The 47720-nt window shown below is 70.3% G+C and carries 52 protein-coding genes; 26 read left to right on the top strand and 26 right to left on the bottom strand.

The window, feature by feature from the left end; translation table 11 throughout:
• On the bottom strand, positions 1–195 hold a 195-nt coding region (locus tag VIG79_RS13950), incomplete at its 3' end, for a DUF1905 domain-containing protein (protein ID WP_331886625.1).
• A complete protein-coding gene (locus VIG79_RS13955) occupies positions 143–343 on the bottom strand; it encodes a hypothetical protein (protein WP_331886627.1) in 201 nt (66 codons plus the stop codon). The genes VIG79_RS13950 and VIG79_RS13955, both read right to left, overlap by 53 nt.
• A 202-nt stretch (positions 344–545) precedes the next feature.
• Here VIG79_RS13955 and VIG79_RS13960 point away from each other — a divergent pair, with 202 nt between their 5' ends.
• The 5 genes from VIG79_RS13960 (at position 546) to VIG79_RS13980 (ending at position 6101) form a co-directional block, all read left to right on the top strand.
• Positions 546–1976, top strand: coding sequence for an extracellular solute-binding protein (locus VIG79_RS13960; RefSeq protein WP_331886629.1), 1431 nt, complete (start codon positions 546–548; stop codon positions 1974–1976).
• A 55-nt stretch (positions 1977–2031) separates the two neighbouring features.
• Complete coding sequence (locus VIG79_RS13965) at positions 2032–3006, top strand: sugar ABC transporter permease (RefSeq protein ID WP_331886631.1); 975 nt, start codon at positions 2032–2034, stop codon at positions 3004–3006.
• Position 3007: 1 nt separating this feature from the next.
• The gene (locus VIG79_RS13970) at positions 3008–3829 is read left to right on the top strand and encodes a carbohydrate ABC transporter permease (protein WP_331886633.1); all 822 of its coding nucleotides are present in this window, start codon (positions 3008–3010) and stop codon (positions 3827–3829) included.
• A complete protein-coding gene (locus tag VIG79_RS13975; protein ID WP_331886635.1) occupies positions 3829–4881 on the top strand; it encodes an ABC transporter ATP-binding protein in 1053 nt (350 codons plus the stop codon). The genes VIG79_RS13970 and VIG79_RS13975 overlap by 1 nt, the downstream gene beginning before the upstream one ends.
• Before the next feature lie 101 nt (positions 4882–4982).
• Positions 4983–6101, top strand: coding sequence for a CehA/McbA family metallohydrolase (locus tag VIG79_RS13980; protein ID WP_331886637.1), 1119 nt, complete (start codon positions 4983–4985; stop codon positions 6099–6101).
• 2 nt (positions 6102–6103) lie between these two features.
• On the opposite strand, the gene VIG79_RS13985 is transcribed toward VIG79_RS13980, so the two are convergent.
• The 8 genes from VIG79_RS13985 to VIG79_RS14020 all read right to left on the bottom strand — a co-directional run bounded on the left by VIG79_RS13985 (position 6104) and on the right by VIG79_RS14020 (position 11380).
• Positions 6104–6577 (bottom strand): hypothetical protein, encoded by a 474-nt coding sequence (locus VIG79_RS13985; RefSeq protein WP_331886639.1) that lies wholly within the window; start codon positions 6575–6577, stop codon positions 6104–6106.
• Complete coding sequence (locus VIG79_RS13990) at positions 6556–7266, bottom strand: hypothetical protein (RefSeq protein ID WP_331886641.1); 711 nt, start codon at positions 7264–7266, stop codon at positions 6556–6558. Before VIG79_RS13990 ends, VIG79_RS13985 begins: the two co-directional genes overlap by 22 nt.
• Before the next feature lie 49 nt (positions 7267–7315).
• A complete protein-coding gene (locus VIG79_RS13995) occupies positions 7316–7633 on the bottom strand; it encodes a hypothetical protein (RefSeq protein WP_331886643.1) in 318 nt (105 codons plus the stop codon).
• Between the two features lie 27 nt (positions 7634–7660).
• A complete protein-coding gene (locus tag VIG79_RS14000; protein ID WP_331886645.1) occupies positions 7661–8410 on the bottom strand; it encodes a hypothetical protein in 750 nt (249 codons plus the stop codon).
• Positions 8411–8536: 126 nt separating this feature from the next.
• Positions 8537–9421 carry a biotin-dependent carboxyltransferase family protein gene (locus tag VIG79_RS14005; RefSeq protein WP_331886647.1) on the bottom strand — a complete coding sequence of 295 codons (885 nt, stop codon included), beginning with the start codon at positions 9419–9421 and terminating at the stop codon, positions 8537–8539.
• Positions 9418–10032: an allophanate hydrolase subunit 1 gene (locus VIG79_RS14010; RefSeq protein WP_331886649.1), complete on the bottom strand. Its 615-nt coding sequence runs from the start codon at positions 10030–10032 to the stop codon at positions 9418–9420. The genes VIG79_RS14005 and VIG79_RS14010 overlap by 4 nt, the downstream gene beginning before the upstream one ends.
• Complete coding sequence (locus VIG79_RS14015; protein WP_331886651.1) at positions 10029–10841, bottom strand: 5-oxoprolinase subunit PxpA; 813 nt, start codon at positions 10839–10841, stop codon at positions 10029–10031. Before VIG79_RS14015 ends, VIG79_RS14010 begins: the two co-directional genes overlap by 4 nt.
• 32 nt (positions 10842–10873) lie before the next feature.
• The gene (locus VIG79_RS14020) at positions 10874–11380 is read right to left on the bottom strand and encodes a MarR family winged helix-turn-helix transcriptional regulator (RefSeq protein WP_331886653.1); all 507 of its coding nucleotides are present in this window, start codon (positions 11378–11380) and stop codon (positions 10874–10876) included.
• A gap of 88 nt (positions 11381–11468) precedes the next feature.
• Here VIG79_RS14020 and VIG79_RS14025 point away from each other — a divergent pair, with 88 nt between their 5' ends.
• Positions 11469–12728, top strand: coding sequence for an MFS transporter (locus tag VIG79_RS14025; protein ID WP_331886655.1), 1260 nt, complete (start codon positions 11469–11471; stop codon positions 12726–12728).
• A 53-nt stretch (positions 12729–12781) separates the two neighbouring features.
• Here the strand turns inward: VIG79_RS14025 and VIG79_RS14030 are convergent, their stop codons facing one another.
• A complete protein-coding gene (locus tag VIG79_RS14030) occupies positions 12782–14083 on the bottom strand; it encodes an MFS transporter (protein WP_331886657.1) in 1302 nt (433 codons plus the stop codon).
• The gene (locus VIG79_RS14035) at positions 14080–14709 is read right to left on the bottom strand and encodes a helix-turn-helix domain-containing protein (protein WP_331886659.1); all 630 of its coding nucleotides are present in this window, start codon (positions 14707–14709) and stop codon (positions 14080–14082) included. The genes VIG79_RS14030 and VIG79_RS14035 overlap by 4 nt, the downstream gene beginning before the upstream one ends.
• Before the next feature lie 251 nt (positions 14710–14960).
• On the opposite strand from VIG79_RS14035, the gene rplM reads away from it, so the two are divergent.
• From rplM to VIG79_RS14060, 5 genes are all read left to right on the top strand, one after another.
• Entirely contained in the window at positions 14961–15404 is a 444-nt protein-coding gene (gene rplM / locus VIG79_RS14040; protein WP_331886661.1) for a 50S ribosomal protein L13, read from the top strand.
• Between the two features lie 11 nt (positions 15405–15415).
• Complete coding sequence (gene rpsI / locus VIG79_RS14045; RefSeq protein WP_331886663.1) at positions 15416–15919, top strand: 30S ribosomal protein S9; 504 nt, start codon at positions 15416–15418, stop codon at positions 15917–15919.
• Positions 15920–16048: 129 nt separating this feature from the next.
• Complete coding sequence (gene glmM, locus VIG79_RS14050; RefSeq protein ID WP_331886665.1) at positions 16049–17398, top strand: phosphoglucosamine mutase; 1350 nt, start codon at positions 16049–16051, stop codon at positions 17396–17398.
• Positions 17399–17415: 17 nt separating this feature from the next.
• Complete coding sequence (locus VIG79_RS14055; RefSeq protein ID WP_331886667.1) at positions 17416–18801, top strand: 6-phospho-beta-glucosidase; 1386 nt, start codon at positions 17416–17418, stop codon at positions 18799–18801.
• 107 nt (positions 18802–18908) lie between these two features.
• Positions 18909–19826 (top strand): carbohydrate ABC transporter permease, encoded by a 918-nt coding sequence (locus VIG79_RS14060; RefSeq protein WP_331886669.1) that lies wholly within the window; start codon positions 18909–18911, stop codon positions 19824–19826.
• 64 nt (positions 19827–19890) lie between these two features.
• Here the strand turns inward: VIG79_RS14060 and VIG79_RS14065 are convergent, their stop codons facing one another.
• The gene (locus VIG79_RS14065; protein WP_331886671.1) at positions 19891–20394 is read right to left on the bottom strand and encodes a carbonic anhydrase; all 504 of its coding nucleotides are present in this window, start codon (positions 20392–20394) and stop codon (positions 19891–19893) included.
• A 639-nt stretch (positions 20395–21033) separates the two neighbouring features.
• Here VIG79_RS14065 and VIG79_RS14070 point away from each other — a divergent pair.
• The 3 genes from VIG79_RS14070 (at position 21034) to VIG79_RS14080 (ending at position 24243) form a co-directional block, all read left to right on the top strand.
• The gene (locus VIG79_RS14070; protein ID WP_331886673.1) at positions 21034–22218 is read left to right on the top strand and encodes an ABC transporter substrate-binding protein; all 1185 of its coding nucleotides are present in this window, start codon (positions 21034–21036) and stop codon (positions 22216–22218) included.
• Positions 22219–22327: 109 nt separating this feature from the next.
• Entirely contained in the window at positions 22328–23311 is a 984-nt protein-coding gene (locus VIG79_RS14075; protein WP_331886675.1) for a sugar ABC transporter permease, read from the top strand.
• On the top strand, positions 23308–24243 hold the full coding sequence (locus tag VIG79_RS14080; RefSeq protein ID WP_331886677.1) for a carbohydrate ABC transporter permease: 936 nt from the start codon (positions 23308–23310) through the stop codon (positions 24241–24243). Before VIG79_RS14075 ends, VIG79_RS14080 begins: the two co-directional genes overlap by 4 nt.
• Positions 24244–24315: 72 nt before the next feature.
• Here VIG79_RS14080 and VIG79_RS14085 read toward each other — a convergent pair whose 3' ends face one another.
• Both VIG79_RS14085 and glpX read right to left on the bottom strand, forming a co-directional pair.
• The gene (locus tag VIG79_RS14085) at positions 24316–25248 is read right to left on the bottom strand and encodes a PfkB family carbohydrate kinase (protein WP_331886679.1); all 933 of its coding nucleotides are present in this window, start codon (positions 25246–25248) and stop codon (positions 24316–24318) included.
• Between the two features lie 4 nt (positions 25249–25252).
• Entirely contained in the window at positions 25253–26299 is a 1047-nt protein-coding gene (gene glpX, locus VIG79_RS14090; RefSeq protein ID WP_331886681.1) for a class II fructose-bisphosphatase, read from the bottom strand.
• Between the two features lie 97 nt (positions 26300–26396).
• Between glpX and VIG79_RS14095 the strand changes: the two genes are divergently transcribed.
• Positions 26397–27047, top strand: coding sequence for a DUF4245 domain-containing protein (locus VIG79_RS14095; RefSeq protein ID WP_331886683.1), 651 nt, complete (start codon positions 26397–26399; stop codon positions 27045–27047).
• Here the strand turns inward: VIG79_RS14095 and VIG79_RS14100 are convergent.
• Genes VIG79_RS14100 through VIG79_RS14115 form a run of 4 tightly spaced genes read right to left on the bottom strand, consistent with a single transcriptional unit; the run spans position 27013 to position 29614 of the window.
• Entirely contained in the window at positions 27013–27264 is a 252-nt protein-coding gene (locus tag VIG79_RS14100; RefSeq protein ID WP_331886685.1) for an exodeoxyribonuclease VII small subunit, read from the bottom strand. The two genes, VIG79_RS14095 and VIG79_RS14100, sit on opposite strands and share 35 nt — an antisense overlap.
• Positions 27265–27274: 10 nt before the next feature.
• Complete coding sequence (xseA, locus tag VIG79_RS14105) at positions 27275–28546, bottom strand: exodeoxyribonuclease VII large subunit (RefSeq protein WP_331886687.1); 1272 nt, start codon at positions 28544–28546, stop codon at positions 27275–27277.
• Positions 28547–28571: 25 nt separating this feature from the next.
• Positions 28572–29216, bottom strand: coding sequence for a VWA domain-containing protein (locus tag VIG79_RS14110; protein WP_331886689.1), 645 nt, complete (start codon positions 29214–29216; stop codon positions 28572–28574).
• On the bottom strand, positions 29213–29614 hold the full coding sequence (locus VIG79_RS14115) for a hypothetical protein (RefSeq protein ID WP_331886691.1): 402 nt from the start codon (positions 29612–29614) through the stop codon (positions 29213–29215). Before VIG79_RS14115 ends, VIG79_RS14110 begins: the two co-directional genes overlap by 4 nt.
• A gap of 114 nt (positions 29615–29728) precedes the next feature.
• On the opposite strand from VIG79_RS14115, the gene VIG79_RS14120 reads away from it, so the two are divergent.
• Positions 29729–30760: a 4-hydroxy-3-methylbut-2-enyl diphosphate reductase gene (locus tag VIG79_RS14120; protein WP_331886693.1), complete on the top strand. Its 1032-nt coding sequence runs from the start codon at positions 29729–29731 to the stop codon at positions 30758–30760.
• A gap of 113 nt (positions 30761–30873) precedes the next feature.
• On the opposite strand, the gene VIG79_RS14125 is transcribed toward VIG79_RS14120, so the two are convergent.
• From VIG79_RS14125 to VIG79_RS14135, 3 genes are read right to left on the bottom strand one after another with little or no spacing between them, the layout of a single operon-like run.
• On the bottom strand, positions 30874–31875 hold the full coding sequence (locus tag VIG79_RS14125; RefSeq protein ID WP_331886695.1) for a CorA family divalent cation transporter: 1002 nt from the start codon (positions 31873–31875) through the stop codon (positions 30874–30876).
• Positions 31876–31931: 56 nt separating this feature from the next.
• Entirely contained in the window at positions 31932–33164 is a 1233-nt protein-coding gene (locus VIG79_RS14130) for a DNA recombination protein RmuC (RefSeq protein ID WP_331886697.1), read from the bottom strand.
• A gap of 40 nt (positions 33165–33204) precedes the next feature.
• Positions 33205–34992 (bottom strand): NAD(P)/FAD-dependent oxidoreductase, encoded by a 1788-nt coding sequence (locus VIG79_RS14135; protein WP_331886699.1) that lies wholly within the window; start codon positions 34990–34992, stop codon positions 33205–33207.
• A gap of 106 nt (positions 34993–35098) precedes the next feature.
• On the opposite strand from VIG79_RS14135, the gene VIG79_RS14140 reads away from it, so the two are divergent.
• The 4 genes from VIG79_RS14140 to VIG79_RS14155 all read left to right on the top strand — a co-directional run bounded on the left by VIG79_RS14140 (position 35099) and on the right by VIG79_RS14155 (position 38070).
• On the top strand, positions 35099–35944 hold the full coding sequence (locus VIG79_RS14140) for a thioesterase family protein (protein ID WP_331886702.1): 846 nt from the start codon (positions 35099–35101) through the stop codon (positions 35942–35944).
• Between the two features lie 32 nt (positions 35945–35976).
• On the top strand, positions 35977–37062 hold the full coding sequence (ychF, locus tag VIG79_RS14145) for a redox-regulated ATPase YchF (RefSeq protein ID WP_331886704.1): 1086 nt from the start codon (positions 35977–35979) through the stop codon (positions 37060–37062).
• 145 nt (positions 37063–37207) lie between these two features.
• A complete protein-coding gene (locus VIG79_RS14150) occupies positions 37208–37639 on the top strand; it encodes a DUF1801 domain-containing protein (protein WP_331886706.1) in 432 nt (143 codons plus the stop codon).
• Positions 37640–37839: 200 nt separating this feature from the next.
• Positions 37840–38070 carry a helix-turn-helix transcriptional regulator gene (locus VIG79_RS14155; protein WP_331886726.1) on the top strand — a complete coding sequence of 77 codons (231 nt, stop codon included), beginning with the start codon at positions 37840–37842 and terminating at the stop codon, positions 38068–38070.
• A 1-nt stretch (position 38071) separates the two neighbouring features.
• Here VIG79_RS14155 and VIG79_RS14160 read toward each other — a convergent pair whose 3' ends face one another.
• From VIG79_RS14160 to VIG79_RS14170, 3 genes are all read right to left on the bottom strand, one after another.
• On the bottom strand, positions 38072–38665 hold the full coding sequence (locus tag VIG79_RS14160; RefSeq protein ID WP_331886708.1) for a ClpP family protease: 594 nt from the start codon (positions 38663–38665) through the stop codon (positions 38072–38074).
• Positions 38665–39306, bottom strand: a complete 642-nt coding sequence (locus VIG79_RS14165; protein ID WP_331886710.1) for an ATP-dependent Clp protease proteolytic subunit — start codon at positions 39304–39306, stop codon at positions 38665–38667. Before VIG79_RS14165 ends, VIG79_RS14160 begins: the two co-directional genes overlap by 1 nt.
• Before the next feature lie 132 nt (positions 39307–39438).
• Positions 39439–39756, bottom strand: coding sequence for a YciI family protein (locus VIG79_RS14170; RefSeq protein WP_331886712.1), 318 nt, complete (start codon positions 39754–39756; stop codon positions 39439–39441).
• Between the two features lie 31 nt (positions 39757–39787).
• Between VIG79_RS14170 and VIG79_RS14175 the strand changes: the two genes are divergently transcribed.
• The 3 genes from VIG79_RS14175 to argF all read left to right on the top strand — a co-directional run bounded on the left by VIG79_RS14175 (position 39788) and on the right by argF (position 42603).
• Positions 39788–40255, top strand: coding sequence for an SRPBCC family protein (locus VIG79_RS14175; protein ID WP_331886714.1), 468 nt, complete (start codon positions 39788–39790; stop codon positions 40253–40255).
• Positions 40256–40522: 267 nt separating this feature from the next.
• Entirely contained in the window at positions 40523–41563 is a 1041-nt protein-coding gene (locus VIG79_RS14180) for an alpha/beta hydrolase (protein WP_331886716.1), read from the top strand.
• A gap of 26 nt (positions 41564–41589) precedes the next feature.
• Positions 41590–42603, top strand: coding sequence for an ornithine carbamoyltransferase (gene argF / locus VIG79_RS14185; RefSeq protein ID WP_331886718.1), 1014 nt, complete (start codon positions 41590–41592; stop codon positions 42601–42603).
• Between the two features lie 25 nt (positions 42604–42628).
• On the opposite strand, the gene VIG79_RS14190 is transcribed toward argF, so the two are convergent.
• The gene (locus tag VIG79_RS14190) at positions 42629–43339 is read right to left on the bottom strand and encodes a VIT family protein (protein ID WP_331886730.1); all 711 of its coding nucleotides are present in this window, start codon (positions 43337–43339) and stop codon (positions 42629–42631) included.
• Between the two features lie 409 nt (positions 43340–43748).
• On the opposite strand from VIG79_RS14190, the gene VIG79_RS14195 reads away from it, so the two are divergent.
• The 3 genes from VIG79_RS14195 to VIG79_RS14205 all read left to right on the top strand — a co-directional run.
• Positions 43749–44183, top strand: coding sequence for a (deoxy)nucleoside triphosphate pyrophosphohydrolase (locus VIG79_RS14195; RefSeq protein WP_331886720.1), 435 nt, complete (start codon positions 43749–43751; stop codon positions 44181–44183).
• 12 nt (positions 44184–44195) lie between these two features.
• Entirely contained in the window at positions 44196–46121 is a 1926-nt protein-coding gene (gene typA, locus VIG79_RS14200; RefSeq protein ID WP_331886722.1) for a translational GTPase TypA, read from the top strand.
• A 4-nt stretch (positions 46122–46125) separates the two neighbouring features.
• Positions 46126–47720: ABC transporter substrate-binding protein (locus tag VIG79_RS14205; protein ID WP_331886724.1), on the top strand; the 1595-nt coding region annotated here is incomplete at its 3' end.

The following is a 47720-nucleotide window of genomic DNA, read 5'->3' on the forward strand; positions in this document are numbered from 1 at the left end:
CACCGGGATGACGCCCCAGCCGTAGCTGACGTCGCGGGCCGCCACGCGGAGGTCCTCGCACAGCGGCTCCGGGACGGGGACGAAGTAGTAGGGCGCCGGACCGCGCCACTGGACGACCTCGGCCTCGAACTCGAGCACCACCTCAGTCGCCCAGCCCCGCGAGGAACGCCGTGATGATCGCCCCCGCCAGCCCACCGAGGAAGACGACCAGTCCGAGGTTGGGCAGGTCCGGAAGGGCGAGCATCAGAGCCAACCCGACGACCGCGACGATCGCGGGCGGGATCGCGGCCTTGTAGCGCGCGGGAGACCGCCGTGGCCAGCGCCCACGGTCCTCTCGGGCCATCTTCGGCTCCTCGCCTGTCCCTGCCGCCCTGGACCGCCAGCCTAACCGCGGGCCGCGGCGGGCGCCTCGGTGAACGTCCGGCGACAAGTCACGTCTCGGGGCGCCTTGTCAGGACATTCCTACTAGGATGTTCTCCGCTGGAGTCGGCCGCGTGACGGGTCGGTCGGCCGGCGATGACGACAGGGAGTCAACGATGACCACCGTGAACCGACCTCCGCGGACCCGACTGGCCCGTCGAGCCGTCCCCGCCATCTCGATCCTGCTGCTCGGCACCATGGTTGCGGCGTGCGACCGGTCCTCCGGGAGCAGCGGGGCCAACCCCACCCAGAACGCGAGCGCGACCGAGGTCGCCCTCACCGTGACCTCCAACGCGATCTCCGGGGGCAAGAACGCTGCCGAGGCGGACTGGTACGCCAACTACGTGATCCCGAAGTTCACCGAGGCTCAGAAGGCCAAGGGGGTCAACGTCACCCTGAAGTTCCAGCCCTCCGGCGTGGACGACGAGCAGTACAAGGCCAAGATGGCGCTCGACCTCAAGAGCAAGTCCGGGGCCGACGTCATCGCCCTCGACGGGATCTGGGTCGGCGAGTTCGCCGACGCGGGCTACATCAAGCCCCTGGCCGACGTCGTCGGGCCCAACGTCACGTCCTGGGACGGCTGGGCGCAGATCCCCAAGGCGGTCCAGGCCAACGCGTCCTACAACGACAAGGTCTACGGAGTCCCGGGCGGTACCGACGGGCGGGTTCTCTACTACAACAAGAAGCTGTTCCAGCAGGCCGGTCTCCCGGCCGACTGGAAGCCCGCCAGCTGGCAGGAGATCCTCGACGCCGGCGCCAAGCTCAAGGCGGTCAGCGGGGTCGTCCCGATCCAGATCAACGCCGGCACGGCGATGGGCGAGGCCACGACGATGCAGGGGGCGCTCGACCTGCTCGTCGGCACCGGTGCGGAGATCTACCAGGACGGCAAGTGGCAGGGCAACACCCAGAACACCCGCGACGTCCTCGGCTTCTACAAGCAGCTGTTGGACCAGGGCCTGATGGACAAGAACTTCCAGCAGGCCGCCAAGGGCCGCGACGAGTCCTTCGCCGCGTTCGCCGCGAACAAGATCGGCATCCTGCTGGAGGGCGACTACTTCTGGCGGTCGGTCATCAACCCCGACAAGGGGTCCGCACCGATGGCCACCCGTGACGCCGACGTCGGCTACGCCCAGATCCCGGCCAAGGCCAAGGGGGCCGGTGTGGGCGGCCAGGACCTGGTGTCGATGTCCGGCGGTGGCGGCACCTTCCTCAACCCCAACACCAAGTTCCCGCAGCAGGCGTGGGAGCTGATCCAGTTCATCTACTCGCCCGACGCCATCAAGGCGGCGCTGGCCGGATCGGCCCGCATCACCGCGCGGCAGGACGTCAACAAGGAGGTCCTCAGCAAGGACCCGCTGCTGTCGCTGATCTCCGAGAAGGTGCTGCCGATCACGCGGTACCGCCCAGGACTCGCCGTCTACCCGCAGGTGTCGCAGGCGCTGCAGCAGGCCACCGCCGACATCGTCTCGGGCAAGTCGGTCGACGATGCCGCGGCGACCTACCAGGGTGCCGTGGAGAAGGTCGCCGGAGGCGCGGACAAGGTCCAGAAGTCGTGAGGCCCACGGGGGGCAAGCCCCCCGTGCTCCCCCCGGCGACCCGCGGAGCAGGAACGTGAGTGCCGCTTCGGGTGCGTCCGACGCCGCCGGGCTCGGACGCGCCCGGGCGGTCGCCTTCGTCACGCCCGCCTTCCTCCTGATCGCCGCGTTCCTTGTCTTCCCGGCCGTCTGGACCATCTGGCTGGGGATGACCGACTTCCGGCTCACCGGCGCGCAGGCGGCCGACCCGAAGTTCGTGGGGTTGGACAACTACCGAGCGGCCCTGGCCGACCCGGCGTTCCACAACTCGCTGTGGCTGACCATCGTCTTCGTCTTCGGGTCGGCGATCGTCGGCCAGAGCGTCCTCGGGTTCCTCATCGCGTGGACGATGCGCTCGGTTCCCAAGGCGGTCAAGGCGATCGTCGAGACGCTCGTCCTCATGGCGTGGATCCTGCCGAGCTCGATCGTCGCGTTCCTCTGGGTGGCGTTCCTGAACAACAACGGCGGCACGTTGGGGACGATCCTCAACACCCCCGACACGGCCTGGCTGCTCGAGTACCCCATGGCCTCGATCATCATCTACAACACCTGGCGCGGGACTGCGTTCTCGATGCTGCTGTTCTCCGCGGCTCTGGGGGCCGTGCCACCGTCCCAGCTCGAGACCGCTCGCCTGGCGGGCGCATCCACATTGCAGCAGTTCCGCGACGTCGTGTTCCCGCACATCCGCGGGCACATCCTGACGAACACGCTGCTCATCAGCCTCTGGACCTTCAACGACTTCGGGCCGTACCTGCTCACCGCGGGGGGACCAGACCACGCGACCGAGACGCTGCCGGTGTTCATCTACTTGCGCGCGCTCTACGGCGGCGAGCTGGGCTACGGCTCGGCGATCTCCTTCATCATGCTGCTGATCAACCTCGTCATCGCGCTGTTGTACATCCGGCTGCTGCGCGAGCGGCGCACCGCGAACCGGTCCATGGATGCCGACGACGCGAAGGCGGAGGCCGACGAGGTTCTCACCGCGGCCGAGGCCCGGAACGTGGGGCAGTGAGGTGACTCCTGCCGCCGTCGTCCGCCGGATCCTGTTCTACGGCCTCATCACGCTGCTCTCGCTGTTCTTCGCCCTGCCGCTGCTCTGGCTGGTGCTGGCGCCGTTCGACAAGACACCCACGCTCACCGTGAAGATCCCGGACTTCACCCTCGACAACTTCGCCGAGCTCGGCAAGAACCCCTACGCGTTGTCGTCACTGAAGAACTCGATCCTCATCTCGGGCGGGGCGATGCTGCTGGTCACCGCGTTGTCCGCGCTCGCCGCATACGCCCTCTCCCGGGTGCGCGTGCCCGGCCGCGACCTCATCCTCTACGCGCTGCTGCTGCTGTCCTCGATCGTCACCGGCACCGCGGCGATGGTCCCGATCTTCCTGTTGATGTTCCAGCTCGGGCTCATCGACGACCGGAGCGGCGTCTCGCTGGTGCTCACGGGCGGGCTGCTGCCGGCGGCGATCTTCATCCTCAAGGACTTCATGGACTCGACGCCGAAGTCCTACGAGGAGAGCGCGCGCGTCTTCGGAGCCAGCCCGTTGCAGGTGCTGCGCCACGTCGTCCTGCCGATCGCACGACCCGGCCTGGCGACCATCGCGGTGTGGGCCCTGGTCAACGCGTGGGGTGACTTCCTCACCGCCTACATCCTGCTGCGCGACCCGGAGAAGACCCCCGCCGGCGTGCTCATGTACACCTTCTACACCGAGGGCGGGCAGGCGAACCTCCCTCTCATCTCGACGTTCTCGTTGGTGTACGCAATACCGGTGATCGCCCTGTACCTGTTCGTCAACCGCCGCTACGGCTTCCGCTTCCACGGAGGGATCAAGAGCTGATGGCCAGCATCGACCTCGTCGGGCTCTCCAAGGTGTATGCCGGTGGTGTCGCCGCCGTCGACGACCTCACCCTGTCCATCGCTGATGGTGAGTTCTTCGCACTGCTCGGGCCCTCCGGCTGCGGCAAGACCACGTTGCTGCGGACCATCGCCGGGTTGGAGCAGGTGACCGCGGGCCAGCTCCTTCTCAGCGGCAAGGACGTGACGACGCTGCCGCCGGGCAAGCGCGACGTCGCCATGGTGTTCCAGGACTACGCGCTGTTCCCGCACATGGACGTCACCGACAACATCAGCTACCCGTTGCGGATCCAGAAGATGGCCAAGGCGGAACGTCGAGAGAAGGCCGCGACGACCGGGGCCGGGCTCGGGTTGGAGAAACTGATGGACCGTCGCCCGGGCCAGCTGTCCGGGGGCCAGCAGCAGCGGGTCGCGTTGGCCCGCGCCATCGCGTACCAGCCCGCGGTGTTCCTCTTCGACGAGCCGTTGTCGAACCTCGACGCGCGGCTCCGGCTCGAGGCACGCACCTTCCTCAAGCGGCTGCAGCACGAGCTCAGCGTGACCACGGTCTTCGTCACCCACGACCAGGCCGAGGCCCTGGCCATGGCCGACACCATCGCCGTCATGGAGGCCGGGCACATCCGCCAGATCGGGACACCCTCGGACGTGTTCCACCGGCCGGCCAACGTGTTCGTCGCCAACTTCATCGGCTCGACGCCCATGAACCTCGTTCCCGGCAGTGCCTTCGGACGCGAGCGGGTGCCCGAGGGGGACGATGTGCTGGTGGGGTTCCGGCCCGAGTACACCAAGCTCGACGACACCGGCCGGTACTCGCTCGACGGCACTGTGAGCATCGTCGAGAACCTCGGCGCATCGATGCTCGTGTCGGTGAGCTGTGGCGACCACTCGGTGCAGGCGCTGGTCCCGGAGGGCGAGGAGCCGCTGGTCGACACGAAGGTCTCGCTCAGCCCCGCGGACAAGCGGGTGCTGCGCTACGGTGCGGCCGACGGCGAGCTGCTGGAGCCGGACCGCGTCGCAGCGCCGGCCGACCGGTGACGTTGCTCGACCGGCGCGGTACCTGGACTCCGGAGGACCGAGCCGAGAACTATTGCGTCACAGTCGGTTTCGAGGTACCACCCGGTGTCGGCGCGTTCCGGGTGGAGCTCGGGTACAAGCGGCGGGACGGCGTGGTCCTCGACCTCGGCTGCGAGGGCCCGGACGGCTACGTCGGGTGGTCCGGAGGAGCACGGCCGCACTACGTCGTCAGCGAGGGCTGGGCGACGCCGGGCTATCTGCCCACACCGGTGTCGCCGGGGACCTGGAAGGTGCTCGTGGGCCTGCATCGCGTCCCTCCGGCCGGGGTCGGCTACCGGCTGACCGTCCGGCGGGCCACCCCCGCCGAGGTGGCCGCGGAACGGGACGCCCAGCCCGAGGCGCCACCAGTGCCCGAACGCGGGCCCCGCCGGAAGCTCCCCGACGTCGACGGGATGCGCTGGCTGGCCGCGGACTTCCACGCGCACACCGTCCACTCCGACGGCGCGCTCGGGATCGAGGAGCTCGCCGCCCTCGCTGTCAGCCGCGGTCTCGACGCCCTGGCGGTGACCGACCACAACACGACGAGCCATCACGCATACCTCCCGTTGGTGGGCGAGCGCTACGGCATCCGGCTGATCCCCGGTCAGGAGGTCACCACCGACCGCGGGCACGCCAACGCGTTGGGGGACATCGGGTTCGTCGACTTTCGCAACCCCGGCGCGCAGTGGCAACGCGACGTGGAGGCTCGCGGCGGAGTCTTGTCGGTGAACCATCCGCTGGCGACGGACTGCTGCTGGCGGATGGCGCTCGACCACCCGACCGCGGTCGCGGAGGTCTGGCACTCGTCGTGGCACGCACTCCCGGTGCTGCACAACTGGGGCGGCCCGCTGGCGTGGTGGCTGTCCTGGGACCGCGAGACCGTACCCATCGGCGGGAGCGACTTCCACGCATACGGGAACGACGCTCTGCCTGGTGCCCCGACGACCTGGGTGCTGACCGACGGGGACGACGTCCTGGGCGGGGTCGCGGCGGGACGCACTGCGGTGAGCGCCGACCCGACTGGGCCCGTGCTGCTCCGACTCGGGGACGAGCTGCTGGCGCTGGGATCGGACGGACTGCTGCTCAGTGGGTTCGACGCCGGCCGGCGTCCGGTGGTGGGAGAGCGGGCGGTCCTCGGTGGAGCCGGGGGGCCGTGGTGGCTCGAGGACGACCAGATGCGGGTACTGGCGGTCTGCGGCTGACGTCAGCCGGCGGCGGCCGCCTTCGAGATCCGGCGGGACAGGCCGACCCCCAGGACCAGCACCACCACCGACGAGACCATCGTCGCGAGGAGGATCTGCAGGGCGAGCAGGTCCGTGAAGGCCCCGAGGAGGGTCATGGCCGCGAACCCGACGACGAGCTGGGCCACGGCCACCGCCGCCAGCACGGTGGCGGCCCTGCTTCCCGTCGCGGCCTCCGGCGGATGGGCCCCGCGCCAGCGGTTGCCCAGCACGATGACCCCGGCGAGACACACGATTCCGACCGCCAGGACCGCGATGCTTGCGACGACGAGCCCGCGCAGGTCCGGCAGGGTCGACGCGACCGAGGACCACAGCGCGATGAGGGCGAGGTTCACCACGACGAACACCCCGGCGACGAGGGACCGTGCCGTCCCCCGGGTGATGGCGGCCCGGTCCCGCTCCACGCCGGAGGACGTCACAGCGTCGCCACGGGCCATGCCCCGTTCGGGTAGGCGGTGTTCTCCGACATCTTCTGCTCGAGCAGCGTCTTCGCGCTCCGGCACTGGGACTTGAGGTTCTCGCCGGCACCCCAGAACGCCGCGCCGAACCCGGCGGCCGCCGCGATGGCGATGAGGATCCCGGCGGGGATGCCGAAGATCGTCGCCGTGGCGCCGAGGGCGGTGATGATGGCCGCGATCCACGCACCGATCGCGGCGATCATCAGGCCGAAGAACACCTGGATCGCCGACGACACGTCCTTGAGGGCGCTGCTGATCCCGTCGGTGAACTGGGTCTTGACGTTCTGCAGGGCGGTCTTCTGCAGCGGGGCCTTCTGCTTGTACTGGTCGGCCGCGGAGCCCTTCCAGTTGTCGTCGACGGCCAGAGAGCCGAGGTCGGCGAGAGCCACCCGGGCGCTCACCGGCGAGCCGACGCTGGTGCTCCACGCGTCGGCCGTGCTGGAGACGGTGCTGGGCTCGCCGAGGTTGCTGAGGATCTCGACCAGCGGGGCGAAGAGCTCCTTGATCTTGTCCATCAGGCCGTTCCACAGGTCGCGGATCTTGTCGGCCAACCAGCCGAGACCCCATGGAACCCAGTCGAGGACGTCGTTGATGGCGTCCTGAAGGTCCTGTACGAGGCCGTTGAACCGGTTGACGAGATCTCGGATGTCGTTGGCGGTACCGGACATGTCGCGTCCCCTTGTGTCGGAAGTCGTTGTCGTGAACTGCTGGTCGGCGTCAGCCGATGGGCTCCCAGGCGCCCCGGTACTGCTGCTCGGCGCTGTTCTCGTTCACCTCGTAGTTGTGCTTGATGGTGAGGAGCGTGTTCGAGATCTTTCCGGTCTCGGTGGAGCCGCCGGCCAGGAGCATGCCGACCTTGTTCTGGATCGAGCTGTAGGTCGTGGTCAGACCGACGGCCTCGGCGGCCCAGGACAGCTCGTACTCGCCGAGGTTCTGGCTCCAGGCGTTGTTCTCGGCGGTGAGCAGCGCGTCGGACGTCTGGTCCCACATGTCGGCATCGGTCTTGAGCGCTGCGAGCTGCACTTCGTAGGTCATGTCTGCTCCTTGGTCCCCGTTGGTGTGTCAGTTGCGCAGACCCATGGCGCGCGCGAGCGCGACGGGGTCCTCGGACAGCCGCTGGAGACGGCCGAGCGGGCTACGGGCGACGATCGTCTCGACGTCGTCGCCGCCGGCCTGCCGGTACGCCTCGTGCAGGGCCTGCGTCGCCTCGCGGCCGATGTTGGCCGGGTGCGCGGAGTCCAGCCAGGTCTGGTCGAAGGTGAGGTCGAGCAGCGTCCCGTTGCCCGCGATGGTGGCCTTGGCGTGACCGGAGGCGCTGCGCCCGGTGTACTCACGGGTGAGGTGTTCGCGTACCTCGTCCCGGACCTGCTCGATGCTGTCGACCAGCTCGTGGAGCAGGTCACGCATGACCTGCATGGAGGAGTCCACCGACCCGGACCGGTCGCGGTCGACGGCCTCGGACAGGCGCACCGACAGGTCGTCGGCGTCCAGCCGCGGCGCCACGACGCGCCCGTGGGGACGCTCGTCGGCCTCGACCAGCGTCGTGCCCCACTGCTCGAGCCGGGCGATCCCGGCCTTGTTGGCCGCGTCGTTGATGCCTGCGGCCAGTGAGTGCGCGGTGTAGCTGTTCTTCCACGTCATCGACACGAGGATGGAGGAGATCCGTCCGTCGCCGTCGATCGTGACCGTGACGGCCCCCGTGTCGTCCTTGGCGGTGACCGGTCCCAGCGTGTCGGTCGCCTCGTGGAACGCGCCACTGCCCCGGACGACGTCGTCGCGGGTGCGGCCGATGGCCTCCATCGGGTCGTACACGAGTTCCCCTGTCGTCGGTGTCGCGGTTGTCACGGGTGTCCGGCACCCGGCTGGTACGTCCCCCAACCCTCTCCGGGTCACCGGAAGGGCGCATGAGTGCGGGTGCTCAGATCGGGTGGGGTCCGGTCACCAACCTCTGGGTACGCGTCGGAACCGCACCCGCTCGCCGGGCCGCAGCTGTGCGAGGACGTCGGTGTCGTCGTCGACCACGACGGCGACCACGGGGTAGCCGCCCGTGGTCGGGTGGTCGGCGAGGAAGATCAGTGGCTGGCCCGAGTGCGGGACCTGGACGGCGCCGCGGACGACGGCCTCACTGGGCAGCTCGCGCGCGGTGCCGATGTCGGCCCGGTCGAGCGCCGGCCCGGCCAGCCGAACGCCGACCCGGTCGGACTCCGTCGTGACCGTCCACGGCTGCGAGGTGAGCGCGTCGACCGCGCTCGGCGCGAACCAGTCGTCCCGCGGACCGAGGACGACACGGAGCGCGACGTCGGTGACCGGCGGGGGCTCGAGCGCGGCCACGTCGACGGCGGGGGCGGGTTCACGGTCGGGTGGACGGCCCAGGGCCAGCCGCCGTCCGGGCGCCAGCGGTTCCGGGCCCACCCCCATGGTCGGGTCGGTGCTGGCGCTGCCGAGGACGAGCGGCTCAGCCAGTCCGCCCCGGACGGCCAGGTAGGTGCGCAGGCCGGTGGACGGCACGCCCAGGGTCAGCAGCTGACCGTCGCGGAGCTCGAGGGGCGCACCCAGGGGGGCGGCGCGGCCGTCGACCAGGACCGGTGCCGGCGCCCCTGTGACGCACACCCGGACGTCGCCGTCGGCGCGCACCGCGAGGCCGCCGAGCAACACCTCTACACCGGCGGCTCCCTCGGCGTTGCCGAGCAGCCGGTTCGCGAGGCGCAGGGCCCGCCGGTCGGCGGCTCCGCTCCCGGTCACCCCGACCGATGCGTGTCCCGGCCGGCCGAGGTCCTCGATCAGGGCCAGCGGGCCGACGGCTTCGACCACCACGGCGTTCACGAGGGGACCTCGACGAATCGGACGCGACGACCGGGGGTGAGGAGGGCCGGCGGGTCCCGCTCGGCGTCCCACAGGGTGACGTCGGTGCGTCCGATGAGCTGCCACCCGCCCGGCGACGAGCGTGGGTACACCCCGGAGTACGGGCCGGCCAGCCCCACCGAACCGGCCGGTATGCGCGTGCGGGGCGAGTGGCGGCGGGGGACCTCCAGGTCGCCCTCGGATCCGGTCAGGTAGGCGAAACCCGGTGCGAAACCGGCAAACTCGACGGTCCACGGCTGCCCGGTATGCCGCGCCACAACCTCCGACGGCGCGACTCCCAGGTGGGTGGCGACGTCGTCGAGGTCGGGACCGTCGTACCGCACCTCGACGACCAGCTCGTCGGTCTCGGCGGAAGCCTCAGGGCCGTCGAGGACGAGGCCGCGCAGCGCCGCGGCGACCTCGGGCAGGTGGTGTGCCGCGCTCGCCACGACGAGGACCGTGCGGGCACCGGGGACGTGCTCCAGCGTGCCCGGGAGCGGACGGCGCCGGAGCGTGGCGTCGAGGCGGCGGCGCTCCGCGGCGTCGGCGACCTCAACGAGGATCGCCCGGTCGCCGCAAGGGAGCAGCCTCATGCGGTCGGTGGTGGCGCGGACGGTGGTGGCGCGGACGGCGGTGGTGCGAAGGCCGCCAGCCGGACTCCCGCCCCCGACAAGGCGTTTCGGACCGCCAGGGCCATGGCGACTGCCCCGGGGGAGTCACCGTGGACGCATACCGAGTCCGCCTCGAGCTCGACCTCGGCGCCGTCGGTCGACGTCACGCGGCCCTCCCGGACGAGCCGAAGGACTCGGGCTGCGATCTCCTGCGGGTCGTCGAGCAGCGCGCCGGGTTCCGTCCGGGGCAGCAGGGTGCCGGCCGCGGTGTACCCCCGGTCGGCGAAGGCCTCGCGCACGGTGGCCAGCCCGGCGCCCGCGGCCGCGGCGAGGAGGGCGGAGCCGGGCAGCCCCACGACCAGCAGGTCGCTGGAGTAGTCGGCGACCGCGCGGATGACCGCATCGGCCTGGAGCTCATGGTGGACGACCGCGTTGTAGAGGGCCCCGTGGGGCTTCACGTAGGTCACCGCACTGCCGACGGTGCGGGCGATGCCGTCCAGAGCGGCCAGCTGGTAGAGCACGTCGGCGTAGAGGTCGTCGGCGGAGACGTCGACGAACCGGCGGCCGAACCCGGCCAGGTCGCGGTAGCCCACCTGCGCGCCGATCGCCACCCCACGCAGATCGGCGGCGCGGCACGTGGCGACGAGGGTGGCCGGGTCGCCGGCGTGGAACCCACAGGCCACGTTGGCGGACGTGACGACGTCGAGAAGGGCCTCGTCGTCGCCGAGCCGCCACCGCCCGAAGGACTCGCCGACGTCGGCGTTGAGGTCGATGGTCCGCGGGCCGGGCACCGATCGAGCGTCCTCATCCGCGCCCACGGCTGTCAACCCTGTTCGAACGACAGGAGCACCTTGCGGAGCAGCCCGTTGAGCTGGTCGAGCTCACGCGGGGAGAGGGCAGAGAGCAGGTTCGCCTCGCGTTCCATCCCGGCGTGGAGGTGCTCCTGCCAGGTGTCGCTGCCCTTGGCGGTGGGCCGGACGATGACGCGGCGGCGGTCCAACGGGTCGACCTCGCGGGTCACGTAGCCGCCGTCGACGAGGCGATCGAGCCGGCTGGTCATGGCCGCCCGCGTCACGTGGCAGGTGTCGGCGAGCTGTGCCGGCGTCGCCTCAACCGGGTAGGGCTGGATCATCAACGCATGCAACGTGTTCGAGTCCTCGAGGGTGAACTCGCGGCCGGCGTGGAACTCGGCGTCGTCCTTGCGGAGCTTCCGCACGATGGCCTGCATCCGGGTCGTCGCGCCCTCGACCGACGGGTCCAGGTCGGGGATCTGGGTGACCCACCGGGCCACGTGCGCGTCGACCGCGTCCGTGGGCCGGGGTCTGGTCACGCCATCAGTATGCCATTCGCCGCCGTACAGAGATAGTGCTTGAAAGTCTGATGACAAATAGTTAGACGACGTACTAATGTGGTTGATCATGGAGACTGTTGTCGACGACCTCCCCGTCGCCTCCCGATGGGGGACCCGCGACTTCCGCCTGCTGGTCGGCGGTCAGGGCCTGTCGTGGCTGGGCGACGCGTTCCAGCCGATCGCGCTGTCGTTCGCGGTGATCGCGTCCGGCGGCTCGGCCACGGACCTCGGGCTGGTCCTCGCGTGCGGGGTCGTCGCCCGGCTGGCCTGCACCCTGGTCGGGGGAGTGTGGGCGGACCGGCTCCGGCCGCAGACGATCATGGTGGCGGCGGACCTGGTCCGTGCCGGGGCGGCGGGGGCCTTGGCCGTCCTCTATGTCCCCGGCTTCGCCGTGGGCCCAGGCGACCATCACCCGTTGCCCCTGCTCTGCGGGCTGGTGGCGGTCTTCGGCGGCGCGGGCGCCTTCTTCTACCCCGCCATGTCGTCGCTCAAGCCGACGCTGGTCCCGCTGGAGCGACGCCGTTCGGCGAACGCCACCCTCAACGCGGTCCAGACCGCCTCGCTCACCGTGGGTCCGGCGGCCGCGGGCGTGCTCATCGCCGCCTTCGGTGCGCCGTTCGGGTTCGTCGTCAACGCGCTGAGCTTCCTGGCGTCAGCCGTCACCGTCGCCCTGATCCGGGCGCGGGCGCTCCGGGCGGAACGGGTCGGGTTCCTCAGCGAGCTGCGCGGCGGGTTCGCTGCGGTCCGCTCGCGGGACTGGCTGCTCTGGGGCGTCGTGGCCGCCGGGGTCTACCACGTGGCCAACGGGGTCGTCCTGGTCACCGTCAACGTCGTGGCGCTACGCGACCTGGGTGGCCCCTCGGCGCTGGGCGTGATCGCCGCGGCGGAAGGTCTCGGCGGGGTCATTGGCAGCGTCATCGCCATGCGGGTCCGCCCCCGCCGGCCGTTGGTCGTCGGGTTCGTCGCGCTCGGCCTGATGCCGGTCTGGGTGATGGCCTACGTATGGCCCGGCACGCTCACCGGCGTGCTGCTCGGGGCGGTCATCGGCTACTCGGGCCTGATGTTCTTCGGCGTCTGCTGGGAGACGGCGATCCAGAACCACGTCCCCCACGACCTCTTGGCCCGGGTGTCGTCGTGGGACATCCTCACCTCGTTCGTCGGGATGCCCCTGGGCCAGGCGATGGCCGGCGTGCTCACCGACCGATTCGGGACCCAGCCGGTCCTGACCGCCTGCGCCGGGGTGATCCTCGTCGCCGGGGTGGGTCCGCTGGCAGTCCGCGGTACCCGCCGGTTGCACTGGGAGCCGGATCCGGCCGAGCTCGCCTGAACCGGACACGCCAGCAGGCGTTGGTCCGTTCGTCGGCCCTGAGTCGGGGGGGATCAGCGACCAGCGCCCGCTGGCGTGTGCGCCCGCTCCGCCTCGCGCCGCCTGGCGCGCTCCGCCCGCAGCGCGGGCAGGTAGCCGAACGCGCCGAGGACGCTGAACGCCCCGACGAGGACCATCGCCACCTGGGTCGACGTATGTGCCGCGAGCTGGCCCGCGAGCGCGGCGGTGAGGCTGAACCCGAGGAACGAGACCATCGAGTTCATCGAGAGCACGGTGGACCGGTTGCGGGCGGAGGCCTCACGGTGGAGCAGAGCGCCGTGGACCGGACCGCCCGCCCCGTGCAACGTGTAGGTGAAGGCGTAGGCCGCGATGAGGGCGAGCGGCCCGGCGACGAGACCCATGACGACCGCGCCGACACCGTTGAGGATCCGGGCCAGGATCGCGGTCCGGGCGATGCCCAGCCGGCGGCTGCCGACCGCGGCCAGGGCGGACCCGAGCGCGAACAGGCCCCAGCCGGCGCTCGCCACCGGACCCATGACCGCCGCGGCGGCCTCCTCGCTGCCGAGCAGCTCGGCCAGCCGGATCGGCTGGAACGTCTCGAAGACCACCATCCCGGCCGACCAGAACAGCTCCACCGCCACCAGGCCGCCCAGCACTCGGTTGTGCCCGAGGAGCGACAGGCCCTCCCGGACCACCACCGGCGCTTCGCGCACCGACGCCGCGGCCCGACGCATACCGACCCTGCCGCCGGCTCCGCGACGGTCCGGCTCCTTGAGGATGAGGAGCACGGCCGTGAGGTGGACGACGCCCAGTCCCAGGTAGAGCAACCCGGGCAGCAGCAGGGCGCTCTGCGAGGCGATGGGGTGCCACCAGACCAGGCCGCCGGAGATCAGCGCACCGAGCGCCATCGCCGACCCCATGACCATCCCCTGGCGAGACAGGTCGCGGTCCATGTCGGCGCCGGGCTCGGTCGCGTGGACCGTGTCGACGAACCACGCCTCGAGCGGTCCGGAGTCGAGCGCCCGAAAGACGCCGGTCAACACCGCGGCCAGCGCGAACTGCCACCAGGCCGTCGCCGTGTAGAAGACGACCGCTGAGGTGATGAGGAAGACCGCCGCCGTGACGTAGACCGGCTTGCGCCCGAACGCGTCGGCAAACCCGCTGGTCGGCAGCTCGAGGAGGAACACCGTGATCCCGGTGAGCGACATCGCGGAGAGGGCCTCCGGGATGGTCAGGCCGCGCTCCAGCGGCCACAGCGTGAGGATCCCGACGACCAGCCCGACCGGGAACCAGCGCGTCACCGTGAGCGTCAGGAACACCCGTCGGGCGGCGGCCGGGGAGACGATGGCGCTCACGAGCGGTCTCCTCGCGGTGACTGGTCGAGGTCGACCGGGTAGGCGTAGGTGTAGACGGCCACCCGCTTGGCCTGCGGGTTGCCCTGGCCGACCCGGCGGTACTTGAGCAGGACGTCCTCGATCTCCGCCCGCATGGCCCGCAGCTGTTCCAGGGTCACCAGCGCGACGTTGTCGTTGATGCCGAGATGGTCGACCCACTCCACCGGCCAGTCCTGCTGCACGTCGAGCCACTGCTCGGCCTTGCCGGCGAAGTGGCGGATGTAGTCGCGCTCCAGCCAGTTGAGGGCGGTGAGGGCGTCCTCGTCGTCGACCAGCTCGCTCTGGGTCCACGAGTGCTGCTCGACGGCCGCCCGCCAGATCCGCTCCTTACCCTTGCCGGTGTCGGTGTCCTCGACGAGCCCGACGGTCTCCAGCCGGCGCAGGTGGTAGCTCGTGGCGCCCGAGTTGGTGCCCAGGAGTGCCGCCAGGGCGGTCGCCGTGAGGGGGCCGCTGCGGCGCAGCTGGGTGACGATGCGCGAGCGGAGCGGGTGGGCGAGGACCTTGACGGCCTCGCCCCCCAGGTGCAGCTCCGAGGGGCTCTCGGAGGAGCCCCAGGTACCGGGTCCGGTGGGTGGCGTGGTGGTCATGACATACACAATACCTATGCACACTCTCTTTGCACAAGGATCGTGCAGAGAATCTGTGCGACAACGTCACCGCAGGTCAGGCCCGGTATGCAGCGGCCTACAGCGCGATTTGGCCGGCCTCCGGCCCGCCCCTACACTGAAGAGGTTGTGCCACCCGGGGCGTTTCGGCTCGGGGCCACGCGGCGCGGTCGGTCGACCGGAAGGGCCGCGGCGAGGCATACCCGAGATACCGCTGACGAAAGCTGAGTCCTGTGCGCACGTACACCCCCAAGCCCGGCGAGGTCGATCGCACGTGGCACGTGATCGACGCGACCGACGTCGTCCTCGGTCGTCTCGCGAGCCAGACCGCGATCCTGCTGCGCGGCAAGCACAAGCCGACCTTCGCCCCGCACGTCGACACCGGTGACTTCGTCATCATCGTCAACGCCGACAAGATCGTGCTGACCGGCGCCAAGGCGGAGCAGAAGAAGGCCTACAGCCACTCGGGCTACCCGGGAGGCCTGAAGTCCACGTCCTACACCGAGCTCCTCGAGAAGAACCCGGCCAAGGCCGTCGAGAAGGCCGTCCGCGGGATGCTCCCGAAGAACTCCATCGCCCGCCAGCAGATGACCAAGCTCAAGGTCTACACCGGCGACACCCACCCGCACGCGGCCCAGCAGCCGGTCCCGTTCACCATCTCCCAGGTCGCGCAGTAAGGAACCCTGAGTTGACTGACATCACTACCGACACCGTTCTGGAGTCGGACGAGCCGGAGCTGAGCACCTACACCTCCGAGTCCACCGCTCCCGTCGCCGGTGAGGACGTCCGCCGTCCGAGCGCCTCGGCGCCCGGCGCCGCGACCGGCCGTCGCAAGCAGGCCATCGCCCGGGTGCGCATCGTCCCTGGCACCGGCGAGTGGCAGATCAACGGCCGCACGCTGGAGGCGTACTTCCCCAACAAGGTGCACCAGCAGATCGTCGGCGAGCCGTTCACCGTCCTCGACCTGACCGGTGCCTACGACGTGCTCGTCCGCGTGCACGGCGGTGGCCCCTCCGGCCAGGCCGGCGCGGTTCGCCTCGGCGTGGCCCGCGCGCTGAACGGCGTCGATGAGGAGCTGAACCGTCCCGCGCTCAAGAAGGCCGGGTTCCTCACCCGCGACCCGCGCGTCCCCGAGCGCAAGAAGGCCGGCCTCAAGAAGGCCCGCAAGGCTCCGCAGTACAGCAAGCGCTGACGCGCACCTGCTCGAACGCGAGGGCGGTCCCGGTATGCCTGGGGCCGCCCTCGCGGCGTAGTAGGTTCGTCCGTCGGCCCGCTTCCCGGGCTGGCGCGGTGAGGTCACGTAGAGAGGTGGACCAGCGCAGTGGCTCGACTCTTCGGGACCGACGGGGTTCGCGGCCTGGCGAACCAGGACATCACCGCGGAGCTGGCCCTCGACCTGGCGGTCGCGGCGGCTCACGTGCTCGGTGAGTCCGGCGAGTTCGAGGGGCACCGCCCGACGGCCGTGGTGGGGACCGACGGCCGGGCCTCCGGCGAGTTCCTCCTCGCCGCGACGGTTGCTGGACTGGCCTCGGCGGGCGTGGACGTCCTCGACGCCGGCGTGCTGCCGACACCGGCGATCGCCTTCCTGACGGCCGACCTCCGTGCCGACCTCGGCGTGATGATCTCCGCGTCGCACAACCCGATGCCCGACAACGGGATCAAGTTCTTCGCCCGCGGCGGCCACAAGCTCGCCGACCACGTCGAGGACGCCATCGAGGCGCGGATGCGCGAGCCGTGGCAGCGGCCCACCGGCGCCGGGGTGGGGCGGCTCCGCTCGTTGGGCGACGGCCTCGAACGCTACGTCGGGCACCTCATAGCCGCCCTTCCGAACCGGCTTGACGGTCTCCACGTCGTCCTCGACACCGCCAACGGCGCCGCATCGGTCGCCTCGCCCGAGGCGTTCCGCCGCGCCGGGGCGCGAGTGTCGGTCATCGGGGCCTCGCCCGACGGGCTCAACATCAACGACGGCTACGGCTCCACCCACCTCGACCGGCTGTGCGAGGCAGTCCTTTCCGAGGGCGCCGACTTCGGCGTCGCTCACGACGGCGACGCCGACCGGTGCCTCGCGGTCGACGGTTCCGGTACACCGGTCGACGGCGACCAGATCATGTCGATCCTCGCGATCTCGTTGCGCGACAAGGGCCGTCTCGTGTCCGACACTCTCGTGGCCACGGTCATGTCCAACCTCGGGATGCTCCAGGCGATGGAGCGGTCGGCGATCACCGTGCGCCAGACCGCGGTCGGCGACCGCTACGTCCTCGAGGACATGAAGTCCGGCGGGTACGCCTTGGGTGGCGAGCAGAGCGGCCATGTCATCCTGCTCGAGCACGGCACCACCGGCGACGGCGTGCTCACCGGGCTGATGCTCGCGGCCCGGGTCGCGGAGACCGGGCGGTCGCTCACCGAGCTCGCGTCGGTGATGACCCGCCTCCCGCAGGTCCTCGTCAACGTGCGCGGCGTCGACACCTCTCAGGTCGACTCGCACGAGGCGCTGCTCGATGACGTCGCCAGGGCGTCCGACGAGCTCGACGGCAGCGGCCGCGTGCTGCTGCGCAAGTCCGGGACCGAACCCCTCGTCCGGGTCATGGTGGAGGCGGCGGACGAGTCGCAGGCCCAGGCCGTGGCGCAGCGGCTGGCGGAATCGGTCCGCACGCACCTCGCCCTGCGGTGACGGCCGCGGGTGCGCCGGTGAGGCTGGCGATCCTCGGTGGCGGCGGGTTCCGCACGCCCCTCGTGTACGCGGCGCTGGCCTTCACCGACTCCGGGGTCACCGACGTGGTGCTCTACGACACCGACGCCGGCCGCCTTGACGTCATGGCCCACGTCCTCGCCTCCATCTCGTCGGTGGAGGGTGCTGCGAGCGCTAGGGCGCTCGGATATACCTCCACCCGGGATTCGGAGGGGCCGCTGGTCACGGTGACCACGGAGCTGGACGTGGCGCTGGAGGGCGCCGACTTCGTCTTCTCGGCGATCCGGGTGGGCGGCCTGGCGGCGCGGGTGCAGGACGAGCTGGTCGCCCTCGAGCACGGCGTGCTCGGGCAGGAGACGACCGGGCCCGGCGGGATCGCCTACGGTCTGCGCACCGTCCCCGTCGCGAGATGGGTCGCCGAGCGGGTCCGCGCGGTCGCACCGGACGCGTGGGTCATCAACTTCACCAACCCGGCCGGCATGATCACCGAGGCGATGCGCAGCGTCCTCGGCGACCGCGTCGTCGGTATCTGCGACACCCCGATCACCATGGCGAAGCGGGCCGCCCGGCTCCTGGGCGTCGACCCGCGTACGCCCGTCGGTCTCGACTACGTCGGCCTCAACCACCTGGGCTGGCTGCGCGGGCTGCGGATCGACGGCGAGGACCTGTTGCCTCGGCTGCTCGCCGACGACGCCCTGCTCGGGGCGACCGAGGAGGGCCAGCTGTTCGGGCTGGACTGGATACGGGAGATCGGCGCGCTGCCCAACGAGTACCTCTACTACTACGACTTCACCCGCGACGCGGTCGCGTCGATCCGGTCCGGTGGGCTCACCCGCGGCGAGTTCCTGGCCGGACAGCAGGGCGACTTCTACGCCGCGGCTGCCAGGGACCCGAGCCGCGCCCACGAGCTGTGGACGACGACCCGGGCCGAGCGGGAGGCGACCTACATGGCCGCCGAGCACGCCGGCCAGGCCCGCGGCGGCGAGGAGGGCATCGCCGACGTCGGCGGTTACGAGGGTGTCGCACTCGCACTGATGCGGGCGATCACCCGCGACGAGGAGGCCACGATGATCCTCGACGTCGCGAACCGAGGCAGCGTTCCCGGCCTGCCCGACGACGCGGTCGTCGAGGTGCCCGTCACCGTCGGCTCCGGGGGTCCCACTCCGCTTCCGGTCTCACCGCCGACGCTCTACCAGCTCGGCCTCATGGCCCAGGTCAAGCACGTCGAGCGGCTCACCATCGAGGCGGCCGTGAGCGGGTCGCCGGACCTCGCGGAGCAGGCGTTGGCCCGGCACCCCCTCGTCGACTCGGTGACCGTCGCCCGAGGGTTGCTGCGCGCATACCGGGACCGCATCCCTGAGGTGGACGCGGTGTTCGGCCGGTGACGCTCGACGCCCGCCCCGAGCGCCTCGTGCGGGGACGCGAATTCGGTCGCGCCGCTGGACGAACATGTCGATGTGGACCGTGATCACCGCGGCGAGGAGGCCGTTCGATGAGCACAACGAGCCGGCCGGGCATGGGCCCGCGCAGTCCGCGTGCGACCTGGACGCTTCGCTTCGGTCTGGGCGTCGTGTGCGCGGTCTGGATGATCCCGGTCATCGGCACCCTCATCAACTCGTTCCGCACCCGCGACGCGCAGCTGAGCACCGGCTGGTGGACGGCGATCGCCAGCCCGCTCGACAGCACTCAGTGGACTCTGGACAACTACCGCGTCACCCTCTTCACCACCTCGGGGGACGGCGTGAATATGGGGCAGGCCTTGGTCAACAGCCTCATCGTGACCCTCCCTGCGACCGTGATCCCCATCCTCATCGCGGCGTTCGCGGCCTATGCCTTCACGTTCATGCAGTGGCGCGGGCGTGGCGTTCTCCTCGTGGTCTTCGTCTGTCTGCTGATAGTGCCGAGCCAGGTGGCCCTGGTGCCTCTCCTCAAGATCTACGGCGCAGTCGGGCTGACCGGAACATTCCTCGGGGTGTGGCTGGTCCATGTCGCGTTCGGGCTGCCGCTGGCGGTCTACATCCTGCGTGCCTACATGTCGCAGCTGCCCCGGGAAGTCATTGAGTCCGCGAGGCTCGACGGAGCGAGCCACTTCACGGCGTTCTGGCGGCTCGTCATTCCCATGTCGGTGCCAGCGTTCGTGTCCTTCGCCATCCTCCAGTTCGTCGGCGTGTGGGGCGACCTGCTGATGGCGCTCCTGTTCCTCGGCCGTGGCGAGAACGCCACGGCCACGGTCGCCATTCAGAGCCTGCACGGTCAGGACATCCACAGCACGGAACTCATTCCTTCGGCCGCGATCGTGACGATCGTCGTTCCGGTGCTCGCAGCGCTAGCGCTGCGAAACCACGTTGTCAGGGGGTTGACGTCGGCCGCCGTCACGCCACCACCACCAACGGGCGGCTCGGCGCGATAACGCACCCACGCACCGACGTGGTCGCGATCTCGGGTGGCGCCTGGGCGTCATGCTGCCGAATCGGTCAGACGCGCCGATCGAGCAGGCCGGTGTCCACGTCGTAGATGAAGCCCCCCACGGCGATGTGCTCGGGGATCAACGGATGGGTGCGGACCTTGCGCACGTCCTCGCGCAGCGCCGCCTCCTGGTTCTCGACGACGTGGAAGACCTGCCACGTCGCGTCCACGCCGGCCGACTTGCTCACCCGGTCACGCAGCTCGGCCTCGGTGCTGGAGGCGACGGCGCAGCGGGTATGTGGGATCACCAGGACCCGGTTCACCCCGAGCAGGTGCACCCCGAGGACGATCGCCTCGAGGGCGGCCTCGGTGACCCGGCCGCCGGGGTTGCGGAAGATCTTCGCGTCGCCGGGCTCGAGGCCGATGAGACGCAGTGGGTCGATCCGGGAGTCCATGCAGGTGACCATCGCGACCCCCGCATGGGCGACCCCGTCGAACTCCTGCATGGTGAAGCTCGCCGCGTAGCCGCGGTTGGCCGCGAGCAGGTCGTCGAAATCGTGGTCCTCGTTCACGGGGGACAGCCTGCCGCGTCCCGTCCAGCAGGCGGACAGGGGCCCCACGTTGCGGACCGCTCGGCCGACCCGAACGGGGCTTCGGCCGGCCCCGAGCGTCGCCGAGGGCCGACCAGCGAGGCCGCCCCTTGCAAGCGGGCCAGGCCCGCGATCCCCTTGTGCGAGCGTGGGGTCCGTCACCTTGCCCGTTTCCACCCGGTTCACCGTTGACGCGTTGCAAGGGAATTACTAACGGGGTCAACGGCGCCCACGGCAGCGAGGAACTGAACCGGTGCAGGTCACAACATGGGAAAGCCTGGGGTGCATGTGGCGCAGATCACCTCCTGTGGTGTTGCATGGGCCGGAGAGCAACGAAGGAGCAGCCAGAGGCGACCCAGCGCCTCGAAACAGGCGGACCAGCGACGAAGCCGGTTCCTCTGTCGCCCGGCCTTGAGCGGCCGGCCCGCGTGGGGCCAATGGAGCCCCCAGATCACCTCCAAGGAGGAGTTCGGAACCATGATCACTCGCAGGGCAAGCGTTACCGCTCTCGCCGCCGTGGCCGTCGCCGGCCTCGCGTCGGGATGCCTATCTTCGGGAACTTCGGGTGGCAGCAGCGGGGAGGGAACCGCTGCCGGCGCCGGCAAGGGCACCATCGAGGTCATGTACGGCCTCGGCGCCGACACCGAGCCGGGCTTCAAGGCGGACGTACAGAAGTGGGCCAGCTCGAACGGCGTCACCGTCAAGTTCACCAAGGCTGCGGCGTGGGACACCGAGATCCGGGCACGCGTCGCCGGTGGCAACCCGCCGGACGTCGGACTCTTCCCACAGCCGGGCCTGATGTGCGACCTGGCTAAGCAGAAGAAGCTCGTCGCCTTCGACGACGCCACCGTCGCGACGGACAAGCAAACGCTGGTTCCTGGCTTCGTTCAGGCCGGAACCTGTGCGGACGGCAAGGTCTACGGCCTGCCGAACGAAGTCAGCGTCAAGAGCCTCGTGTGGACGGACGCCCCGGCCTTCAGTGCAGCTGGCTTCACCCAGCCGAAGACGTTGGACGACCTTCTGACCTTGACCGACAAGATCAAGGCCGCTGGCAAGACGCCGTGGTGCATCGCCGCCGAATCCGCCGCTGCAACCGGTTGGCCGATCACCGACTGGATCGAGGACCTCGTCCTGCGTCTGGCCGGCCCGGACAACTACGACAAGTGGGTCACCGGTGCGCTGAAGTTCAACAGCCCCGAGATCAAGCCGGCATTCGAGTACTTCCAGAAGATCGCCTTCACCGACGCCAACGTCCGCGGTGGCACCAAGTCGATCGTCGCGACGAACTTCCAGACCGGTGGCAACGCGCTCTTCGACAACCCGCCAGGCTGCTACCTGTTCAAGCAGGCGACCTTCGTGGCGAACAAGGGTGGCTTCCCGGACGCCGTCATCGCCAAGCTGGACACCGAGACCCGGCCGTACGCGTTCCCACCCAAGGCCGAGGGCGACAACTCGGTGCTGGTCGCCGGTGACATCGCCGCAGCGTTCAACAACGACGCCAACACGCTGAAGTTGCGCAACTTCATCGCCAGCAAGGAGAACGGAACCGAGCAGGCCAAGGCAGGCTCGTTCTCGCCGCACACGACGGCCGACGTGAGTCTGCTGCCCAACAAGACACTGCAGACGATCGCCTCCGAGGTGCTGTACAAGGCCAAGGCCGCGCGGTTCGATGGGTCTGACTCGATGCCGGCGAAGGTCGGCGCGGGTACGTTCTGGACGGAGCCGGTCAAGTGGCTCTCGGGCCAGCAGGACCTGGATACCACGCTGAACAACATCGACGCCAGCTTCCCGAAGGCCAGCAGCTGATGTCATGAGCCGGCAGTCGCGGGGGGACTAGGGTCTCCCCGCGACTGCCCGGTGAAACCCGAACTCCAGCTCCACGCTCAGACCGTCGTTGTAGGAAGGACTGGGTCCCTTGGCTATCAAGATCGCCAACGCGCTGCTCGCCATCATCGGCGGGATCGGTGGCGCGATGTTGTTGTACTGGTTGTTGAACAAGCTCGCCGAGTCGTTACCGGGCCGTTGGGAGGACCGGGTCAAACCGTGGATGTTCGCGGGGCCCGCGATCCTGGCCATCGGCGCCTATCTGATCTACCCGGCGGTCGTGACGCTGGTGTACAGCTTCCAGAACGAGGACAACACGGCCTGGGTCGGGGTCAAGAACTACACGAGCCTGCTGACCGACCCTTCCTTCCTCCAGGTGCTCTTCAACAACCTGCTGTGGATCATCGTGGTGCCGGCAGCCACGGTGGTGTTGGGTCTCGGTGTCGCGGTCCTCGCCGATCGGCTGCGGCCCCAAGGGGAGAAGCTGAGCAAGACGTTCATCTTCCTGCCGATGGCGATCAGCATGGTCGCCGCGGCGACGATCTGGCGTTCGATCTACGAGTACCAACCGGCCGGAGCGCCGCAGACGGGTCTGCTGAACGCCATCTTCGGGTTGTTCAACAAGGGCCCGTTCTTCTGGTACTCGATCGACACCCTGCACTTCAACAGCCTGCTGCTGATGATCATCCTCATCTGGACCCAGGTCGGGTACTCCATGGTGCTGCTCTCCTCCGCCATCAAGGGCGTTCCCGAGGACACCGTGGAGGCGGGCCGGATCGACGGTGCGGGGGAGCGGCGGATCTTCTTCAGCATCGTCGTCCCGCAGATCTGGCCGACGGTGATCACCGTCTTCATCACCGTGTTGATCGGGGTGATGAAGGTGTTCGACGTCGTCTACGTCACCACCAACGGCGCCTTCAACACCGACGTGATCGGGCGACGGTTCTTCGACGAGATGTTCACCCAGGGCAACAACGGTTTCGCGTCGGCGATCGTCGTCATCCTGATGATCGCGATCATCCCGATTCTCATCTACCAGGTCCGTCACTTCCGGGCTGAGGAGGCCAGCCGATGAGTACCACCGTCCAGCCCGGAGTCGGCGCCCCCGAGGCGAAGCCGCCGGCCCAGGTTCTCCGGCAGACCAAGACGGGCATGGGTCCGGGCAGCGCGACCTTGCCAGTCAAGATCTTCATCATCGTCCTGTGCGTGCTGTGGATGATCCCGGTCCTCGGTCTGCTCATCAACTCCTTCCGGCCCCGGGACGAGCAGCTGAGCTCCGGCTGGTGGACCGCGATCTTCAGCCCCTTCTCCACTGGCTGGACGATCCAGAACTACGTCCAGGTCCTCACCACCGATAATGCCGGCGTCAACATGGGCACGGCGTTCATCAACAGCTTCGTCGTGACCGTGCCGGCGACGGTCATCCCGATCCTCATCGCCGCGTTCGCGGCCTACGCGTTCACCTTCATGCAGTGGAGGGGCCGCGACATCGTCTTCATCATCATCGTCGGCCTACTCGTCGTACCCAACCAGGTGGCCCTGGTCCCGCTCCTCAAGATCTACGGCGCCATCGGCCTCACCGGAACCTTCCCTGCCATCTGGCTGGCCCACATCGGCTTCGGCATGCCGCTGGCCATCTACATCCTCCGCAGCTACATGGCCACACTGCCACTGGCGATCATCGAGTCGGCCAAGATCGACGGGGCCAGCCACTTCACGACCTTCTGGCGGCTGATCATGCCGATGTCGGTGCCGGCGCTCGCATCGTTTGCCATCTTCCAGTTCCTCTGGGTCTGGAACGACCTGCTCGCCGCGCTGCTGTTCCTCGGCCGTGGTGACAACACCATCCTCACCGTCGCCCTCCAGGGCCTCCAGGGCCAAACCGGGGCGGGCCGCGAGCTCATCCCCTCCGCCGGGTTCGTCACCATCCTTGTCCCGTTGATCGTCTTCCTCTCGCTGCAGCGGTTCTTCATCCGCGGCATGACGGCGGGAGCGGTCAAGGGCTGACCGGCCCTTCTCACCAACAGGTATGCCGCGTCCCCGGTCGGGACGCGGCATACCTTTGTGTCGTAAGGGTTTTCAGTCGAGCTCGGAGCGCCCCGGGCTGTAGGCGCCGGCCTTGGAGACGGTGATCCCACCAGTCGTCACGGCCCGCTCGACCGCCGGCCGGACGTCGTCGAGGGTGGCCGTGGCGAGCCGCTCGCGCGCCTCCGTCGACCCGAGTAGCCCGGCATCGAGCAGGCCGGAGACCAGCCCCGCCATGAACGAGTCGCCGGCGCCGACCGTGTCGACCAGTCCCGAGCTGCGAGCCTCGCAGGTGGCGACCGAGCCGACGTGGTGCAACGCATACAGGGCGCCCTCGCCGCCGCGGGTGACGACGGTGAGGGACGCTCCGAGGGAGCCCCAGTGGCGCAGGACGTCCGGGACGAACCGGTCGGGGTAGAGCCAGGCGATGTCCTCGTCGCTGGCCTTGACCACGTCGGCGAGGGCGATGAACGCCTCCATCCGCGGGCGAACCTCGTCGGGGGAGCCCATCAGGCTCGGCCGCGCGTTGGGGTCGTAGGAGATCGTCGCCGTCGCGCGGGCCTGCTGCACGGTGACCAGGGTCTGCGAGCCGCCCGGCTCGAGGACGGCCGCGATGCTTCCGGTGTGGAGATGCCCGAAGCCCGCGAGGTCGGCGATCGCCGGGACCTGCCACGTGATGTCGAAGTCGTAGGTCGCTGCGCCCCCGGCGTCCAGGACTGCTCGGGCGACAGAGGTGCGGGCGGCGCCGTCACTGCCGGCGACGACCCTGGCGCCCTTCTCGGCGCAGCGGTCCGCGATGCGCCGTCCCCAGTCGTCGCGACCGAACCACGTCGCCAGCGACACGTCGTGGTCCAGGGCGCCGAGGCCGAAAGCGACGTTGGCCGGGGAACCGCCGACGTGCAGCTCCGGTGGCTCCGAGCCTCGTTCCACGGCGTCGATGAGGGACTCGCCGACGACGAGGACCGGGGTGGAGGAGGGGTCAGTCATGAGGTCACCGGTCCCAGGCGGGGTGGACGAAGTCGAGGTGGCCGTACGCGTTGACCTTGTGGAACTGGTGCTGCGCCTCGATGGTGCGGATCGTCCCGCTGCGCGACCGCATCACGAGGGAGTGGGTCGTGGCGCCCCCGGAGCCGTAGCGAACTCCCCGCAGGAGCTGGCCGTCGGTGATCCCGCTCGCGACGAAGTAGCACTCCCCGCTGACCAGGTCCTCGGTCGCGAGGACGGCATCGAGGTCGAGGCCGGCGTCGACCGCCTTCTGCCGCTCGTCGTCGTCGGTGGGCGCCAACCGGCCCTGGATCACACCGCCCATGCACCGGATCGCGCAGGCGGCGATGATCCCCTCCGGGGTGCCTCCGACGCCGAGCATGAGGTCCACGCCCGTACCGGGCCGGGCGGCCATCACGGCGCCGGCGACGTCGCCGTCGCTGATGTAGTAGAGCCGCGCGCCGGCGTCGCGGATCTCCTCCGCGAGGCGGGTGTGCCGTGGTCGGTCGAGCATGACCACGGTGACGTCCGAGGGGCGCTCGTTCTTGGCCTTGGCGACGCGTCGGATGTTCTCGCGCACCGGGAGGCGGATGTCGACGACGTCGGCCGCATCGGGTCCGGTGGCGAGCTTGTCCATGTAGAAGACGGCGCTGGGGTCGTACATCGTGCCCCGCTCAGCGACGGCGAGGACCGAGACCGCGTTGCTCATCCCCTTGGCGGTCAACGTGGTTCCGTCGACCGGGTCGACCGCCACGTCGACCTCGGGACCGGTCCCGTCGCCGACCTGCTCGCCGTTGTAGAGCATCGGCGCGTTGTCCTTCTCGCCCTCGCCGATGACGACGACGCCGTTCATGCTGATGCTCGAGATGAGGTGGCGCATGGCCTCGACCGCGGCGCCGTCGGCGCTGTTCTTGTCACCTCGCCCGACCCAGCGACCGGCCGCCATGGCGGCGGCCTCGGTCACCCGCACCAGCTCGAGAGCGAGGTTGCGGTCGGGACGCTCCGACGATGTCGGTGGTGGGGCAGGGCTGAAGGGGCTGCTCGTGGAGGTCATTGCTCGGCTCGTCCTCGCCTCTCGTCCGCCATCGGCACGCGCCCACCATAGGGGAGTCGCGTTTGGTTCCCCGAGTCTCCCGGGAGACGATGGGGACATGAGCTCGCCGGGCCCGGTGCCACCGCCGAGCGTCCCCGAGGACGCCTTCCGGGTGACGCCGCCCGACGAGACGGCTACCGACGAGCAGGCGCCGCCCCCCCGCAGCCGCTACAGCCTGGGGACCTACGGCAACATGGTCCGGTCCCTGCTGGTGATCCTCGGGATGGTCGCGGTCCTCGTCGCGATCGTCCCCCGGGTGCAGAGCATCCAGCAGCCACCGGTCGACGCGTCGTCGGTCGTCACCGACGCGGCTCGGCAGAGCGGGCTCCCCTTCGACGCCCCCGTCGGGCTGCCGGACGGCTGGTCTGCGACGAACGCTCGGTATGCGTCGAGCACCGACGGGCTGCCGACCTGGCAGGCCGGGTGGAGCACGCCGAAGGGCGACTACGTCGCGATCCGCCAGACCAAGACCGCCAGCCCCGCGTGGCTCCAGGCCGCGACCAGCGGGGGTCGACAGACGGGGACGACCGACATCGCCGGGCGCACGTGGACGAGGTACTACGACGCCGAGAACAAGCGGACCAGCCTGGTCTGGGTGCCCTCGGGCGCGGACACCGCGACCTCGATGGCCACCGTCATCACCGCCATCGCGGACGACGACGAGATCGTCACGTTCACGACGGCGCTGAAGCCGACCCAGACTCGCTGATCTGGCGCTGCGCGCCGTCCAGCCAGGCGGTGCAGTGTGCCGCGAGCGCCTCACCGCGGCGCCACAGCCGCATCCCCTCCTCGAGGGGGAGCTGACCGCTCTCCAGCTGCGCGACGATGGCCGTGAGCTCGTCTCGTGCGTCCTCGTAGGACAGCTCGGCGACGTCGGCGATCTCGGCGGCGTCATCCTGCGGACCGGGCTCGGTACGTGCGGCCATATCGACCACCCTAACCAGCCGACGCGGGCGGACCGCCGTCCGGACCGGCGACCGGGCGGACCCCGAAGTCGCCGCGCGCGACGCGTACCCGCAACAGCTCGTCCCGCTGCACCTCCTCGCGCGAGACGACCACCCGGCCGTCACGGTGCTGCACCACCGCATACCCGCGTTCGAGGGTCGACTGCGGCGAGAGGCTGCGGACGCGGGCGCCGAGGTGGCGAACCTCGTCCTCGGCGCGCAGGACGCGGGTGAGCAACCGTTCGCGGGACCGGTTGCTCAGTCCCACCACCAGCTCGCGCTGCCGGGTGACGAGCGCCGTGGGGTCGGCCATCACCGGGCGGGACCGGAGTGCCTGAAGGACCTGCCGCTCGTGGTCGAGCCGGCGGGACAGCGCCCGGTGGACCCGGGCGAGCGACTGCTCGGTGGCGCGGAGCTCGCCCTCGGCGTCGGGAACGACCCGGCGCCCCGCGTCGGTGGGCGTGGAGGCGCGCCAGTCGGCGACGAAGTCGAGCAGCGGGGTGTCGACGTCGTGGCCGATCGCGCTGACCACCGGGGTGAAAGCCTCGGAGACGACGCGCAGCAGCGTCTCGTTCGAGAACGGCAGCAGCTCCTCGGCGGCGCCGCCACCGCGGGCGATGACGATGACGTCGACCTCGGGGTCGGCATCCAGGTCCTTCACCGCGGCGCTGACCTCGGCCACCGCCGTACTGCCCTGGACGGCGACCTCCCGGATCGCGAACCGCACCGAGGGCCAACGACGCCGGGCGTTCTCGACGACGTCCTTCTCGGCGGCGCTGCCGCGTCCGGTCACGAGGCCGACCTGTCTGGGCAGGAACGGCAGCGGCCGCTTCCGGTCGGGGTCGAAGAGCCCCTCCTGAGCGAGTCGCTGCTTGAGGATCTCGATGCGCGCCAAGAGGTCGCCGACACCGACCGGCCGGATCTGCCGCGCATCGAGCATGAGCGTGCCGCGCTTGGGCCAGAACACCGGCTTGGCCTGCAGGACGACGCGGGCGCCCTCGTCCAGCGGCGTGCCCATCGCCGCGATGGCGTGTACGGAGATCGACGCCGACAGCGACATGTCGACGTCGGGGTCGCGCAGGACGAGGTAGGCGGTGGTGCCGCGCCGGTTGATCTGCACCACCTGCCCCTCGACCCAGAGCGGCGACATCTTGTCGACGTAGTCGGCGATCTTGAGGCTGAGGACCCGGACCGGCCAGGGCTGCTCGGCGCTGGTGTCGGCCGCCTTCTCCGGGAGCGACGCGCCCGAGGATGAACCGGTCACGGCCACACCCTAGGCGCGGGCACCCTCACTCCGCCGTGGCCTCGGCCCGCTCCTGGTCGGTGTATGCCCGCATCGCCGCAGCGGGGTTCGCGGACCGCGCGCGGCGCAGGTCGGCGACCAGCGCGGAGGTGGCGCCCATGGCCGCCTTGGCCGAACCGCGGCTCCACGTCATCGCGTGGTCGGCGGCGATGCCGAGTCCCTGGCCGATCTCGACGGCGTCCTGGTCGGCGCCCATGTAGAGGAACTGCCAGCCGTAGTCCTTGGTCTGCTGGTCGACGAGGGCCTTGATCGACGCGTACGTCCATTCGCGACTGGCGTTCTCGTAGCCGTCGGTCATCACCGCGACGACGACGGTGCCGGGACGGTCGTGCTCCGGCAGGGCAGCGAGCCGGGCGCCGGCGTCGACGACGAGGCGTCCGATCGAGTCGAGCAGAGCGGTGCTCCCGCGGGGCTCCAGCACCAGCGACCCGACCTGGGTGATCGGTAGGTTGGCGAAGACCAGCTCGTACTCGTTGTCGAACCGGGCCAACGTCATCCGGCACTCGCCGGTCGCGGACCTCTGCTCGGCCACGAACGCGTCGAAGCCGCCGACGATGTCGGACTTGATGGACTGCATCGACCCGCTGCGGTCGAGGAGGACGTAGAGATGGGTCAGGTCGGAACGGGTCATGTCGTCCTCCTCGGACGGAACCGCATGGGTGCTCGCGGCTCCTGGTCGGTGTTGTCCGGGCCGGGCTCGGGAGTGCGTCCGGTCTCGTGGTCGTACCTCGCCCGCTCGACGCCCGACGCCGTCACGCGGCCGCTCTCGTTCGCATACGGGGCGAGCATCGGAGTTCGGGCGAGCCGGGGCCCGACCGCGTTCTCCGACAGTCCGGCGCCGGCTCCGACCGAGCGCAAGCTGGTCCGGCCGGTCACGAGCGCCTGCGCCATGGTGTCGTCGATGAGGTCGGTGAGCCGATCGGCGGCCGCCCGCAGGAGGGGCAGGGCCTGCGCCGGTTCCGAGCTCTCCGCGGCGGTCGTCAGGGCGTCGCGGATCGCGTCGTAGCGGGGGTCGGCGGAGGTGGACATGACACCGAGTGTACCGCAGAAACTGCGGTACAGGAAGAACTTCGGGTATGCGGGAAGTTCGGCTGCGCAGTAGTCCAGACCAGGGTCTCGGACCCGCCCACGTAGCATGGACGCATGTCCGGCCTCCCCACGACCACTCCCAAGCGGGTCCTCCTGGCCGCTCCGCGAGGCTACTGTGCCGGCGTCGACCGGGCCGTTGTCACGGTCGAGAAGGCGCTCGAGCTCTACGGCGCGCCGGTCTACGTCCGCAAGGAGATCGTGCACAACAAGCACGTCGTCACGACCCTGCGGAAGCGTGGCGCGATCTTCGTCGACGAGACGGACGAGGTGCCGGAGGGCGCGACCGTCATCTTCAGTGCACACGGCGTCGCGCCGGTCGTCCACGACGAGGCGCGAGCCCGGAGTCTCAAGACCATCGACGCGACCTGCCCCTTGGTGACCAAGGTGCATCGCGAAGCCGTTCGCTTCGCCGACGCCGACTTCGACATCCTGCTCATCGGGCACGAGGGTCACGAGGAGGTCGTCGGGACGGCGGGCGAGGCTCCCGAGCACATCACCCTCGTCGATGGTCCCGAGGACGTCGTCAACGTCGAGGTGCGCGACCCGGACAAGGTCGTCTGGCTGTCCCAGACCACGCTGTCCGTGGACGAGACGATGGAGACGGTCCGGCGGCTGCGGGAGCGTTTCCCGAAACTGCAGGACCCCCCCAGCGACGACATCTGCTACGCCACCCAGAACCGACAGGTCGCCGTCAAGCAGATGGCGCCCGAGTGCGACCTCGTGCTCGTCGTCGGCTCTCGCAACTCGTCGAACTCGGTCCGCCTCGTCGAGGTCGCCCTGGACCATGGTGCCCAGGCCGGGCACCTCGTGGACTTCGCCGACGAGATCGACGAGGCCTGGCTGGACGGCGTCTCGACCGTCGGCGTCACCTCGGGGGCGAGTGTGCCGGAGGTCCTGGTCCGCGACGTCCTGACCTACCTCAGCGAGCGCGGGTACGGCGAGGCGGAGACCGTGGTGTCCGCAGAGGAGTCGCTGCTCTTCGCCCTCCCGACCGAGCTGCGCCGCGACCTCAAGGCGCGGTCCGGGAGCGAGCCCGACCAGGTCCGCCACGACCCGTCCAGCCTGGCCGCCGGCGCTCTGCGCTGACCCGCACCCCCGCCGCCTGGAGCCGCGGCGCAGCCGTGGAGAGGCCAACTTCGGTCGTTATCCGCGGCGAATAGCGACCGAAGTTGGCCTCTCGGCGAGATGGAAACCGGAGGTCACCACCAGCCCTGTCGCTTCGCCCAGCGCAGCAACCAGATCGAGATGGTCCCCATGATGACGAGGAGGATCGTCAGCAGGATCGGGTCCGAGTGGTCGTTGACGATGACGTTCATGCCCAGGACCGACGAGATCGCGGTGATGGGCAGAGTGACCGCGGCGATGACCGCCAGCCGCTCCGCGGCGATCGTCATCCGCGTGTCGGTGCGGCCGCGGTAGAAGTCCGAGACGCCCGTGAGGAAGTCGAGCTGGCTGGTGGCGATCCGGTCGAGCCGCCGGTAGCGGTCGCGCAGGTCCTCGATGATCTCGAGGTCGGCCTCGGGCAGGTGCTTCAGTACGCGGGTGCACCGGGTGAGGATCTCGCTGCTCTGCGACGCCATCGTGCGCACGGTGATGAGGACGTGCCGGACCATGAACAGCTCGTCGAGGAAGGACTGCGGGTTGTTGTCGTCCATGTGCGCCATGACGCGCTTCTCCAGCCCGCCGACCTCCTCGGCGAGCTCGTTGACCGAGGTCTCCTCCGCCGCGGTGAGGGTCGCGATGATCCACCCCATGAGGACGACCGGCGACGTGGCCTTGAACCGCCCCGCACTCAACCGCTTGGCCACCTCTGCGGTCTCGGTGAGCATCGCCGAGATGGGCACGACCGGGTTGCGGGGGCCGTGCACCGACACGAGGTAGTTCGGGCCGACGAACAGGTCGAGCTCGAGGTAGTGGACGTGGCCGCCCTCACCCCGCAGTGGGCGATGGAGGATCAGCATGAAGTGGTCGGGGTAGCCGTGCATCCGGGGCACGTGGGCGCGTTCCATCGCCGACTGGACGGCCCGCGGGTGGAAGCCGAAGCTCGTCGTCAGCGTGGTGGCCGTCTGCTCGGTCGGCTCGGCAACGTCGAGCCAGAGCCAGCCGTCGTCGCGGCCCAGCAGCTCGTCGAGGTCGGCGTTGACGACCTCTTTCGCGAGTCCGGAGTCCCGCTCGACCCAGAACACCGTGTCCTCAGCCACGTGCTGAACTTTATCGCCGGGTCCTGGGAACGGCCTCGGCGCAGGCCAGGGTCTCGTCAGGCGGTCCGAGCCCCTCCGTCGCGCTCGTGGGCGGTTCCGAGGTCGAGGGCCGGGCGGCCGACCTCGGCATCGAGGGCGGCCAGGTCGCTCTCCGGGGTATGCGGGTGGAGCCCGTCGTCGGCGGTCTCGACCAGCTCGAAGGCGGTCAGCGGGCGCGGCGTCGCGTCGAGCGGGACCAGCCGCTCGATGTCGCGCTCGACCACGCCGAGGTCACGCATCCGGCGAGCGGTCGGAAGCACGCGATGCTCCAGCGAGCCGACGAAACCGTTGTAGGCCTCGACCGAGCGGCGCAGCGCGGCCCCCATGGTCTGGGTGTGCGCGCCGAGCGAGCCGAGCCGTTCGTGCAGCTCGCGCCCGACGGTCAGCAGCTCGCGGGCGTTGTGCGAGAGGGCGTCCTGCTGCCACGTGAACGCGACCGTCCGCAGCAGGGCGAGCAGGGTGGCGGGTGAGGCGAGCACGACCCGGCGAGCCATCGCATACTCGTGCAGCTCGGGGTCGTGGGCCAGCGCGGCCGTGAGAATGGCCTCCCCGGGCACGAAGCAGACGACCATCTCCGGCGTCGTCTCGAAGGCGGACCAGTACGCCTTGCCGGCCAGGTTGTCGACGTGTCCGCGCAGCGCCTTGGCGTGCGCGGTGAGCCGGCCGCTGCGCTCCGCGGCTGTGATCCCCTCACGCTGGGCGGCGAGGAAGGCCGTCATCGGCACCTTGGCGTCGACGACGAGACACTTGTCGCCTGGCAGCCGGACCACGACGTCGGGGCGGACGCGTCGGTCGTCGGCGCTGGTGCCGGTCACCTGCTCCTCGAAGTCGCAGCGCGCCAGCATCCCCGCGTGCTCGAGGACCCGGCGCAGCTGCACCTCGCCCCACATCCCGCGTACCGACGAGGCGTTGAGCGACCCCACCAGCGACGCGGTCTGCGCTCCGAGCTCGGTGGTGGTCCGCGCGACTCTGGCCATCTCGGCCGCGACCTCGCTGAACTGGGCGACCCGCTCGCGCTCCAGGTCGTGCACCTGTCGCTCGACCCGGTCGAGGCTGGACCGCAGCGGCGCGATCATCTGAGCCGTCTCGGAGTCCTCGCTCAGCGTGGCCTCCAGGTCGATAACGCGCTCGCGCAGCAGGTCGCGCTCCGCACCCGCGGTCGCGAGGCGGACCGCATACCGCGAGCGCACCCCGAGCCATGTCAACAGCGCGCCCAGCAGCAGCCCGGCCAGCGCGACGAGAACCTCCATGTGCTGGAGCGTGACACCCCGCACCGACAAAACCTCGGATCTACCTCCGGTGGTGCGACTCCTGCAGCCCGTAGACGGGAGTGTCGAGGCCCTCGTACCGCGCCCGCAGCTGCAGCGCGAGGAACTGCGAGTAGTGCCGCGACTGGTGCAGGTTGCCGCCGTGGATCCAGAGGTTGGGCACGTTGGTCGGCTTCCACATGTTCCGCAGCTCGCCCTCCCACGGGCCCGGGTCCTTGGTCGTGTCGGAGCCGTAGCCCCACACCTTGCCGACCCGGTCCGCGACCTCGGTCGAGATGAGCGTCTCGAGGAAACCGTTCATCGACTGGTACCCCGTCGCATAGACGACGACGTCCGCGGGCAGGGACGTGCCGTCGTCGAGGACGACCGCGTCCTCGGTGAGGTGGTCGACCTGGCCGTGCACGACCGGGACCCGCCCGTCGATGACCAGCTGACCCGCACCGACGTCGATGTAGTAGCCCGAGCCGCGCCGGAGGTACTTCATGAACAGGCCGGAGTCGTCCTCGCCGAAGTCCAGGTCGAACCCGGCCGCTCGCAAGCCGTCGTAGTACTCCTTGTCGCGCACCTGGGCCTCGTCGTACGCCGGCTTCACGGCGCCGGCCATGATCCGGTAGGGGAGCGACGCGAAGATCAGGTCGGCCCGCTCGGTGGTCACCCCGTTGGCGACGGCTCGCTCGGAGTAGAGGTCGCCGAGCGCGAGGTCCATCAGCGACTCGCTCCTGATGAGGTGCGTGCTCGACCGCTGCACCATCGTCGGGGTGCCGCCGGCCTCCCACACGGCCGCGCAGATGTCGAACGCCGAGTTGTTCGACCCGATGACGACGACGTTCTTGTCGGCGTACGCGTCGCCGCCCGGGAAGTCCGAGGAGTGGTGCTGCTCGCCGCGGAAGACGTCCTGACCCGCATACGTCGGCCGGTTCGGGTACCCGCTGACCCCGAGGGCGATGACGAGCTGCTTCGGACGGAGCTCGACGTCGGTGCCGTCGCGATCGACGGTGACGACCCACTCCTCGGCGTCCTCGTCCCACCGCGCGTTGCGGCACTCGGAGCGGGTCCAGTAGTTGAGCTCCATCAGCGCGACGTAGTGCTCGAGCCAGTCACCGAGCTTGTCCTTGGCCGCGAACACCGGCCAGTGCTCCGGGAACTTGAGGTAGGGCAGGTGGTCGTACCAGACCGGGTCGTGGAGGTGGAGTGACTTGTAGCGCTTCCGCCACGAGTCGCCGGCCCGGTCGTTCTTCTCGAGGATCACCGTCGGGATGCCGTGCCGCTTGAGCCGGGCGCCGAGGCCGATGCCGCCCTGGCCGCCGCCGACGATGACGACGTACGGCTGCTCGCTGTCGCCCAGTGCGGCGTCCTGCTCGGTCTTGCGCTCCAGCCACGACCGGCGACCCTTGGTGACCTCGTGCTCGACGCCCTTCTCTCGTCGGTCGCCGAGCGGCTCCTCGAAGCCCTTCAGCTCGACCATGGTGGTGAGCAGGGTGAACGCCTTGCCGTCCTGGAGCCGCAGGTGGCCGAAGCCGCGCGCCTCGGCGGTCTCGAACGCGATCCACGCCTCCTCGGCGCCGGCCTCGCCGGTGGCCGGTTCGGAGAGCGACCACCCCTTCGGCTGCACCCGGGGGAGGGTCGCGCGCAGCATGTCGGCGATCTGCTCGGGGCCCTCGACCGTTGTGATGTTCCAGGTGAAGGCGACGAGGTCGCGCCACAGGCCGTCGTCGGTGAACAGGGCGGCGGCCGCGTCGGCGTCACCGGCGGACAGCGCCGAGTCGAAGGCGTTGAGCCAGCTCTCGACGGCCTGGCTGGTCTCGGGCATCGGTTCTCCTCACGTCGGCGTGGGTGGCTGGACCCATTGCACTCGGGTACGCCTGCTCAGGCAACGTCCGATCGGGCAGGCGAGATGGTCTGGTAGAGATGGCGTCATGGCGACCGGGCGGTTCGAGTTCGACGAGGAGACCACGGTCGAGCCCGTCGAGGGGCGGAACGACGCCTACGTGGGTTCGTTCAGTGAGGGCTGGCGGATCGGCAACGGGGTCAACGGTGGCGTGATCATGTCGCTGGCGACGTCCGCGTTGCAACAGCGGCTGGACCGCGAGGGAGCGCACGGCGACCCGCTGGCCTTCAGCGGCTACTTCCTCACCCCGTCGGGAGCTGGGCCCGTCGAGGCGACGACCGAGGTGCTGCGGATCGGTCGCACCTTGTCGACGGGGCAGGTGTCGATCGCGCAGCCCGGCGCCGACGGTGCGCTCGTCGAGCGGATGCGCGGGCTCGCCAGCTTCGGCGACCTCGACGTGTCCGCGGAGGTGATGCGGACCGTGGCGGCGCCGGACATGCCCCCGCCGGAGCAGTGCCTCTCGGCGCAGGAGGCGCCCCCGACCTTCCTCGCCGCGGCCTCTCTCCTCGACCGGCTCGACCTGCGGATCGACCCCGCCACCGCCGGCTGGGCCGCCGGCCATCCGAGCGGTGCCGGTTCCATGCGCGGGTGGCTCCGGATGCGCGACGGCCGTGAGCCGGACCCCGTGATGCTGCTCTTCGCGCTCGACGCGCTGCCGCCGGTGGCCTTCGACCTCGGGATCCTCGGGTGGGCGCCGACGCTGGAGTTCACCGGCCACATCCGACGTCGCCCCACGGCGGGCTGGCTCCGCGTCGCGCTGTCGAGCCAGAACGTCACGGCCGGCCTGATGGAGGAGGACGCCGTCGTCTGGGACAGCGAGGGGCACTTCGTCGCACAGTCCCGGCAGCTGTGCGGAATTCGGACCCAGCGCTGACGTCGGCCGCAGCCAACTAGACTCTCGGCTTCGTGGCTCTCACCATCGGCATCGTCGGTCTGCCCAACGTCGGCAAGTCGACCCTCTTCAACGCGCTGACCAAGAACTCGGTCCTCGCGGCGAACTACCCGTTCGCGACCATCGAACCGAACGTGGGCGTGGTCCCGCTGCCGGACGCCCGGCTCGGCGTCCTGTCGCAGCTGTTCGAGAGCGAGAAGACCGTCCCCGCGACCGTGTCGTTCGTTGACATCGCCGGGATCGTCCGCGGCGCCTCCGAGGGGGAGGGTCTGGGCAACAAGTTCCTCGCCAACATCCGGGAAGCCGACGCGATCTGCCAGGTGATCCGGGTCTTCGAGGACGACGACGTCGTTCACGTCGAGGGCAAGGTCTCGCCGGAGGGCGACATCGAGACCATCAACACCGAGCTGATCCTCGCTGACCTGCAGACGTTGGAGAAGGCGGTTCCGCGGCTGGAGAAGGAAGCGCGGATCGCCAAGGACAAGAAGGGCGCCCTCGACAACGCGGTCGCAGCGCAGGCGGTGCTGGAGAAGGGCGACACCCTGTATGCGTCAGGTGCCGCCGCCGGGGTCGACCTCGCCGAGGCGAGGGCCTTGTCCCTGCTGACGACCAAGCCGTTCATCTACGTGTTCAACCTGTCCGAGGAGCAGCTCGTCGACGCGCCGCTGAAGGCTCGGCTGGCCGCGCTCGTGGCGCCGGCCGACTCGGTGTTCCTCGACGCCAAGCTCGAGTCCGACCTGTCCGAGCTCGACGCCGAGGAGGCGCTGGAGCTGCTGCAGTCGGTCGGCGCCGAGGAGTCCGGCCTCGACCAGCTGGCGCGGGTCGGGTTCCACACCCTCGGGTTGCAGACCTACCTCACCGCGGGCCCCAAGGAGTCGCGGGCGTGGACCATCCACCAGGGGTGGACCGCTCCGCAGGCGGCCGGCGTGATCCACACCGACTTCCAGCGCGGGTTCATCAAGGCCGAGGTGGTCTCGTACGACGATCTGGTCGCCGCGGGGTCGATGAACGCCGCGAAGGCGGCCGGCCGGGTCCGGATCGAGGGCAAGGACTACGTGATGGCCGACGGCGACGTGGTCGAGTTCCGCTTCAACGTGTAGAGGTTTCGCGCGTCACCGGATCACGCTTTCACCAGGGATATCCATGGCGACACCGCCATCCGGTGGAGCGTTGGTACCCGCGGGGCAGCCGAGGCGAGCCACGCGGGGCGCAGACGTCGAGGAGGTCGCTAGCATCGAGCTCGAGATGGATACCCCTCAGCGGGTCGAGGCGTACCTCGCCGGTCAACCCGAGCCCAAGCAGACCGACCTGCGACAGCTGCACGAGCGGATGCTGGCGGACTTCCCCGGGTGCCGGCTGTGGTTCGACGACGGCACCAACGAGCACGGCAAGGTCGTGTCCAACCCCAACATCGGCTACGGCACCCACACCATCACCTACGCCAACGGATCGTCGCGGGAGTTCTATCGCATCGGCCTGAGCGCCAACACGACGGGCATCTCGGTCTATGTGCTCGGCCTCGACGACAAGACCTACCTGGCGCGCACCTACGGGGCCTCGATCGGCGCCGCCAGCGTCACGGGCTACTGCATCAAGTTCACACGCCTCTCGGTCATCGACGCCGAGACCCTTCACGCGGCCATCCGACACGGCATGACCGTCGATCAGCACGGTTGATCGCCGGCATCACCTGCTCGCGATGGTCGTCTTCGCTCGTAGCGAACGCATGGCGCGACGCCTCGCCCGGATGCTCCCGGACGGCTACCGTCGCGAAGATGGGTGACGTCGTACCGCTACTGCCTCTCGGGGATGCGCGGCGTGGTGACGTGGAACGACTGTGGCGACAGGGTCTCGGTGACCAGCTGCGCGCCGATCGAGTGCGACGCGGTGAGCGGATCTCCGACGTCGCTCATCGTGCTGGTGTGTCGCCCCAGTACCTGTCCGAGCTGGAGCGGGGCAAGAAGGACCCGTCGTCCGAGATCATGTCGGCGGTCGCCGGGGCGCTGGATCTGACGGTGGCGGAGCTGACCCTGTCGACCGGCCGCCGGCTGGCGGCTACGCAGGCGGCGTCGAACCGCACCTCCGGTCCGGTCTGCCTGGCCGCCTGACTCAGCCTGGTCGGCTGGTGATGACCGAGTCGACCACGCCGTACGCCACCGCGGCGTCGGCGGTGAGGATGAGCTCGCGTTCGGTGTCCCGGCGGATCTGCTCGGTCGGCCGCCCGGTGTGCGAGGCGAGGATCAGCTCCTGCATCAACCTGACGCGCTCGACCTCATCGGCCTCCAGGATGAGGTCGGGGATCGCGCCGCGGCCTTCCGCCGCCGGGGCGTGGATGACGACGCGGCCGTGCGGGAGGATGCTCCGGCGCCCGGCGGCACCCCCAGCCAGCAGTACCGCTGCCGTCGCGGCGGCCTGACCGACGCAGGTGGTCTCGACGGGCGGCCGGACGAACTGCATGGCGTCGTAGATCGCCAAGGTCGCGGGGATCGAGCCGCCGGCGGAGTTGATGTACAACGAGATCGGCGTGTCGGGGTTGTCGTTCTCCAGGTGGAGGAGCTGGGCGATGACGGCGTTGGCAACCCCGTCGTCGATGCCGGTTCCGAGGTAGACGATCCGGTCGGCGAGGAGCCGGCTGTAGATGTCGACGGTCCGCTCGCCGTTGCCGCTGCGGGTCGTCACATAGGGGATCGTGTAGCTGCTCATCAGGCAGACCCCCGCCGGTCCGTGCTCCCGGTCCCCACCGCTGCCAAGCCGATCGCTGTGCGCCGGCGCGGCATGACGTCGTCGAGAGAGCCCACGATGGAGTCGATGAAACCGTAGTCCAGTGCCTCCTGCGCGGTGAACCACCGGTCGCGGCGCGAGTCCTCCTCGACCTGCTCGACCGACTGCCCGGTGTCCTCCGCGATGCACGCCAGCACCGTGTCGCGGGTGTGGCGTAGGTCGACGGCCTGAATGGCGATGTCCATCGCGGTGCCTCCGATCCCCGCAGATCCTTGGTGCAGCAGCACCTTGGAGTGCGGCATGGCCGACCGCTTGCCCCTGGTCCCCGAGGAGAGCAGGAACTGGCCTGCGCTGTAAGCCATCCCGAGGTTGACGGTGCGAACGTCGTTGGGGATGGCACGCATACAGTCGCGGATGGCCAGCATCCCCGGCACCGATCCCCCCGGTGAGTTGATGAGCAGTCGGATGTCGGCCCCCGGGTCCTCGGCTGCGAGCAGGAGAAGGGCGTTGCACAGCCGGTTGCTGTTGCGGTCCTCGAGGGGTTCGCCGAGCAGGATGGTCCGGCTCTCATAGAGGCTCCGGTAGAGCTCGTGGTCCAACCGCTGCCCGGGATCGTCGTTCATGGCTCCACCCTTGGTCACGACACCACGACGCGGAAGAGCGCGCTGCTCAGAGCAGCGCTGCCGGGAGCAGCGCCGTCGACCCACCCAGAAGGCCGGCCTCACGGTGGGCGCCGAACACCCCGGCGGCGCGAGTCAGTCGCCGCGCGCCATGACGACGTGCCACGGGCGGACCTGGACCTCCAGCACGCCGCTCACCACCGCCTGGTCGTCCTGGGTCGCCAGCCGGGTCGCGGTGTCGAGGTCGGGCACCGCGAGCACCGTCATCCCGTTGCCGGGCTCGTCGGGCAGCGGTCCCGCCGCCACGAGCTCGCCGGCCATCACTCGGCGTTGCAGGAACGCGTAGTGCTCGGCGATTCCCGGATGCTCGAACACCGACTGCCCCTCGGCGACCGCTCCGCCTCGGGTGTGGAGCAGGACGTACCAGGTGCGCGGCGATGCGGACTCGGACATGACGGCCAGCGTCCCACGCATACTTGACACCATGGCCGAACCCGACACCGACGTCGACCAGCCCCGCGTCGTCTCCGCGAGCCGCGAGATCGAGGCGGCGGCGGCGACGATCTTCGAGCTCATCGCCGACCCGGCGCAACAGCCGCGCTGGGACGGCAACGACAACCTCGCGGAGGCCGCCGCCGGGCAACGGGTCCGGGCGCTCGGCGACGTGTTCGTCATGACGACCACCAAGGGCGCGACGCGGGAGAACCGGGTCGTCGAGTTCGAGGAAGCCCGACGTGTGGCGTGGCTGCCGGCCGAGCCGGGGACGCCGCCGCCCGGCCACCTGTGGCGGTGGGAGCTGGAGCCGCTGGACGACACGCATACGCGCGTCACCCACACCTACGACTGGTCCGGGCTCACCGACGAGAAGCGGCTCGGGCGCGCGCGATGGACGACGTCGGAGCGCCTGCAGGCCTCGATCGACCGGCTCGCCGCGATCGCCGAGAACCCCTGAAGGCACCGAAAAGCCCGGTCCCACCGGGACCGGGCGTAGGCGACGGTTCACGTACCACAACGGGCCAACCGTCAAAGTTTTCGGTGCTGCGCTCCCGCGAACGCATGTTCACAAGGAGTGCCTCAAGTCTGTGGTGATACGTAGCCGCGGCGAGAAAGGTTTGCCCAGACACGCCGGGACGCCACCGAATCGTGACCGAACGGCCGACCGGCCATCGGGCCTAGGTGCTAGAACGGCGCCACCCGCATAGTTCGAAGGAGCCCCCAGATGGCCGAGCTCGTCCCCCAGATGGTCCAGACCCCGCGTCTCGCGATGAACGTGTGGACCAGTGGCCCCGAGGACGGGCGCCCCGTCCTGCTCGTCCACGGCAACATCACCACCGGGGGCTACTGGCGCTACGTCGCCGACCTGCTCCCCGACGACGTGCGGGTCATCGCTCCAGACATGCGCGCGTTCGGGCGGACCGAGCAGAAGCCGATCGACGCCACCCGGGGACTCGGCGACATGGTCGACGACGTCCACGGCCTCCTGGAGACCCTGGGTCTCACCGGACGGGGGGATCTGGTCGCGGCCGGCTGGTCGATGGGTGGCGGGGTGCTGCAGCAGTACGTCGTCGACCACCCCGGCGACCTCGGTGCGGCCGTCCTCGTCGCCCCCATCAGCCCCTACGGCTTCGGCGGGAGCACGACTGCCGACGGGGCCATGGCGAGCCAGGACCGCGCCGGCAGCGGTGGGGGGACGGCGTCACCCGACTTCGTCCAGCGGATCAAGGACGACGACCGCTCCGACACCGAGGGCAGCCCCCGCCGTGTCCTGCAGGCCTACTTCGGCGCGCGGGGCAACGCCGCCAACGTCGACGAGGACTTCCTTCTCGACGAGACGCTGCTCACCGCCATCGGCGACGACTTCTACCCGGGGTCGTCGACGACGTCGGAGGCATGGCCGGGCATCGCCCCCGGCGACCGCGGCGTTCTCAACGCGATGGCGGCGGGGTACTTCGACGCGTCCGGCCTTCCCGACGTCGAGGACAAGCCCGCCCTCACCTGGGTGCGCGCCATGGAGGACCAGGTCATCTCCGACACGTCGGCGTTCGACCTCGCCTTCCTCGGTCAGATCGGCGCGGTCCCCGGCTGGCCCGGCGCCGACACCATGCCGCCGCAGCCGATGCACCAGCAGATCCAGGCGGTGCTCGACCGGTATGCGGCGAACGGCGGCGAGGTGCGGGTGGTCACCCTCGAGAGCTGCGCCCACGGCGTGCCGCTCGAGGACCCGCAGGCGGTGGCGGACGCGATCACCGCGCACCTGTGAGGTCGCCGGACTCCTAGCATGGGCCGGTGTCCCACACCACCACGACCTCGCTGACCGGCCGGTCGTTCCTGCGCGAGCTCGACTTCACACCGACCGAGTGGTCGTCCCTCGTCGACCTCACGCGCACCCTCAAGGCCGAACGCGCCGAGGGCCGCGAGGTCCAACGGCTGGTCGGCCGCACCATCGCGCTGGTCTTCGAGAAGACCTCGACGCGGACACGGTGCGCGTTCGAGGTCGCGGCCTACCACCAAGGCGCCCACGTCACCGTCCTCGACCCGTCGTCGAGCCAGATCGGCCACAAGGAGTCGGTCGCCGACACCGCACGGGTGCTGGGGCGGTTCTTCGACGGGATCGAGTACCGGGGGGCCGCCCAGGAGACCGTCGACACCCTGGCCCGGTATGCGGGGGTGCCGGTCTGGAACGGGCTCACCGACGAGTGGCATCCGACCCAGGCCCTGTGCGACGGGGTGACGATGCTCGAGCACGCCGGGAAGCCGGCCGAGGAGATCGCCTTCGCCTACGTCGGTGACGCTCGGTTCAACATGGGCAACTCGCTGCTCGTGCTGGGTGCCCTGATGGGGATGGACGTGCGGATCGTCGCTCCGGTTTCGCTGCAGCCCGCGGCGGAGGTCGTCGATGCCGCACGGGCCGTGGCCGCCGGCACCGGCGCCCGGGTGACGGTCACCGACGACCCCGCCGCCGGCGTCCACGGCGTCGACTTCGTGCACACCGACGTCTGGGTGTCCATGGGGGAGCCGAAGGACGTCTGGGCCGAGCGCATCGACCTGCTCTCGCCGTACCAGGTCAACGCCCACCTGATGGAGCGGACCGGCAACCCGGCGGCGCGCTTCATGCACTGTCTCCCGGCGTACCACGACCTCGGCACGGCCATCGGGCGCGAGATCCACGCGGAGTTCGGGCTGACCGCCCTCGAGGTCACCGACGACGTCTTCGAGGGGCCGTCCTCGGTTGTCTTCGACCAGGCCGAGAACCGGCTGCACAGCATCAAGGCGGTGCTCGTCGCGACGCTGGGCGGCTGAGCGGCCGGCCCCGACCCGCCTACGGTCAGAGGTGAGGGCCGACGAGCACGCCGATGCCGTAGGTCACGGCCATGGCCAGGAGGCCGCCGGCGACGTTGCGCGCCACCTGACGGGTCGGGGACATCCCGCCGAGCCGGGCGCTGACCACCCCGGTGATGACGAGCGCGACGAGGACGGCGCCCACCAGGACGGCCGCCCAGACCGCGTGCGGCGCGACGACGACCGCCAGCAGGGGGAGTAGCGCGCCGACCACGAAGGACCCCATCGACGCGAACGCCGCGTGCCACGGGCTGGTGAGGTCGTCCGGGTCGATCTGCAGCTCGACCTCCGCGTGCGCCGCGAGCGCGTCGCGGGCGGTGAGCTGAACCGCGACCTGGCGGGCGAGCTCCGGTTCGAGGCCCTTGTCCTCGTAGAAGTGGGCCAGCTCCGCGAGCTCGGCCTCGGGCTCGTCGCGCAGCTCGCGACGTTCCTTGGCGAGCATGGCGTTCTCGGTGTCACGTTGCGTGCTCACCGACACGTACTCGCCGACGGCCATGCTCAGCGCCCCAGCCACGAGGGCGGCGACACCGGCGGTGAGGACCGGCCCGGGTTCGGCCGTCGCACCCGCGACGCCCGCGATGACGCCGGCGGTCGAGACGATGCCGTCGTTCGCGCCGAGCACGCCCGCGCGGAGCCAGTTCAGCCGTGCTCCGGTCGACCCCTGGTCGCCGTGGGGCTCCTCGTGCGCGGCGAGCATCGCCTCGGGGTCGGTCGCGTCCACGGCTCCATCGTTCCCGCCCGGCAGGGCGTTGTCATCCAAGGAGAGGCTCACCAAACCGGTCCTATGCGTGGTCTCGGCGTTCGCGGTCGCAATGCCTACAAGGACGTCCTGTGGCCGTGGCTGGTGCTGCCGAAGCCTGACCTTCGGCCGCTGTCGGTGCGGCCACCGGCCATCGCGCCGTAGCTCGACGTGCTGCTCGCGGCGCTGGCCATCGCGACGATCATCCCGGTCGCCATCTTCCTGGTGTTCCAGCGGGTGTTCCTGCGCGGTGGCGGTATGGAAGGTGCGGTCAGGGCTGACCGCGGTCCACCACGCCGCCCACAGCTCCGCACGTGCGGAGAAGAGCGCGCGGGAGGGCTCCGGTCCAGGGGCATACCGTGGCCGCGTGGAACCGCTCGAGGTCGTCGCGGCCGCGATCGTCGACGATCTCGACCAGCCGACCCGGCTCCTGGCCGCCCGCCGCACCGAACCGCCGGCGCTCGCGGGTGGCTGGGAGTTCCCGGGCGGCAAGGTCGACCCGGGGGAGTCGGCCACCGAGGCCCTGCACCGCGAGATCCGCGAGGAGCTCGGCGTGGCCATCCGGACCGGGTCCTCGGTCCCGGCACCCGACGGCGACGGTGGCTGGCCGCTCGGCGACCGGCACCGGATGCACGTCTGGCTCGCGGTGGTCACGGAGGGCGACCCGCAGCCCATCGAGGATCACGATGCGTTCCGGTGGCTGGACCGCTCCGACCTGTATGCCGTGGCCTGGCTCCCGGCCGACCTGCCCATCGTCCGGGCCCTGGAACGGCTGATGGTCGGGAGCACTCCGAACCCCTGAGACAATTGGGGCATGGCTCCCCGCACCCGCGACGACATCAGGAACGTCGCGATCGTCGCGCACGTCGACCACGGCAAGACGACGCTGGTCGACAAGATGCTCTGGCAGTCGGGCGCGTTCGGTGAGCACCAGCACGTCGACGAGCGCGCCATGGACTCCGGCGACCTCGAGCGCGAGAAGGGCATCACCATCCTCGCCAAGAACACCGCGGTCCACTACCGCGGCAAGTCGGCGGCCGAGGCGGGCCTTCCCGGCGGGGTGACGATCAACATCATCGACACCCCCGGGCACGCGGACTTCGGCGGCGAGGTCGAGCGCGGCCTGAGCATGGTCGACGGCGTCGTCCTGCTCGTCGACGCCTCGGAGGGGCCGCTGCCGCAGACCCGGTTCGTCCTGCGCAAGGCGCTGACCGCGCGGCTGCCCGTCATCCTCTGCGTCAACAAGGTGGACCGCCCGGACTCGCGGATTGCCGAGGTGGTCGAGGAGACCTCCGAGCTGTTCCTCGACCTGCTCGAGGACGACACCGCCGACGCGGCCGACCTGCTCGACTTCCCGGTCGTCTACGCGTCGGCGAAGACCGGTCGCGCCTCGCTCACCCAGCCCGAGAACGGCACCCAGCCGGACGGGACCGACCTGGAGGCCCTCTTCGCGACGATCCTCTCGACCATCCCCGCGCCGGTCTATGACGACGAGGCGCCGCTCCAGGCGCACGTGACGAACCTCGACTCGTCGAACTTCCTCGGCCGGCTCGCCCTGCTCCGGGTCTACAACGGCACCATCGCCAAGGGCCAGACGGTGATGTGGTGCCGCCACGACGGGTCCCGCAGCCCGGTGAAGATCACCGAGCTGCTGATGACCGAGGCTCTGGAGCGCAAGCCGGCCGACAGCGCCGGCCCCGGCGACATCATCGCGGTCGCCGGCATACCGGAGATCACCATCGGCGAGACCCTCGCCGACCGGGACGACCCGCGGCCGCTGCCCCTCATCACCGTCGACGAGCCGGCCATCTCGATGACCATCGGCACCAACACCAGCCCGATGGTCGGCCGGGTGCGCGGGTCCAAGGTCACCGCGCGGATGGTGCTCGACCGCCTCGACCGCGAGATGGTCGGCAACGTCTCGCTGCGGATCCTCCCAACCGAGCGCCCCGACACGTGGGAGGTGCAAGGTCGCGGAGAGCTCGCCCTGGCCATCCTCGTGGAGCAGATGCGCCGTGAGGGCTACGAGCTGACCGTCGGCAAACCCCAGGTGGTCACCCGCGAGATCGACGGCAAGCTGTACGAGCCCGTCGAGCGGCTGACCATCGACACGCCCGAGGAGTTCCTCGGCACGATCACCCAGCTCCTGGCCGCCCGGAAGGGCCGGATGGAGCAGATGACCAACCACGGCACCGGCTGGATCCGGATGGAGTTCCTCGTGCCCTCGCGCGGGCTGATCGGGTTCCGCACCGAGTTCCTCACCGAGACGCGCGGTACCGGCATCGCCCACCACGTATTCGAGAACTACGAGCCCTGGTTCGGGGCGATCACCACGCGTACCAGCGGGTCCCTCGTGTCCGACCGCTCCGGCGTCGTCACTGCCTACGCCATGGTCAACCTCCAGGAGCGGGGGAGCCTCTTCACCGAGCCGACCACCGAGGTCTACGAGGGCATGATCGTCGGTGAGAACTCGCGCGCCGACGACATGGACGTCAACATCACCAAGGAGAAGAAGCTGACCAACGTGCGGGCGGCGTCCTCGGACAACTTCGAGAAGATCGTCCCGCCCCGCGCGCTCAGCCTGGAGCAGTCCCTGGAGTTCTGCCGGGAGGACGAGTGCGTCGAGGTGACCCCCGAGGCGATCCGCATCCGCAAGGTGGTCCTCGACCAGACGGAACGGGCGCGAACCGCCTCCCGGGCGCGGTCGGCGCTGAAGACCGAGGCTGCCGCGAGAGCATGAGCCGGTGACGGCACGGGCAGCGCGTCGGGGACTCGCGGCCACCCTGGCGGTGGGCTGCGCGCTGCTGGGTGCCTGCACGACCAGGCAGGCCGACGCCACGGGGATCCCGACCGAGCGCGGCGGGACCCTCCACGTCCTCGTCGACTCGCGGGTGGAGGCCTGGGACCCCCAGCGGATCGGCACCGACAGCGAGTCGGCGTTCGCGGTCCGGACCTTCGTGCGCACCCTGACGGCCCAGGCACCGTCCGGTACCGGCTTCCTCCCCGGGCTGGTCGGTGACCTCTCGACGACGACGGGCGTCGCGCAGGACGGCGGCAAGATGTGGGTCTTCTCGCTCGTCAGCGACGCTCCCTGGCAGGACGGCCGGTTCGTCAGCTGTGCCGACGTGAAGTACGGCGTGTCCCGCACCTTCGCGACCGACCGGATCACCGGCGGGTCGCAGTACGCCCTCGAGCTGCTCGACATCCCGTCGACCACCGACGCGCAGGGCCGCGTCGTGTCCGCCTACAAGGGGCCGTACTCCGGCGTCGGCCAGGCTCTCTACGACAAGGCGGTCACCTGCGACGGGCAGGAGATCACCTTCCACCTCAAGACGCCCCGCTTCGACTTCGACCAGATCGTCTCGCTGCCGGCGTTCGCACCGGCCCGCCAGGACCAGGACACGGACCGCACGAACCGGGACCCACTGTCGGTGTTCGCGTCGGGCCCCTACATGCTCGAGGGCGTCTGGAAGCCGGGCGAGGGCGGCCGGTTCGTGCGCAACCGCAAGTGGGAGCCCCGCGACGACCCGATCCGCGACGCCTGGCCCGACGTCATCGAGGTCGAGGAGGGGCTGCCCACCACGACGGTCGCGCAGCGGCTCCTCGACAGCAAAGGCGATGTCGACGCGACGGCCATCACCTTCGCGAACGCGCCGGCGGTGATGGACGCTCAGCTCCAGGCGCCGGCGGCTGCCGCCCGGACCAGCCGGCCGGACAGCGGAGTCGTCGACGTCCTCCTGCCCAACGTCAGGACGCCGGCGATGAGCAACCCTGCGGTGCGCCGCGCCTTCGCCGTCGCCACGAGCCGGGAGGCGTATGCGTCCGCCGAGGGATCGCCGATGACGCCGACCACCTCGGTGCTCGCCCGGGCCATCCCCGGCCGTCCCGTGACCGACCCCCCCGGTATCACCATGGCCGGCGACCCGGCCGCGGCCAGGGCCGCCCTGACGGCCGTCGGGATCGCGACCCCGGTGAGGCTGCGGCTCGGGTATGCGCCGTCGGAGGCCGCGACCCGCGCCCTGACCGCGCTGCTGCCGGGTTGGGAGCAGGCCGGGTTCTCGGTGAGCCTCGTCCCGCGGACCACCGGCCCGGACGTCGTCGATGTCGAGCTCGGCCAGGTGTCCGCCGCCTACCCGAGCGGGGGAGCCGTCCTGCCCTCGCTGGTCGGCCGGCTCGACGACCCGGCGCTCTCGGCGGCGGCGGCGGAGGCCGAGGGAACGTCCGACACCACGTCCCGCAACCGGGCGTGGGGCGACCTCGACGCCACCCTGACGACGGCCGGCGACGTGGTCCCCCTGGCCGAGCGGCAGCGCGTACTGCTGCGCGGAACCGGCATCCA

This window comes from Lapillicoccus sp. (assembly GCF_036559105.1).
Taxonomy (GTDB): domain Bacteria; phylum Actinomycetota; class Actinomycetes; order Actinomycetales; family Dermatophilaceae; genus Lapillicoccus.

Bases quoted from the DNA above. Each gene is read 5' to 3' on its own strand.
- VIG79_RS13955 (WP_331886627.1), bottom strand. From the start codon at position 343: ATGGCCCGAGAGGACCGTGGGCGCTGGCCACGGCGGTCTCCCGCGCGC.
- VIG79_RS13975 (WP_331886635.1), top strand. From the start codon at position 3,829: ATGGCCAGCATCGACCTCGTCGGGCTCTCCAAGGTGTATGCCGGTGGT.
- VIG79_RS13985 (WP_331886639.1), bottom strand. From the start codon at position 6,577: ATGGCCCGTGGCGACGCTGTGACGTCCTCCGGCGTGGAGCGGGACCGG.
- VIG79_RS13990 (WP_331886641.1), bottom strand. From the start codon at position 7,266: ATGTCCGGTACCGCCAACGACATCCGAGATCTCGTCAACCGGTTCAAC.
- VIG79_RS13995 (WP_331886643.1), bottom strand. From the start codon at position 7,633: ATGACCTACGAAGTGCAGCTCGCAGCGCTCAAGACCGATGCCGACATG.
- VIG79_RS14010 (WP_331886649.1), bottom strand. From the start codon at position 10,032: ATGAGGCTGCTCCCTTGCGGCGACCGGGCGATCCTCGTTGAGGTCGCC.
- VIG79_RS14025 (WP_331886655.1), top strand. From the start codon at position 11,469: ATGGAGACTGTTGTCGACGACCTCCCCGTCGCCTCCCGATGGGGGACC.
- VIG79_RS14035 (WP_331886659.1), bottom strand. From the start codon at position 14,709: ATGACCACCACGCCACCCACCGGACCCGGTACCTGGGGCTCCTCCGAG.
- VIG79_RS14060 (WP_331886669.1), top strand. From the start codon at position 18,909: ATGAGCACAACGAGCCGGCCGGGCATGGGCCCGCGCAGTCCGCGTGCG.
- VIG79_RS14070 (WP_331886673.1), top strand. From the start codon at position 21,034: ATGTACGGCCTCGGCGCCGACACCGAGCCGGGCTTCAAGGCGGACGTA.
- VIG79_RS14080 (WP_331886677.1), top strand. From the start codon at position 23,308: ATGAGTACCACCGTCCAGCCCGGAGTCGGCGCCCCCGAGGCGAAGCCG.
- VIG79_RS14085 (WP_331886679.1), bottom strand. From the start codon at position 25,248: ATGACTGACCCCTCCTCCACCCCGGTCCTCGTCGTCGGCGAGTCCCTC.
- glpX (WP_331886681.1), bottom strand. From the start codon at position 26,299: ATGACCTCCACGAGCAGCCCCTTCAGCCCTGCCCCACCACCGACATCG.
- VIG79_RS14095 (WP_331886683.1), top strand. From the start codon at position 26,397: ATGAGCTCGCCGGGCCCGGTGCCACCGCCGAGCGTCCCCGAGGACGCC.
- VIG79_RS14100 (WP_331886685.1), bottom strand. From the start codon at position 27,264: ATGGCCGCACGTACCGAGCCCGGTCCGCAGGATGACGCCGCCGAGATC.
- VIG79_RS14110 (WP_331886689.1), bottom strand. From the start codon at position 29,216: ATGACCCGTTCCGACCTGACCCATCTCTACGTCCTCCTCGACCGCAGC.
- VIG79_RS14115 (WP_331886691.1), bottom strand. From the start codon at position 29,614: ATGTCCACCTCCGCCGACCCCCGCTACGACGCGATCCGCGACGCCCTG.
- VIG79_RS14120 (WP_331886693.1), top strand. From the start codon at position 29,729: ATGTCCGGCCTCCCCACGACCACTCCCAAGCGGGTCCTCCTGGCCGCT.
- VIG79_RS14130 (WP_331886697.1), bottom strand. From the start codon at position 33,164: ATGGAGGTTCTCGTCGCGCTGGCCGGGCTGCTGCTGGGCGCGCTGTTG.
- VIG79_RS14135 (WP_331886699.1), bottom strand. From the start codon at position 34,992: ATGCCCGAGACCAGCCAGGCCGTCGAGAGCTGGCTCAACGCCTTCGAC.
- VIG79_RS14140 (WP_331886702.1), top strand. From the start codon at position 35,099: ATGGCGACCGGGCGGTTCGAGTTCGACGAGGAGACCACGGTCGAGCCC.
- VIG79_RS14150 (WP_331886706.1), top strand. From the start codon at position 37,208: ATGGATACCCCTCAGCGGGTCGAGGCGTACCTCGCCGGTCAACCCGAG.
- VIG79_RS14160 (WP_331886708.1), bottom strand. From the start codon at position 38,665: ATGAGCAGCTACACGATCCCCTATGTGACGACCCGCAGCGGCAACGGC.
- VIG79_RS14165 (WP_331886710.1), bottom strand. From the start codon at position 39,306: ATGAACGACGATCCCGGGCAGCGGTTGGACCACGAGCTCTACCGGAGC.
- VIG79_RS14170 (WP_331886712.1), bottom strand. From the start codon at position 39,756: ATGTCCGAGTCCGCATCGCCGCGCACCTGGTACGTCCTGCTCCACACC.
- VIG79_RS14175 (WP_331886714.1), top strand. From the start codon at position 39,788: ATGGCCGAACCCGACACCGACGTCGACCAGCCCCGCGTCGTCTCCGCG.
- VIG79_RS14180 (WP_331886716.1), top strand. From the start codon at position 40,523: ATGGCCGAGCTCGTCCCCCAGATGGTCCAGACCCCGCGTCTCGCGATG.
- VIG79_RS14190 (WP_331886730.1), bottom strand. From the start codon at position 43,339: ATGCTCGCCGCGCACGAGGAGCCCCACGGCGACCAGGGGTCGACCGGA.
- typA (WP_331886722.1), top strand. From the start codon at position 44,196: ATGGCTCCCCGCACCCGCGACGACATCAGGAACGTCGCGATCGTCGCG.